Consider the following 54391-nt stretch of genomic DNA (forward strand, 5'->3'; position numbering starts at 1 on the left):
TCCGCCGATCTGCGCATCCGATTGCGCGGCCTCATAGCGAGCGGCGAACCGCAGCGGCCCGCTCGCCTTCGGCGGGTCGCGCAGGACGGCCCGCTGGACGGTGGCGGCGATGTCACGGGCCGACTGGAGCTGGGTGTGCAGGTGATGGAGGAGGCGGTTGAGGAGGACCGAGATCACGGCCACCGTCGCGACCATGGACAGTTCGCTGTACTCGGTGGCGGTCCCGTGGAAGCCGAAGTACCCGAACATGGCCAGGTCGAGGAGGAATGCCGCCACGCCGGTGGCGACGGTCCCGCGCAGGGACAGCAGGGGAGCCGCCGTGAGGATCGCGGCCGCGTAGAGAGCCGCGGCGCTGACCGTGGGCGGCGTGGCGAAATCGATCACCACGGCCGCGCACAGCAGAACCACCGGCAGCAGGGGCCTCCACTTTCCCAGCCGCTGCCACACCGTCAGCCCGGCCACGCGCTGCTCCAGACGTCGACTCATCTCCCGGCCGGCTCAGGCTATGGGCTGACCGTCCGTACGGCCGCCCCATCGCGCTCCGGCTCGCACGCCACCCGACGGCTATGACCCGAACGCCGCACACCGGAGGGACGCGCGGCGGGCGATCCGGCGACGAGTGCCGCCCGCGCGGGGCTGATAGCACACGAACCGCCGGCCGCCCGGCAACTCCCGACTTCGCGCTCCGTGGCGTCCCGGCCGCCTGAACAATGCGGTATCCGGTACGCCTGAACCATGCGGTATCCGGTACAGATCGAAGAGGGGATCCGGTGGCTCGTCGCACCAACACGTCCTGCCTGGGCATGGCAGTCAAGGGCTATCTGCTGCTGAACCTGTGGACGGCCATCGGCTACGCCCTGGCACTGCCGGTCACCCTGCCCGACCTGATGGCGTCTCAGGATCCACCGCTGCACGTCAAGGGCCCGGTGCAGTACGCGGTCCTCTACGGCGTGCCCGTCGTCGTCGCCGCGGGCCTGACCCTGTTCGCGAGCCGCCGACGGTCCGTCGCCCCATGGGCGGTCGCCGCTCGCGCCGCAGCGGTGCTCGTGCTCGCGCAGGTCGCCGCCCACTGGGCCGCGGCCCGCTTCGACGCGCCCGAGTGGAGTGCGCGCGCGATGGCGCAGTGCGGTGCCGCCGCGCTCACCGCGTACCTGTGTCTGGTGGCGGCGCGCCGGTGGGACGACCGCGGCCTCCCCTCGGGAAGCCGTCGCCCGGGTCCGGGCGAGATCTGGCACGCGGTGGTCCCGTTCCGGGACAACGAGGGCAGCAAGGAGCGCTACTGCGTGGTCATGCGGAGCCGTCCCCACTACGTGGAGGTCCTCAAGATCACCAGCCAGAACAAGGACCACCGCGACGACCACATCCGCATGCCCAACTACGGGTGGGACTTCACGTCGGGCAAAGACCACTGGGTCGAGATCGGCCTTCAGCCGCTCAGGGTTCCCTACCAGGATTTCACCGGCGGCCGCCCCAAGGGCCGCTGTCCCCGACCGGTCTGGCGCCGGCTGAGGTCCGAGAGCCCGGCACCCGCGCCATCCGCGGTGTAAGGGCAATTTCGTACATCTGCGGGTCACAGGTACGACACGAAGCGTTCGTGATCATGCACTCCAAGTCACACAGGCGCCACAATGGCGGCGCTCAAGTCGTCCTTGGGGGGACCATGCACGCAAGAACCAACGGCGTCGGCCTCACGACCGCGCCCACCTGCTGCGGAGCCGCAGTTCATCAACAGGGCAGGGCCGTACGCGCCAAGGGCGCCGCAGCCTCCCGATCCGCTGAATGCGGACCCGACTCGAACCTTGCGAACCTCTCGCAGGCCGGCTGGATGATCCGGGTCGCCGGACACCGGACCGGACCGATCAACTAGCCAGCTCGCGCAGAGGGGAATCCGCCATGCAACGCCGTGCCGCCACCGTCGCCGTCACCGCCGTCAGCGCCCTGCTCGTCTCCGCCCTTGGTGCCTGCAGCAGCGACTCGCCGTCCGAGAACTCCAAGTCGTCGCCGTCGTACGCAGCCGACAGCGTCAACGCGCGCTGCCGGGCCCAGGACTGGCCCCAGCCCATGCCCGACGTCCAGGGCGAGCCGTTCGACCCGCTCGGCAAGGACCTCAAGTGTTTCGACAACATCCAGGCCGTCGCACCCGACGGACACGACGTGATGAGCGACCCGGGCAGTGGGCTGGGTGCCTGGACCGTCGTATCCAGCACTCCGGGCCCGGGCGACAAGGTCGGGATCAACACACCGATCACGCTTGAGCTCCGGAGGGGATGAGAGCGCGAGGGACACGACCGCCGCCCCCTGGGGGAGGGGGCGCGCGGCCGACTATGAACACGGGCATGCACTCTCGCCGCCTGCGCCAAACCGGTCAGCCCTCGAGGACCTGTTCCGAAGGCCGGGGACCAGTCACGCACGGCGCCTGATGTGTTGGCACCAGCCGTTGAGGGTCGTTCTGGGGCCCGCCCAACGCGGCGTGAGCTTGCTCGCGCCTGCGGAGTGGCCCTCATGCCAAGTCCCGGTTCGCACTGCCGTATATGAGGAATCCGCCCTCGGCGTCAGTTCTTCCGGCGACGCCCCTGCGCATAGGGGCCATGGCGATCATGTTCCCGCCATTCCTCGTCATGAGGGTCACGGTCTTCGGCGCCCGCATTGTCTCCGGGAGTCGAGATGTGTTCCCCCTTGCTGACCTTGGCCAGCAGCGAGGCGAGGGGATCAGGGGGACCGTCGCTGAAGCGATCGGAGCCGCGCTCGGACGGCGGCCCCGGCTCTGTCTCGTCGTGCCGCGCCCGCGATGTCTCGCTCATGAGCAGCCCCCTCCGACTCCTGAGATGCACTCGAGGTCTTTCCCTGGAAGGCCGCGGGTAACCCGACTTCGCCGTTGCCCAGTTGAGCAAACTTGCCAGAAGCCGAATCATCATCGGACGCGCTCCAGACCTTCAATGCCCGCTCACGCACCGCGTGTTGGCTGCGCCACGGGAAGCGATGTGGACGGGCCGCCGGTCAGAAGGGCTTCCTGCCTGCTCCGCCGCAGTTCAGCCAAGTCGGCTCGCACCGAGGCCTCACGCTTCCCAAGCTCACGGCTCCAATGGCTGGGCAGCTCGTGTATAACGGCTCGCGATCCATGGCGATGCCAGACAGGATGCCGTGATGGACACTCCGTTCCTCAACATCCAAGGGAAGGCCGATGACGGTCCGCACCCCTGTCCCTGCTGCGGCTTCCTGACGCTCGGTGAGCGCAGCACCTTCGAGATCTGTCCGGTGTGCTTCTGGGAAGACGACGGGCAGGACGACCACGATGCGGATCGAGTGCGAGGCGGCCCCAACGGCCGGCTGAGCCTCACGGAAGCACGGAGGAACTTCCACTCGATGGGTGCTTGCGACGAGCGATGCACCCAGTTCGTACGCGCCCCACTGCCGAACGAACACCCCACGGTCTGACGTCACCAGCTGATATCAACATCGCCGAACGACAACGGATCACAGCGATTGAAACTGGACCACGGACCGTCTCTTGATCTCCAGCCTGACGGGTCACACGGGCTGACTGGCAAGTCCAGCCGATCAGAGAACCGTCTCCCGTCAAGCGCGTGACGCAGACTCAGGCCATGACACTTGGCCCCGTTGCACGCTGCGGGAGAGAGGAAGCGATGAAGTTGTCCCTAGGAACTTGGGTACGAGTCCGGCGAGCGCGCCGACAGCGCTGGGATGCAGACATCATCCGCGCCCTCCAGATCCCCGTCCCATGGCCCACGCAGGAACGAGCACGACAGCTGATCCAGCAGGGGAATTGGCGGGAAGCGAGCACCGAGATCACGGAAGCGACCGGCTACGACCGCCGGGAAGCCAGATGCGTCGTGCTCGCCCTGACGCACGGTTGCAAGGTCCCCACCCCTTGCCGCCTTCCTTGGACTCGGAGGCGACCGACCCCGAACGTCTCTGACGTCCACAGGTGACATCAACAGCGCTGGACGTGGACACCCATGCATGGCCCGGTACGTCCATCCTGATCAGGCGGGACCCTTGCCAGGACGCTCCCGGATCGAACCTACAAGGCGGATGCCGGCGGTTCGAAACCGTCCGCGCTGGACATCAGCCGACTCGTGGATGGTTCACGACAAGTGACGTCAGCGCCGTGTCACTGAGGCGGACGGAAGAAGGTGCGATGATTCGTTCGTGGTGACAGATGCCGAGTGGGCCCGGATTCGCAAGGGCCTGCGCTTCGGGCAGCTCTTCGAGGGCACTGTGGTGAAGGTTCCCAGGCCCGGTGCGATCGGGATCTTCGTGGACATCGGCCTGAGTGTCGGAGGCTTTGTCGACGTCCTGCTGCTGCCGGACGAGAGCGAGGACTGGCCGACGGAAGGCACGGTTGCCGAATTCGAGATCTGGTGGGCTGACAGCCGCCAGCAGATTCGGCTGAAGCCGTCCGATTCTCGGTATCTGCGGAACGACTTCACAGACTTCGTTGAACGCGTCCGTCCCAGTTGGCCTGCCGACGTCGGTCAGCCCGTTCGTGACCCGGGGCCTGTCACCCCCGACGAGTTGCGGGCCCGCTTCGCTCCGATGGGTCGTCGGCCAGGCCAGCTCCCCCTGAGGCTGGACAAGTGGCGGACGCTCCCAGCGGAACCTAGCTGGCCGCGGCTTCGGTACGGGCTGGGGAGCTGGCGAGTCGGTAGGAGTCGAGGTCCTGCTCGCCGCCGCGAACCCTCCCCCTCCTGACGGGTGCTCCTCGTGGAACGTGTGTCGGATCCGTCCGGCCGGCGAAGTACGCGGCTTCACTCGCCCACCCGCTGCCGGGTGCGGCGGCGGAGCAGTTCCATCGCACTCAGGTCGCGCCCGACAGGCGCTGCGGCACGCCAGTCAGAGGCCTTTGGCGGAGAGGTAGATCCGGTGGCGAATGGGCGTCCCGTTGCTGCCGGACCAGACAACCCAGGCGGCGATGGAGCCGTCTGCATCGTGGCTGCTCTCGCGGCCGGCCATGGCGACCGTGTGCCGCAGGCGTCGGGCCAGCGCCCGGTCGAGGATGAGTGGTCCCACGCCGTGGACGGGCTCAAGTGTGGGGCCAGGCTGTTGCACGAGGTGCGTACGGGCACGAACTAGCCAGCCCTCAGCCGCAGTCCGCCGGCCTCGTCATCCTGCACACCGCTGGAAACCTACTGGGGTTCGGTGCGGGCAGATTCGGGGAACATCGAGGGCTTCGTGAGTGGCGAGCCCTTCAGGCACGGAGTGTTCGCGAGCACGTTCGTCTCGCCGGAGCCCTTCACGTAGGAGACGAAGATGGTGAATTCCCCGAATTTGCCCGGGGATGTATATCGCCTTCTATTGTCATGCATGCGCCATCCCCCCATGGTCCAACCCTGCTTCTCGAGGTCGGCTCGGACTTTGGGGCCGACGTCCGGAGACCGCACCCCCTGTAGGAGCGACATGGTTACCGTGTGTCTCGCGGTGCCCGGATCCTGGCAGTCGGGAGCGGTCTCCACTGCGGGATGCACGGCGCCGATCGGGGGCGGTCCTGACTTCCGTGCGGCCGTGGTCACCTGGAGCAACAGCTCGTGGAGGCGCTCATCCGCTTGGTCGAGCGTGGTGGTGGTAGTCAATGACTGCGTGGTGGCCGGAGTCGATGATTGTGTGATGGCCGAGGTCGATGGCTGTGTGGTGGAGGCGGGGGAGGCCTGTGGGTCCGAGCAGGCCGTGACCAGGGCGAGAGTTCCAAGAGCGGAGCATATGGATACTCGACGTTGACGCACTGTTTCCCCTAGATGATCGCAAAGAGAGCCGATGGTATCTCCAGAGGTCCGGCCGGGCCATGGGGCTTCCTGGGGGCCGTCGGGGGTCGTCCATCGCTACTGGAACTCGGTGGTTGCCTCGCTTCAGCAGTGACCTGGTCGATGATCGAGTGTTGGACGCCCTCGGCGTAAGCCGACGCCCTGGACGGCATCCCCTTCACCCGCGGCACGGTGATACGGGCGGGCACCCTCAGGACCCGGAAGCGGGGCTGAACCCTGGAGGATCTCGCGACCTGGGTGACGTAAGGGGCCGCGGGATCCGACGACCTTCCTTCGAAGGGCACTGCGAACCGCCGGTAGGGGTGCGCCTGGTCGCCGCCATCATGAGCGCTCCGCTCTTCGACCGCGCCTGCCAAGCACCGGTTTTGTTCTATACAGCAGGCCCTTCTGCTTGCTCGGCGGCCTGCCGCTCCCGGCGTTTTGCCCGCGTGCCGTTGCCAGGCTCGTCCTGGGTGTCCCAGCCGGGTTCTGGGCCAGGATCACGCGTCGGGACCTTTGTGACGTTCAGGCCGGCCGCGCAGTCGCAGGCGTGCTGACTCGTGTCGCATGTCAGGAGTCGGACACATCGGGTCGGGGCCGTTCCCTCGCCCACGAAGGGCACGGGCGGGCGTCCCTGTTCGTCCATCCACGGCACTTCGGTCAGACGCACGCTGCGTTCCTGCCCGTCGGCCACGCGCAGGCGCGGCGGAACACCCCTGGATGGCATCGGGGCCCGCCTGCGTACGGCGGGCCCGGACGAGTCTGCGAGGATGTCCGGCGGCCGTCCGCACCGGGCCCAGCAGCGCTGCGCGGGTCCGGGAATGCGCAGGCGGCGACAGGATCTGGCCCGGCGGGCGGGAGAGCGGAGTGGTGGGGGACGTGCCGGAGTACCCGGAGTACGTTGCCGCGGCGGTGTTCGCCGTGGGCAGCGTCGTCCATGCTGCGCTGGCGCCGCACCGGTTCTCCACCGCTGTCCTGTTCTGCCTCGCGGTGACGTCGGCCGGGCTCGGAGGGGCCGCCCGCAGTGCGGAGACGCACCCCACCGTCGTGACCGTGCTCGCCCTCGCCGCCCTGCTCATGACGCTCGTGCTGGGGCTGCTCCTGCTGGTCGACGGCATCGTCCTGGTCCGGCGCTACGGACCGCAGGCGTCCCTGCTGGCCACCGGCGCCGCCGGCTGTGCCCTGCTGGCGGTGCTCGGCCTCGACGCAGTCGTCCAGACAGTCGGGGGCAAGGTGGCCGGTGCCCTCTTGGTGGCGGTGAACGCGGCTGCCGGATACCTCAGCCTGCTCTTCCTCGTCTTCACCATCTACGTGTTCGTCCGGGGCCGCAGCACCCCGCCGCCGGACACCACCCATGTCGTCGTCCTGGGCGCCGGGCTCAATGGCGACCGGCCCGGTCCGCTGCTGCGCCGCAGGCTGGAGCGGGCCCTCGCGGTCGACGCCGCCGGCGCACCGGACGCAGCCGGTGTGGTGTTCGTCGTCTCGGGCGGTCAGGGCGGCGACGAGGTGCGCTCCGAGGCGGACGCCATGGCCGACTACCTGCGCGCCCGCGGGGTGGACGCCGACCGGATCGTGCGGGAGGACCGCTCCGTGAACACCGGGCAGAACCTCCGCTTCAGCGCGGCCCTCATGGACCGCACCGCCGCTTCCGGGCACCGTGCCACGGTGGTCACCAGCGGCTTCCACGTCTACCGCACGGCCCTGCTGGCCCGTCGCGCCGGCGTTCCTGTCCACGTCGTGGGCGCGCCGACCTCCCCCGCGTACTGGCTCTCCGCGACCCTGCGCGAGTTCGTCGCCGTCTTGTGGTTGGACCGACTGCCCCTGATCGGGCTCAGCCTGCTGCTGGCGGTGCCCGTGGCGACAGCGGTCTTCCAGCACTGAGGCACCCGTTGTGCGTGTCGCCCCGGGCAGCAGGGTCGGCCTGGCTTCGCCGGCAGCCCGCGCCCGCGCCGAACGGTTGACCGGCTCCGATCAACAACACGCTGGCCGCCTACAGGCCCGGTCCTGCGAGTCCGATCGCAGGCGACCTTCACGGACTCACAGTGACTGACGGATCCCCCCAGCAGGCCTCAGCAATCGTCCCGCCCATAGTTGGGTATCGAGGGGCAGGGAGGCTGGACCTCGAGCTGTGGCGGGCGAGGAGGAGCGGTCATAGCCAGGCTTTGATCACGCAGGCTCGAAGCCGGCCACTTGGGGCGAGCCTCGAAAATCATGGCTCGCCCCCGCAGTTCGCCCGGCTGCAGGTGAACTGGATAGGTCGTGATTCGACTGAGAGCCTGCCGGGGTTGGGCTGTGTTGGCGGACGCGTAATCACGTGGCGTCCCACCCCGGGGCCTGTGCCCCGGGGCACGTCACACCGCGAATGCCGGGACCCCGGGAGTACGTGTCATACCGCGCACCGCGCGCGCCCGCGAGGGCGCCGCCGGCTGCGGCGCGAGGGCCGGCCCGATCAGGGGCATGACGGCCGCCAGCATCTCGTCCTCGCTCGCGGTCCCGTCCACGACCAGATCGGCCGCCGCCCGGGAGGGCGCGACGTGGTCTGCGTGGCGGTCCCTGCCGGTCTGCAGATAGTTGCGCAGGGACAGTCGGGGGTCCTGCCGCTGCGTCTCGATCTTCCGGAGGATCTTGCGGGCCAGGCGTATGTCGTCGGGGGTGTCGACGTACACCCGCCACGCCGCCCGCCGGACCACGGACGGCAGTGACAGCGCGAACAGGCCCTCGACCACCACCAGCAGGACGCCGGGGCGCAGCAGCGCCGCGTCGATGGCGTGGGCCACCGCTGTCTCGTCGATCGACCCGGGATGGTTCCAGTCGAGGACGGCGTGCCCGTCGGCACTGACCGTCCAGACACCCATCAGGGGGTCGTGCGCGGGCACGTAGTAGTCGTCCAGGTGGACCAGGGCCACGCTCTCGGGACACTGCAGCGACAGGGCTTCGGCAAGGGTGGACTTGCCGGATGCGGTGCCGCCTGCGACCGCCATTACACCCGTCATACCGGGCGCTCCTCATGTGCTCAAAGGGGATAAACGAAGCGGCCGGACAAGCCGGGTGCAGGGAATGTACGGCGTCGTGATCGCCTATGGCAAGCACGGAGACGCGGCCCGGTTCAGCAGAGGCCAGGACCGCGGTTTTCGGGAGACCCGGGTGCGGTCGAGGGGCATGTCGACCGGATCAAGATGCTCAAGCGCCAGATGCTCGAGCGCGCCGGCTTCGCCCTTCTGCGGAGGCGTGTACGGCTCGTACAGCCGTACGGCTGTACGGTGATCGCGATGTCGGTGGCTGATGCGAGGATCCTGGCGCAGCTACCCGAGGAGATCGACATGGGCACCTGGGACACCGGCCCCTTCGACAACGACACCGCCGCGGACTTCGCCGATGTTCTCGACGACGCCGAACCCGAGGAGCGCGAGGCATTGGTCCGTGGAGTCCTCGCGCGCACCGTCGACGCCAACGGCTGGCTCGCCGAAGGAGAAAAGGCGGTGGCGGCCGCCGCGCTGATCGCGGCGCAATGCCCTGGCGGCGACCCGATCGACACACCTTACGGCCCTGAAGAACCCATGCCCGTCTTCGCTGCCGATCTCCGGACGCTCGCGGACGATGCCCTCGCTCGCGTCATGAGCGAGGAGGCCGGGCCGGCCTCGAACTGGGTCGACCCGGAGAAATGGAAGCGGTGGCGAGGCAACGTCAACCGCCTTCGCACGGTGCTTGCACCGCCACCGCCGACCATCCCGCTGTTCGAGATCGAGTAATGACAGAGCGTCACACGCCACGAAACCCGTGCTCATGAACAACGCCGGGCGCATGTCCAGACAGCGCAGCCGGGCACTGGGCTGCCCGGCACCCGTGACGTACGGTCCGATGTCGCGGCTGCCCACCGGCACCGTCCGCAACGGGTCTCACCGAACACGGATCTCACCGTACCGGCGGTGTCGCCGGTACGGCCGAGAGATCTGAACCTCTGAAGGTCAGGCCGCGACGAGCTCCCGCTCGAGGTCCGGCGTCTTGACCTTGGGCTTCTTGTTCGGCAGGGAGAGCCGGAAGACCTTGTGCCACGCGGAGAACACCTGCTTGGGCAGCGGCCCGGTGACGTACTCCAGCTCGTACTTCTCGAACAGTGCGCGCACCTTCACGGCGACCTCGGCGTACCGGTTGCTCGGCAGGTCCGGGAACAGGTGGTGCTCGATCTGGTGCGACAGGTTGCCGGTCATGAAGTGCATGGCCTTGCTGCCGCTGATGTTGGCCGAGCCCATCATCTGGCGCAGGTACCACTGGCCGCGCGTCTCGCCCTTGATCGACCGGCGCTCGAAGACCTGCACGCCCTCGGGGAAGTGCCCGCACATGATCACCGAGTGGGACCAGATGTTGCGGACCAGGTTCGCGGTGAACGTGGCGGCGAGGGTGGTGAGGAACGACGGGCCCGAGAGCAGCGGGTGGATCACGTAGTCCTTGAGCACCTGCTTGCGGATCTTGCGGCCCACGGCCTTGGCCCGCTCGCGGAACTCCGGGTTCTTGCGGCGGCGCTTGTGCAGGTTCTTGCCCAGCTCCAGGTCGTACGCCGCGATGCCGTACTCGAAGAAGCAGGCGTTGAGGAAGTTCCACAGCGGCTGGCCGAGGTGGAACGGGTGCCACTTCTGGTCCTCGTCGACGCGCATGATGCCGTAGCCGAGGTCGTTGTCCTTGCCGATCACGTTGGTGTACGTGTGGTGCAGCTCGTTGTGCGAGTGCTTCCACTGATCGGACGGCGAGACGTGATCCCACTCCCAGGTGGTGGAGTGGATCTTCGGGTCCCGCATCCAGTCCCACTGTCCGTGCAGGATGTTGTGGCCGATCTCCATGTTGTCCATGATCTTCGCCACGGACAGACCGGCGGTGCCGAGCACCCATGCGGGCGGGAAGAACGAGAACAGCAGCACGCCCCTGCTGACCAGCTCGAGCTTGCGCTGCGCCGAGATGACCTTGCGGATGTAGGCGGCGTCCTTCTCTCCGCGGCCGGCGATCACCTCGTCGCGGATCGCGTCCAGCTCGCGGCCGAGCTCCTCGATCTGCTCCGCGGTCAGGTGGGCGGTGGGGTCGATGGCGGTCAAGGTGCTCCTACCGTTCGATGTCGCAGGGGCCCGCGGCGGCGGACACGCAGGTCTGGATGAGGACGCCCGGCTCGGCTTCGGTGATCTCGCCGGTGCGCAGGTCGCGGACGGCGCCAGCCTTGAGCGGCGTGATGCAGCCGAAGCAGATGCCCATGCGGCACCCGGAGGGCATGAGCACGCCGGCCTCCTCGCCGACGTCCAGCAGCGGCGTGGCGCCGTCCGCGTCGACGGTCTTGCCGGTGGCGCTGAACGTGACCTCGCCGCCGTCGCCCGCGACGACGATGCCGGGGCGGAAGCGTTCGGTGTGTAGGCGCTCTTGTACGCCGTGATCGGCCCAGTGCTTCTCGGCGGCGTCGAGCAGGCCCGCGGGCCCGCAGGCCCAGGTCTCGCGCTCGGCCCAGTCGGGCACGAGTTCGTCGAGACGGGCGATGTCGAGCATGCCGTCCGTGTCGGTGTGCACCTCGGTGAGCCGCAGCTTCTTGTCCGCGGCCAGGTCGTGCAGTTCGCTGCGGAAGATCACGTCCTGCGGCCGTGGCGCGCAGTGGACCATGACGACGTCGTCGAACTCGGTGTCGCGCAGCATGCCCATCACGGGAGTGATGCCGCTGCCGGCGGTCAGGTAGAGCACCTTGGCGGGCTTGGCCTGCGGCAGCACGAAGTCACCGGTCGCCTGGTCGAGCTGGATCAGCGTGCCCGGCTTTGCTCTGCGCACCAGGTGGTTGCTGACCTTGCCGTCGGGGATCGCCTTCACCGTGATCGTGAGGCGGCCGTCCTCGCGGTTCGTCGGGGAGGTGATGGAGTAGGCACGCCACAGGCGCACCCCGTCGACGTCGACCCCGATCCGTACGTACTGACCGGCCGTGTGGCCGCGCCAGCCCCGTCCCGGCCTGATCACGATGGTCGCGGCGTCACCCGTCTCGGGGTGCACGGCCTCGATACGCCCCCGCAGGTCGGCGCCCGCACGCAGCGGGCTGACCAGGTCGAGGTAGTCCGACGGCAGCACCGGCGTCGTGACCATCTCCAGCAGCTTCCATGCCCTGCTGCGGAGGGCTGTGCTCGTCATGGTGCCAGCTTGCTGCGTCTCAGGGCGTAAAGTCCTGACCGTAGGACGTGAATCTGATCGACGGAATTGTTCGCGGGGAATAAGAACGTGAGCCATGTAACCCAGCGGGCCAGCGAGCTGGCCCTGGACGAGACGACGGTCACCGCGCTTCGGGCCGCGCTGAAGACCACCGCCGACGAGGTCGTCCAGGCGATCATCGATGAAGTCCCTTCCTACGCCAACGCCCTTTCGGGCAGCATGGGCGGCACCATCCGCCGAGCGGTCCGCACCGCCCTGGGGCACTACCTGGACCTCGCCAGCGGGAACGCCGCAGGCGGCGACGGCGGTGACGCGGCCTACGAGCTGGGCCGCGGCGAGGTGCGCGACGGCCGTTCGATGGACGCCCTGCTCAGTGCCTACCGCGTCGGTGCCCGTGTGGCCTGGCGATGCCTGGCGGCGGGTGCCGTACCCGCGGGTCTGCCCGCCGCCGAGGTCGCCAAGTTCGCCGAGCTGACCTTCGCCTACATCGACGAGCTCTCCGCCGCGAGCGCCGCGGGCCACGCCGACGAGCTGGCCGCCCGGGGCAGGGATCACGAGCGGCACCTGGAACACCTGGCCCGCGACCTCCTCGCCGGCGCGAGCCCGGACGTGCTGCTGGCCTCCGTTCAACGGGCCGGGTGGCAGCCTCCGGTTTCACTGACCGCGGTCCTGCTCCCCGCCGCCCAGGCCCGGCCTGCCTACCGTGCGCTCGACCCGAGCACCCTCGTCCTCGACGATCTGCCGGACGCCACCGGTGTGTTGCTCGTCCCCGACGCCGACCGATCACATCTCCTGCGGCAGATGACCGACCGCACCGCCGTGGTCGGCCCGGCCCGGCCATGGACACGTGCGTCCGCCTCGTACGCACGAGCCGTACGCGCGCGCTCCCTCTCCTCCGAGATCCGCGACACCGAGGACCATCTGCCCGAACTGGTGCTGACCGCCGACATGGACGCGTTCGCGGACCTGCGTGCACGGGCCCTCGCACCGTTGCGGACCTTGCCCGTCGCGACCGCACGGCGGCTGGAGGAGACCTTGCGGGAGTGGCTGCTGCACCAGGGCAGACGGGACGAGGTGGCGGCGGCACTGTTCGTCCATCCTCAGACGGTCCGGTACCGGATGGCGCAGGTGAGGGAGCTGTTTCCGGATCTCGCGTCGCCACAGCGGGTCCTTGAACTGACGCTGGCGGTGGGGCTTCGGGGCAACTGATGGGTACATCGGCCGTCCGCGGCCGCGTCCGCGAGCGGTCCAGGGATCGCGCCTCGTTGTGGGTGTCATCTGCTGGTTCATGCCGCCCGGGGACGGGCGGTAGCTGATGCCCATGTGGATGGCCATGTGGATGATGGCCCGGTGACGAACATCAGCGACGCCCACGTGAAGGTCCACTTCCAGTTGGAGGTGGACGAGGACGGCTGGCCGCCGGCGAGTGTCGAGAGCCTGTGGGCAGTCGATCTCGGCGATGGAACGGTGCGTCTGGACAACACTCCTTGGTTCGTCCGCGGAGTCGCGAGCGGCGACGTCGTCCGTGTGGACGCCGATGACGACGGGCTGCATTGGGCCGTGGAGACCGTTCATCCCTCGGAGAACTGCACCATTCGATTGATCGTGCTGAAGGACGGACGCTCTGCCGCGGCTCGGCAGGCTGTCTTGGACACCTTCCACCGACTCGGCACCACCGGCGAGGGCATCGAACAGTTCGGGATGGTCGCACTGAAGGTTCCGCCGGATGCGGACATTCAGCGGATCCAGACGCTGTTGAAGCAAGGCGAGGCGGAAGGCCGGTGGGAGTGGGAAGAAGGTTGCGTCACGGCCGCGTGGGAAGCTGGCGCGGGCAATCAGGATGGCTGAACGTTACGAGGCGGGCTCGGGCCGGCTACCGGACGCGAGAGCGTGCCACTGGCTACGTGGCTCCATCCTCTGAGAATCAGTTCGTGGAGTCCCATTCGTCTGAGGTCATCGGCCTGGCGTCGGGGTAGCGCCGTCGTATCTCACTCAGCACCCACGCGTCGGCTGTGCGGACGTCCCACCTGGAACTGTCGAACTCCCTCAGGGTCAGTACGAGTTCGTTGCCCGCGTAACCCTCGAAGTCTGCATCGACCGCCTGCAGATAGGGCGCGTCCATGGCCAGCAATTCAAGGGTGGGGATTCCGGTGCCTGCTGAAGCCTTCATCATGCGAGCGAACGCCGGGTGTGGCTGCTCCTCGAACATCTGAGCCTTCCACGTCAGCCCGAGTCCGTAACTCCCCAGTCGAACCAGAAGCTCAGCCAGGGTGACGTAGCGGCGATCAGCCGGGCGGTCCGAGTGAAGGGCATCGTCCCGCCAGGCCGCGAAGGTGACCATCTGCATGACGGAGGGCGTCTCGTTCATTGGCTCAGCAACCTGCTTCGATCTCGGACAGCCGCTACTTCCGGTTCCTCCATTGTCCGAGCTCGCACCATCCAGAAGAAGCGGATTATGTCTCGACCGGGTCCGTGGGGGCACGGCAAGGCAATCAGGGCGCACAGGTGATTGGGCGACGGGACAGCCCCTAGGCTCTCGGTGAAAGGCAGGTGCGGTGGACATCACGGTGCAGTGGATCAAGACGTCCTGGACGAAGCAGTCTCGGGGCGGGGAGGCCGCTGCCCGCAGGAACGCGACGCCGGTCGGCTTTCCCTTGCCTCAAGTGCCCTCTGGATTTACCCACTTCGTCCAGATGTCCGAGCGTGATGGCTTCGAGCCGTGCTCAAGCCGGAGGGGCCTTCGCGAGATCGGTGTCAGCCTGCGCGACGAAGGTGACCGGCTCCGAGTGCTCGCTCGTGTGGAACCGCTCTTCGGGTTGCCGCCTCGGACACGCAGGCCGCCGGCAGTTCGACTGCTTCCCGGGCAGTGGGTTCGCTGGCAGTTGAACTACCGGTTCTCCAGCGCCCTGGGCATCCGCGGTTGGTCGTACTGGCTCGACACGTTCAACATCGCCTACGGTCCCGTCGGCCAGGATGTCTTCCTGTCGGAGCCGACCGTGATCGTCGATGAATGCGGGCCCGTTCGCTAGCGCGGCCTGACCTGGCTCAGCAGGTGCTGACCGTCAGGCGGTGCGCACCGCCATCAGCAGTCCGCTCGCCCATGCCATGCGGACGCACCGGAAGTCCTCGCGTTCGTCCAGTTCGGACAGAAGGCGTTTGACGGATGCTTCGTGGCCCTCCGGCCAGCCGGGCTGGGGTATGAGGTCGTCGATCAGGTAGATCCCGCCGGGGGCCACGAGGTCCAGGGCCTGGTCGAGGTGGGTGAACTTGCCTGGCCAGGTGTCCGCGAAGACGAGGTCGAAGGGGGCGCCGTCGAAGTCTTCGAGCCATGCGCCGCCGTCTCCGGAGACGAACGTCACCCGCGGGTCGGCGCCCAGCTGTTCTTGGGCGAAAACCTGGAGGGCGGGGTCGAGTTCGACGGTGGTCAGACAGGAATCGGGGTCCATGCCGCTGAGGAGCCAGGCCGTGCCCTCTCCAACTCCGGTGCCGAGTTCGAGGATCCGGCCCCCGGGCCGGGCGGCAGCGAGTGCTGCCAGCAGGCTTCCTGTGCGGTCTTCGCTGGACATGATGAAGCCCGCGTCGCGCGCCTTGGAGCGCAATGCCGGCAGGGCGGTCGGGATGCGGCTCGGTGTGTCGTCCATGCGCCGATGATGTGGGGACCACGTCGTCGCGGGCAACGTGAATTCTCGTCTTGCGTGTCGGCGGCGGCAGACCACCGACGACGAAGCCGACCGCGTACCGGGCCACGCGGGGCGGCCGCCAGTCGGACGACGATGAAGACGACCTCTCCCACCTTCAGACCGATCAGTTGAGTCACCCGCTCGTTGCCATTGCCGCTGCCGCTGCCGCTGCCGCTGCCGCTGCCGCTGTGGGGCTGAGCGAGAAGGACTGGCGCGGGCGCACCCCGCCGCAGCGCCCCTCCCGGGCGTTGCCGCGCCATGGCGATCAACTGGCCACCGGCCAGAGCGGATCCGACAGGAGGCCTGGATCGGTCAACGGTGGCGAGCGGCAGGGCTCCCAGGCTGCGGCGAGGCGAACGGCGAAGTGCACCTCGGCGTCCGGGCCAAGGACTCTCCGACTGTCGCGCGGACGGACGAGAGTCCGGCTGCTCGACCTGCCGGCAGGCGCGAGACGTCCGGCACATGCGCATACCTGGAGCGGCTCAGTCACCGTGAGCTATGTGGCCGTCGTTCGCATCGCGGGCGCGGTGGTGAACAGAGCGGTCACGGCCGCCCGGACCTGACGGGCGACGATCTCCGGGCTGGACGCGTCGAGCTTGCCGTCGAGGTGCAGGAAGGCCAGGCCGTGGACGAGCGCCCAGACTGTGGTCGACAGGGCGCCGGTGTCCGCGTCCGCGTCGGGGAAGGCGCGGCGGACGATGCTGTGGACGTACTCCGAGATGACAGCGGTAGCCGCGACTCGCTCTTCGCTGGTCGGATCGCAGGGTTCGGCGAACATCGCCCGGAACAGGGCGGGGTGGTCGAGGGCGAACTGCACGTAGGCGACGGCGACGGCGGACAGGTCCTCGGCCGTCGTGGGGGTGGGGTGTGCCGTCGCGAGGTTCGTTGCGAGTTCGCGGTATCCCTCGGCGGCCACGGCGGAGACGAGTGCGTCCCGGTCCGCGAAGTGGCGGTAGGGGGCCGTGGCTGAAACTCCGGCTCTGCGTGCGACCGCTCTGAGGGACAGTGCGGCACTGCCGTCTTCCTCCAGCAGTTCCCGCGCGGCGCGCAGACAGGCCGCGCGCAGGTCTCCGTGGTGGTACGTGGCTTGCGGCACAGGTCACACTCCCTCATGTTTACGCCGCTTACATCTTCCCCTAATGTGAACGGTGCACACATCGTAGGTGATGGAGACGGAAGAAGGTAACTCGAATGTCCAGCGAGCTGTTCATGCCGCTGCCCCTGCGCTCGGGGCAGGTTCTGCGCAACCGGGTCGCGAAGGCGGCGATGGAGGAGAACATGGCCGGTGACGGCCAGCTTCCCGACGAGAAGCTTCTGACGTTGTACCGAAGCTGGGCCGCTGGGGGAGCGGGCCTGTTGATCACTGGAAACGTCATGGTCCACGCGGAAGCACTGACCGGTCCCGCGGGTGTCGTGCTCGACGAGGCCGCTCCGCTGGCGCCGTTCACGGAGTGGGCCCGGGCCGGCAAGAGCGGTGGAGGGGTGATCTGGATGCAGATCAACCACCCGGGCCGCCAGATCGGGTCCGACATGCCGGGAGTCGTGTGGGGGCCCTCCGACGTGGGCGTCGACCTCGGCAAGCACAGCAGCCGCTTCGGCCGCCCCACCGCGATGACCGCGGAGCAGATCGAGGCCACCGTGACCCGCTACGCGGTCACCGCCCACCGGGCCGAGAAGGCGGGGTTCGACGGCGTGGAGATCCATGCCGCACACGGATACCTGCTGTCGCAGTTCCTGTCTCCCCTGGTCAACAAGCGCACCGACCGGTGGGGCGGATCGCTGGAGAACCGGGCCCGGATGCTGCTGGACGTGGTCCGCGCGGTGCGGAGCGCCGTATCGCCCGCCTTCGCGGTCGCGGTCAAGCTGAACTCCGCGGACTTTCAGCGCGGCGGCTTCGACGCCGACGACGCGCGGCAGGTGATCGGGATGCTCGAGCCGCTGGGCGTCGACCTGGTCGAACTGTCCGGCGGCAGCTACGAGAGCCCGGCCATGTCCGGCCGTGCCGCCGACTCCCGCACACAGGCCCGTGAGGCCTACTTCCTGGACCTCGCCAAAGACCTCGTGGGAACCAGCCCGCTGCCCCTGATGCTCACCGGCGGCATCACCCGCCGCGAGACGGCCGAGAAGGTCCTCGCCGGCGGAGTGGCGGTCGTCGGGATGGGCACCGCGCTCGCCGTCACCCCCGACCTGCCCGACCGCTGGCGTCACGGCCGGGAGGCCGACCGGCAGCTACGGCCGGTGACCTGGTCGGACAAGGCCCTCGCCTCTGCCGCGAGCATGGCCCAGGTCCGCCATCAGATGCGCCGGACGGCCCGCGGCAGCAGGCCCACCCCCAACACCCACCCGGCGGTGGCGCTGCTGGCCGAACGGCGCAGGCAGCGACGCGCCCTGCGCCGCTACCGCCTGTGGCTGACCGAAGCACGTGTCTCGTCGGCCCGGTAGGGCACTCAGAAGAAGAGGCCCGGTAGGGCACTCAGAAGAGGAAGCGAGCCGGACAGGTGGGGCTCTCGCCCGTGCCCCGGCAACTTGGTCCGTCGCCCCTCGTTGCCGCGGGCCGATGCTGACCCGGAGGCCCACGCTGCGCACCGGCTCCGCACGATGCCTGGGGTGACCTGGCACCCGAGATGCCACGGTGACCTGGCAGATCTCGCCACAAGGAAGGGCCGACATGACCAAGGCACTGTTCGTCGTCTCCGCGGCTGACCGCTGGACGCTGAAGGACGGAGAGACGCATCCCTCCGGATTCTGGGGGGAAGAGCTGGCGATGCCGCACAAGATCTTCGCCGAGGCGGGCTGGGACATCACGATCGCGACACCCGGCGGCAAGGCGCCCACGCTGGACCGGCTGAGCATGTCCCGCACCGCCGGCCGGCCCTCGAAGCTCCGCGAGGTCGCCGCGTACCTGCGGTCCATCGAAGCCCAGCTGAACAGCCCGATGACGCTGGACCGGGTCGATCCGGACGCCTACGACGTCGTGTTCTACCCCGGCGGACACGGCCCCATGGAAGACCTCGCCGTCGACCCGGTCTCGGGAGCACTCATCACCCGGGTGCTGGCCTCGGGCAAGCCGCTCGCCTTGCTGTGCCACGCACCGGCGGCCGCCTTCGCCGCGCGGAATCCGGACGGTTCGTGGCCCTTCAGGGGCTACCGGATGACGGGGCTGTCGAACTTGGAGGAGAAGCTCAACAGCTTCGGCCGCAAGGCGATCTGGCTGCTGGAGGACCGGCTGCGGCGAAGCGGGGCGCACTACGTCAAGGCCCGCCTGCCGCTGCGCCCCTTCGTGGTCGTGGACCGCAACCTGTACACCGGACAGAACCCGCCGTCCTCCGAGCGCCTGGCCGAGCGGCTCGTCGCCGACGTGAACGCCAGGGCAGCAGCGTGATCCGTGGACGGCGGACCCCGGACGGCTGCCTCGTCCCGTCTCGGGCGGGCCCTGGGAAGGGACTCGCGACCGAGTTGCAGCCCAGGATGCGGGCGCGAAGCATGAAGGGGGGAGGCGTTCCCGCCCGCGCCGAGGTGCGCCAGGAGCGCGGGGCGGGGGGAAGACGCTGATCAGGGGACATTTCGTGTGCTCGTGACTTGGAGTCGACATGAGTGAGCTACCGCCACCGATCACCCCCTACCTCGAGCCTGCCGCGAAGGAGCTCGCCGAGGCGACCGACCCGCATCCGCGCATCTACGAGGTGCCACCGGAGAAGGGCCGGGACATCCTTCTCGGTCTGCAGAGCGATGCCGGCGTGCCCCGGCCGGACGTCGACGAGGAATGGGTCGAGGTCGATGCCGGGCAGTGGGGAACCGTGCGCACGCGCATCATCCGGCCCAAAGGTGTGAGCGGGCCGCTGCCGGTGGTGTTCTACATCCATGGTGCCGGCTGGGTCTTCGGTGACGACAAGACGCACGACCGCCTCTTCCGTGAACTCGCGGTCGGCGCCGGCGCCGCAGGAGTGTTCCCCGTCTACGACCGGGCGCCGGAGGCCAAGTACCCCACCCAGGTCGAGCAGAACTACGCAGTGGGCCAATGGGTCCTGGAGCACGGATCGGAGCACGGCCTGGACACCTCGCGGATCGCGGTGACCGGCGAGTCGGTGGGCGGCTGCATGTCGGCGGTGTTCACGCTGATGAACAAGGAGCGCGGAGGCATCGACCTCAAAGCCCAGGTTCTGCTGTACCCGGTGACCAACGCCGACTTCGACACCCCGTCCTATCTGCAGTTCGCCGAGGGGTACTACCTGACCCGCGACGGCATGAAGTGGTTCTGGGACGCGTACACCAGCGACGACGCGCAGCGCACGGAGGTGTACGCCTCCCCGCTGCAGGCCTCCCTGGAACAGTCGCGCGGGCTGCCCACGACACTGGTCATCACCGACGAGGCCGACGTGCTGCGGGACGAGGGCGAGCAGTACGCGAACAAACTGCGTGAGGCCGGAGTGGACGTCACCTCCGTCCGCGTGGCCGGCATGGTCCACGACTTCCTGCTCCTGGACAGTCTGCGCGACACGCGCGCCGCGAACGTCGCCCGCAGGCTCGCCGTCGACGCGCTCAGGACGGCGCTGCACGACTGAGCCCCACCGCCCAAGGTCCGGGCCCCCAGGCGCCGTTGCGCCTGCGGGCCCGGACCTTGGGCGTGTGCGCAGCACCTCGCGCGAGACATGCCGGAGCAGTGTTGACGGTGCATACATTGAACGTTAAGGTCATGTGTGCACCGTAAACATCGAGGTGAGGAAGCACGTCATGCCAGCACACACGCAGAAGGACACGGTCGAGGTCGACCTGGGCGGCCGCACGGTCACCGTCCCTCGAGGCGGCCTGTACGACCGTTACCGGATGATCCCCGACCTGGATGAAGTTGCCAGGGACCCCCGCGTCAGCGGTGTCGACTTCTTCCGTCGGCTTCCGAAGACCAGGGTCGACTCACCGATCGGCAGCACGCTCACGCCGAACTTCTACTACGCCATCGCGACCGCACGGCTCACCATGCTCGCCCCCTCCCGCGCCATTCGTTCCCGCCTCCCCAGGGAACTGGCGCCGCTGGAGATCGCCCCGGGCCTCGGCCTCGTCTCGGTGATGTTCTTCCGCTACGACGTGTGTGACATCGACTTCTACACCGAGGCCGCCGTCGGCATCGCGGTCAAACCGGCCCGGCATGGCGGGCTGGGTTTCTTCGACCTCGTCGCGGGCCTGAAGAACGAGCACCTCGACTCCTACGTCCTCTCCCTCCCGGTGAGCAGCGAGATCGCCCAGGTGCGCGGACACGACGGGTACGGCTTCCCCAAGTGGGTCACTGATATCGATGTCGGCATCGACGCCCAGCGCACTGAGGCACGGGTGGCCAACGACGCAGGTGGAACCGACCTCTTCCTCCAGGTGGCCACGCCCAGGCAGACCGCCTGTCGCAGCGGCGAGCGAGTCGCCTCACTCACCTCCTACACCTCCATCGACGGTGCCTGGCACTCGACGCTGAGCCAGACCAACGTGCTGTCGGCCGGCACGACGCGCCGTCCGCGCCACCTCCACCTCCAAGTCGGCGAGGGTCGCATGGCAGACGACCTGCGCTCCCTGAGGCCGATACGAACCCTTCAGCTCGACGTGATGACACAGGGTCAGCTCGCGCTCCACATGCCGGTGCCCACCTCCGTCCCGATCCGGAACAAGTAGCAACGGAGCCCTGCCATGGTCACCGAACACGCGCCCCGCCCCGCGACCGCCCGAGGCGTCGGACTGCCCCCGTCGCTTTCCCCGGGCCGCATCGAGCACCTCGCACAGCGCATTGCCGCCGCCCCGGATGCCGCCCGGACCACAACCACCGCCCCCTACACGGGCTTGCCCCTGGCCGACCTGCCGGTCTCGACACCCGGCGACGTCGACGACGCATTCGCGCGCGCCCGCATCGCCCAGAGGGCCTGGGCCGCCCTGCCGCTGAGCAGGCGCAAGAAGATTCTGCTGCGGTTCCACGATCTCGCCCTCGCCCGCCAGAACGAGGCCCTGGACCTGATGCAGGCGGAAAGCGGCAAGACCCGCCGTGACGCCTTCCTCGAGGTGATCGACATCGCGATCACCGCCCGCTACTACGCGCGCAGCGGCGCCCAATACCTGCGGCCCAGGCGCCGCCGCGGTGCGATCCCGGTGCTGACCCACACCACCGAACTCCGCCATCCCAAGGGGATCGTCACGGTGATCTCGCCGTGGAACTATCCGTTGAGCATGGCTGCCGGCGACGCCATCCCCGCACTGCTGGCGGGCAACGCCGTCGTGCAGAAACCCGACACCCAGACGGCTCTCACCGCACTGTGGGCGCTCGATCTCATGCACGAGGCCGGGCTGCCCGCCGGCGTGTGGCAGATGCTGGTGGGCCGAGGCAGTTCCATCGGTCAAACGCTGATGGACAACGCCGACTACGTGATGTTCACCGGATCCACCGCCAGCGGACGTCAGATCGCCCGCGACGCCGGGCAGCGCCTCATCGGCGCGTCCCTGGAACTCGGCGGCAAGAACGCCATGATCGTCCTCGATGACGCGGACATCGACAAGGCCGCCGACGGCGCGGTCGCCGCCTGCTTTCCCTCGGCCGGGCAGCTCTGTGTCTCCATCGAGCGTCTTTACGTCGCCGAGTCCATCCGTGAGCAGTTCATCGACGCGTTCGTCGCCCGTACCAACCGGCTGGTGATCGGCGCCGCCTACGACTACAGCATCGACGTCGGCAGCCTCACCAACTCCTCCCAGATGGAGACCGTCACTCGACATGTCGACGACGCCATCGCCAAGGGCGCGACCGTTCTGGCCGGCGGACGCGCACGACCGGATCTGGGGCCGCTGTTCTACGAGCCGACCATCCTCACGAGCGTCACCCCAGACATGACGCTGTACGACGACGAGACCTTCGGACCCGTCGTCTCCGTCTACTCCTACCGGGACGTCGACGAAGCGGTCGCACAGGCCAACTCCACTCCGTACGGCCTCAACGCCAGCGTGTGGACCGGCAACGGAGCCCGCGGCCGGGCCGTCGCAGCCCGCATCCACGCCGGCACCGTCAATGTCAACGAGGCCTTCGCCGCGGCCTGGGGCAGCATCGACGCACCCATGGGGGGCATGGGTGACTCCGGACTCGGCCGCCGCCACGGTGCCGACGGCATCCTCAAATACACAGAGCCGCAGACCGTGGCCCACCAACGAGTGCGGGCCTTCACCCCGCCCACCCGCATCTCACCCGAGACCTGGGCGACCCTCGTGACCGGCGCACTGAAGATGATGAAAGCGACGGGTGTGCGCTGACGTGTGACAAGCGGTGACGGCGAGCCGTACCCACCGCCTCCTCTGCTGACAGGACACGCTGGCGCAACCGGATGGTCCATCCGAGTGGATGCGCGACACCAGATCCCACGGCAAGTCGACGCCCATTTTCGGATGTTAACTTGGCTGAAAATCAACGGGTTTGCCCAGGGATCGGCAGGTTTATGGCCAGTGTGATCCGGCGGCGGCCTGCACCCTCATCCTCAGAGGAATTCCCATGCGCGCACGACGTTTGAGCTGGGCCGCCGCCACGGCAGCCGGTCTCCTCGGCCTGCTGTCGTTCTCCCTCGCCCCTTCAGCCTCCGCACACCAGAGCAGCCAGTCGCGCCCGAAGCCGACGGTCGTCCTGGTTCATGGCGCCTTCGCCGACGCGTCCGGCTGGAACGGTGTGGTGAAGCGCCTTCTGAACGACGGCTACAAGGTCGTCGCCCCGGCCAATCCGCTGCGCGGTCTGCCGCAGGACGCGACCTACATCGCCAGCGTCCTGAACAACATCAAGGGCCCTGTGGTGCTGGTCGGACACTCGTACGGGGGCGCGGTCATCACCCAGGCCGCCGCCGGTGATCCCGACGTCAAGGCCCTCGTCTACATCGCCGCCTTCATGCCCGACCGGGGCGAGGTCCTAGGAGAACTCGCGGCCAGGTCCCACGACTCGCAACTCCAGCCTGCCCTGCGCCCCGCACCGTTCGCCAACGCCGACGGCTCCACCGGAATCGAACTCACCATCGATCCGGCCCAGTTCCACAAGGTGTTCGCCGCCGATCTGCCCAAATCCCAGACCCGGATCATGGCCGTCGAGCAGCGTCCCATCAGCGCTTCCGCCTTCGAGGACGCCCCCACCGCCGCGGCCTGGCGCACCATCCCGTCCTGGGCCCTGGTCGCCAAGCAGGACAAAGCCATCGGTGCCGACCTGGAACGCTTCGAAGCCCGCCGTGCCGGCTCCCACACGGTCCAGGTCAACGGCTCCCACGTCGTCATGATCTCTCACCCCGGCGTCGTGACCCACCTCGTCGAAACCGCCGCGAAGGCCACGGCCCAGTAGCCACCCGGAAGTCGAACTCCGGAAACTCGAACGGCTGGGGCTTGAGGGCCCTGGCCGTTCGGGCTCGCACAGCTCCCCTTCGACCGCAGGGCCTCATCGATGTCGTCGACCACACCCATGGTGTGCTCCCAGATGTAGGCGTACTAGGCCACGTATTGAGTCGTGATCAATCTGCGGGAATCACCGTCACGCCGTAGTCGATCGGCCGGCCTGTCCGACTCAGCAGCACGCTGGCCGACGCGAAGCCATCGCAAACGTCCATGCGGCTGCCGACTAGGCTGGGGTGTCCGAGTTAATCGGATCTGTCCTCCTCAGTGAACTCGGCGGCGTCGGGAAAGACGCTGGAGCTGATGTATCCCGACAGCCAGCCGAGCAGGAACTCGACCGCACTGACGGCATGCGCGTCGTAGTACCAACCCCGTGGATTCCAGCAGACAACCGTCCACTCGTCCGGTTGACCGTCAGTGAGCCAGCACACGCGGTCCCCGTTGTCGGTTCCCGCCCACGGCAGGAGTCCGCCCGGCTCCGGGTAGAAGGGGTACGGGCAGGCGTCGGGGTTGCTGTCCCGGAAGTTGCGTTCCTGGTCCAGCAGCCGTGTCGCCGGGCCGACCAGCAGGTCTCGCCCGCCAAAGGGCGTGAGTGGCGTCAAGAACTCGGCGAAGTGGTAGGCCCCGTAGGCCTCGACCATCTGCTTGAAGTCCGAGGGGAGTTCCACGCCGAGTGCTGCCTCCACCTCGTCCCAGTCTCCGTTTGCCCACAGTGGTTGCGGCGGCGGAGGGATGAGGCGAGTGAGGTCGTCGAACGCGGTCATGGGGTTGAGCTTAGGGGTGGTCATCGTGACTGAAGCTGCCGCCCTGGCCAAGAACGCCAGCCGTGATCAATCGGCGGGATTTCGCCCTCGCGGAGGTTCCCGGCCCGGTAGATGGTTCCGTGTGACGCGAGTTCAAGTGACTGATGCAGAGTGGCAGTTCATCGAGCTGCACCTGCCGATAGGTGAGTACGGCCCGTACCCGATGCGGCTGCGCCGGCAGTTCGAGGGTGTGATCTGGCGGCGGGCAGTGGCGGGAAATGCCACGGGAGTTCGGCGCCTGGTCGACCGTGCACAATCGCTTCCGGCAGTGGCGGGACGCGGGCGTGTTCGAGGCCCTGCTGAAGGGTCTGATCGCGGAAGCCGTCAAGGGGGGCGAGGTGGACCTGTCCCTGGTCAGCGTGGACTCCACCACCGTCCGGGCTCACCACGACGCCGCCGGGATGCACCTCGACCCCGGCACGCTCGCCGATCTGGAGAAGGCCGCCGACGAGGTCGAGAAGACCCGGCAAAAGGGGGCAGCCCGGAAGAGGGGCAGCAGGGGCGGACGGCCCGTCGGCCACGACGCCGAGCTCTACACGGAGCGGAACACCGTCGAGCGCCTGATCAACAGGCTGAAGGCGTGGCGGGGCATAGCCACCCGGTTCGACAAGACCCCCGAAAGTTACCTTGCCGGCCTGCATCTCCGCGCCTCAATGATCTGGATCAAGGAACTAGCCAAGACAGCTCCTTGATCACGACCAAATACGTTCCCTAGAAGGCGAGTTCGGGCTTCCACAACCGGCACGTCTGTCGCTACGAGCCCGCCGCAGGATCGCCGTCGCCGAGGCCTATCCACCAGTGCCCGTCGTCCTTCACCAGCAGCAGCTCCTGCCGCTGCCCGGTTTGTTCGTACGTCACTGTCACCGGGTTGAAGTAGGGGACGACGCCCTCCAGTACGGTGACTTCGACAGGGCCGCCCGCCGCTTGGCCGTACTCGCGCACGTACTTGGCCGCGGTGGGCCCGGGCTGCGCGTAAGCGGGGCCCGCCAACTCGGCGATTCCCTTCGCATCACCGTCCTTGAGGCGCTGCACGTAGACCCGTACGAGGGTGTCGACGTCCTCGGCCGTCTCCTGTACGTCGGGGTACGTGGACTTTTCCGCGCGCACTGTCACGTCGACCCGGGGCGCGTCCGCCAGGGCATAGGGCTCGTGGAACCAGGTCCACCACACCCCTGCAGTGATCCCGACGACCAGCAGGCCACCGCCGAGCGCGGAAGTCAATTTCTTCATGCGTGCCTTTCCTCTGCCCAGTTGGACCAGCGTCGTCGAAGGTCGGCCGACCCTGCGGATCGGCCGTGCCACATCCGTGCCGGGTCGGGAGGGGAAGCGCGGGGGATCGCGGAGGATCAGCCCCAGTCCGCCGGATGCCATGAGGCTACTCCGTCGCAGGTCGGACGTCTGATCCCACCTGAGTGACCTGAGCCTCCCGAGCAGAGACTTCACCGCTGCAGCGGCCTGTCAGTCCAACCAGACGAGCACGGCATCGTCCGCTCGGGCAGTGGCCTCCAGGAACTGAGTGAGACCGTCGTACCAGTGACGACCCCACTCCAGGGCGCCAGGCTCACTCCATTCGAGGGGGTACACGTCGGCGCTGGTCAGTTCGGCGGGATCCACACCACTGACGAGCTGGTCATAGCTGGTGGCCCGCAGGGATTCCACCGCGAGCCGGACCCGCTCGGGCCGCAAGTATCGGGGAGGTCCGTAGCCCCAGTCCGCATCCTCGGCGAACGGCTCCTCACCGTGGATCACGTTCACGGGAAACTCTGCGCGGGCCAGCAGGAAGCGGAGCATGTCCCAGGCCTTGTACGTACTGAAGTGGCGCGCCTCGGCCGGCGCAGGCTCCGTCGCCTCCTCGGCGTCCTGGACCTCTTCGACGAAGTCCAGAGCCCAGGCAGGATCCCGGATTGCCCGATCAAGCTCAGTAGCCGTGACACGCAGATACTCACCGATCATGCTCATGGTCGGAGGGTAGGCGCGGCCACTGACAACGACCGCTGGGCGGACTGAGCCTTTTCTGAACCTCAGTTTGAGCAGGTGAGGTGGAGGGTGAGGACGGCCTGGAAGAGGCTGGTGATGCGGGTAGTCCTGCACCGGAGCTTGCGCAGGAGCGGCCGGTTTCCGCGATGTAGCGGTAGGCCGCAGTCGTGCCGATGCCGATGCCGAACCTGGCAGCGAGCTGGGCGTAGGGGTGCGCGTTGCGCAGACGGGCGAGGGTGAGCAGGGACTGTCGGCCCGCGCTCAGTCGGCGCCATCGGCTGCCGATCGCACGACGGCGTTCGCGGATCCGGGCAGTGAGGAAACGAAGGTGCGAGCTGGACAGGTCCAGTCCGGACGGGTAGACGAGCACGTGATGCCTCTGGCGGAACGGGTGCTCCCGGTCGTGAATCCCCCTACCAGGGGCTTCACTCGTCTGTCACGCCAACTAGTGGACCACACCGGCAGGTTGAAAAGGATCCCTGTCTACTCCTCGGGGCAACCAGACACGTAGTGCGCGAGATAGGCGAGAAGGTCTGGGGCGAGGTCCTTGGCCTGCTTCTTGTCGTGGATCGCAGCGTTCAGCCGTTCCTCGATCAGGTACCGATAGGCGAAACTCTCAATGCTCGGCGCACACCAGTTGATTTCCTGTCGCGCGGTGACGACCTCACCATCCTGGTTGTATCGGAACTCTGGCTCGCGGGTGAAGTCGCGGGAGGACCAGACGACGAACGACTCCCCGCTGTGGCGCAGGTAGAGGTACCACAGGACGCAGCTCTGCTGATCGCGGAAGAACAGGACCATGCGGTCGGCTGGGTCGGTCGGGCTGGGCAGGGGGCCGACGACGTCGGTCCAATTTCCAGCGCCTTTTGTGTCTAGGAGGCGGTGGAGGTTGGCGCGGGTGATCAGCGCGACGAAGTCGGCGGGGAGCGCCAGTCCGGCTTCGGTCAATTCAGCGGCGATGGGATCGGTGACTGCGATGCGGTAGTCGAGTGGATCGCCGATTTCGCCTGTCCAGGCGAAGTCGCCCACAAACGTCGGTTCGTCCAATGGCGGCAGGGAGTCCAGCGGGTAGGCTCCGTAGCCTTGCAACCAGTCGCGTGGCCGGTAGGGTCCGATTCCGCAGGCTACCCAGGACGCGGGAAGTCGCAGCGAGCCAGGGCCGTCGCCGATCGTCTGGAAGCCGTCGTGGGCTTCGCGAGGGAATCTTGAGGTGGCGAGTACGCGCGTTGCGGTAGCTGGCGGGATTTCCGGCAGTTGGATGTCGAGCCGGCCGAGCTCGTCAGCCGGCTGGACGTAGCCTGGTTCGTGCTCAGGACGGGGCTTAGGCAAAGCTCTCACGCTCACGCGGAACTTCTCGCGCCGTTCCTCGGGCCAGCGCGCGTCAATGATCAGAGCTGCGGCGGTGCAGTCGGGGCACTCATCGCTGGCACCGCCCCACATGCCGAACTGGGAGCCCTCCATATCGGGCCTTTCGATGCCGCACAGCGTCCGGTGAAAACCGCCGTACGCGTGGTGTCTGGCATTCGGCAGCATGTCCGTCCGTGCAGCCTCCCACCGCAGATCCCAAGGCATATGGCCCGGCCGCAGGACATCGAAGTCCGGAGTCTCGAGTTTGGTCCAAGCATGACACCATGGACAGCGCCATGACTCCCGGCACCACCGCGTTGGCGGGTGGTCCAGTTTCACCATCTCGTGATCACAGACGTCGCAGAGCATGGGTGAATCCTTGCAGGGTCTTCGCCCTGAGTGGTGGACACCCGTCTGCCAGGAGCTTCGCTGCCTCGCGCAATCGAGCGTGGCCAACCCGCCCCGCACACAGGCAGGTTGGAAAAGGCTCACTGTCTCGGTTTCCGTCTCAGCCTGGCTCACCAGTGCTCAGCCGAGACCGTAAGCCATCCTGGCCTGGCGACGAGCTCATCGGGAAGGCAGGCGCGATCCTGCATGCCGCCCAACTCCCCGCCAACCAGGTGCCCAGCGGAGACGTGTTTCCCAAGCCGGATGGCGACGCTCAGGCGTTGGGTGCCCTCTCGACAGTGTCGAGCGGGATGTCGATGCGGGTGTCGTCTCCGAAGATCTGCACGATCAGCTGTACGCGCTGACGCTCCCGGTCGACGGCGCATACCGGCCCGGTGAACTGCGCGAAGGGGCCATCAGTCACCAGGACGGTGTCTCCCGGCTGAAGCTCCGAAGCACTCGGCATGGTCACTCCTTCGCACGGCTGGCCTGTGACGTCGCCAGCGTACTTGGGACGCGGGTGGTGCCCGCATGGTCGGTGAGCCGGTCGTGCAGGGCTCGTTGTCAGTCGTGGCCTGTACGGTCCGCCCATGGCTGGAAGACCAACTACAAGCTGGCGTGAAGGCATAGCTCAGGAAGCCGAGGAGCTTGCCGCCGGCACCCTGGATCCCGACTGCGCCTGCATGGCAGGCCTGTTCCCCGAGGACCTGCTCGCCGAGACCGATACCGTCCTCGACACCTTCGACAGAGACCTTCCTGGACTTGCCGAGGTCACTGACGCGCAGATCTTCGCCGTGGTGGAACGCGTCGTCCTGGCCCTGAACGCGGTGAACGACGCCCGCAACGGCGGCGCCTTCGAGACCGAAGAGCGTGAGCAACTGTGTCACTACATCGACACATCACTCACCGAGCACGGTGTCGACGTCAGCGCGCTGACGGCTCGCCACGGACTGGGTCGGTACCAGCTCACGGACAAATGGCGGAAGTGGTAAATCCGTTCCCCGACCCGAGCCGCTGAACATCGCATCACGAGGCTCGGAGGTATGCGCTGCGCGCTCTCCGCCTTGGACACGGCGTCATTTGAGGGCGCCCGGCCGTGCCGCGCCCTCGCCACCTCGACTCCGAAAATCATTGTCCGATCGTCGGAACACGGTGATAGAGAGTCCATGTGACGACGACACTTACGTTCCCCGCTCTGCTGCGACTGATCGACGAACGGGCGACTGCCTTCCGCGCCGCGGTCGCTTCCGCGCCCAGCCTCGACGCACAGGTGCCGACCTGTCCCGAGTGGACGCTGTTCGATCTGGCGCAGCACATCGGCGAGGGGCGCCGCGACTGGGCCGTCACCGTCGCCGCGGGGCCTGCTCCGGCCAAGTCCGCGGCGGAGGGCGCCCCGGCTGCGCCTCGGGAGCGCGGGGACCTGGTGGCATGGTTGGCGGAGTCCACGGAGCAACTGGTGGACGCATTGCGGAAGGCCGGCCCGGATGGCGGTTGCTGGACGTGGTGGGGCACGTCCCAGTCGCCGGAGACCTGTGGCGCCGTTGCCCGGCACCAGCTCCAGCAGATGGCGGTGCACACCTACGACGCCCAGTTCACCGTGGGTGCCCCGGAGCCGCTGCCGGAAGAGGTGGCACTCGACGGTGTCGAGGAGTTCCTGTTCACCTGCGTCGCCACGACGAGTGCGTGGCCGCACAAGCCCACTGCCTTCGACTTCCACGCCACCGAGGGCCACTCCTGGCGCCTCACGGTCGACGGCGACGGCGCACGCTCCACCCGTATCCCCGCGCCCGCCACGACCCCTGTCGCCGCTGCCGACGAGGGCCCGAACGCGGCCGGCGTCTCCGTACGCGGCACGGCCAATGAGCTGGTTCTTTTCGTGTACGACCGTATTCCGGCGGACTCCCTGCAGATGGAGGGTGACGCGGGCCTGTTCGACCTGCTCCGTGAGTGGGAACCGGAGGAGTAGGACGCGTGCTGTGGCGCGGCGAAGCAAGTCCCGTCAAGGCTGAATGCGGGGTCTGACACAAGAGGCTGACACCGACACGCACCAAGCGAAGCGATCGGTGTCGGACCTCGCCCCAGCAGATGTTCTCCGCGTGGCGCAAGGTCGTCCGGCTCTCGCTGCCGAATAGGAAGCCCAGAGTCAAGACGCCGGAACCCGAGCGGGAGCTGTCGCGGCCTGATGCCCGGTCTCAGTCGATCGGCCTGATTCGCTGCCCTATAGGCGGTACGGTCTGATGTGGGTCAGCACTGGCCGTGGGGGTGTGGTGACGGGCATCGAGATCGCGATCGGGTACCTGTTCGCCTGGGCTGTTCGGAAGGCCCAGCGTGTCGCCGGACAGGCGGACGACGAAGTCGACCGGGCGCTGGACGTCGGGATGGTCCGCCTGCACGAGGTGGTGGGCCGGAAACTTGGCGACGATCCCGCGCTGCAGCGACTGACGGAGGAAGCGGAGAGCGGGCGCGAGTCGCTCAGTGACCGGACTCGGGATCGGGTCCTGCTCGCGCTGGAGGAGGCCGACGAGACCGACGACGGCTTCGCTGCCGACCTTGAGCAGGCGGTGGCTCATCTTCGATCCCTTGGTCCGGCACCCGGTGACGGGCCCGGAGGCGACCATGTCGAGTTTCATCACAGCACCTTCCGCGGCCCGGTCCAGGCCAAGGGAGTCCAGCACATTCACCGTGGCGCCGCATCATGACCGACGGACATAGACCGCACGGTGCGCCGGACGAATTCGAGTTCCGAGGCAACGCCTTCCAAGGCCCTTTTCAGGCCGACGGTGTTCAGTACATCCATTACCACGGCGCACCTGCGGCTCCCCCTCGAGCGCCTAAGTGGTGGCGGCGGCGGGCGACGGGCGCCTTCGCGGCCCTGGCGTTGGTGCTTGCCGTGGGAGGCACGTACACGGTGTACGGGCTGGGGTTCTCGGGCGGCACGGCGAAGGGTATTCCGGTGCCACGCCCGGTGAATCCCGGCAACGCGAAGCTCCCGTCGTACCTGCACATCCAGGCGCAGGAGCAATGTGCCTCCAGCGTCAACTACTACGCGGAGAACGCAGAGGACTACCAAAAGGGGCGACATGCCGGGCAGCGGCGCCTCGGACCGATAGCCGTCGACATCACCAGTCAGACGTCCGCCGAAGAGGCCGTGCTGCTGGTGGGCATGCGCGTGCTGGATCTGCAGCGGAAGGCGCCTCCCACCACAGGCATCGCCGTCGCGGACGGAGGGTGCGGATCGCCGGCGGACTTCAGGACGTTCAGGGCCGACCTCGACAAGACCGATCCGCCCATCATCGCGAAGGCCGCGAAGCGACCACCGGTTTCGTTCCCGTACAAGATCTCGTCAAAGGATCCCGAGGTCTTCGAGCTCACCGTGGACAACACCACCTGCTTCTGCGCCTTCGCCGTCGAGATCGACTGGGTCGCCGCCGGAAAGGCCGGTAAGACGATCCTGGACAATGGCGGGTCGGGCTTCCTGTCGGGCGCGGCTCCCAAGGTCCCCGCGTACACGGTCGACTCGTCCAACCGACTGCAGCGGACGCCCTATCAGCGGCTTTTCCCGTCGAGCTCGTAACACGAACCGGGCGCTGCGAGGGTGCCGTGCCGTATTGACTGTGTCCCGCTCGCGGCCTGCCCGGGAGGCTACCCGGCGTTCTTCTGCGCGCCGTTCAGGACAGCGCTCAGGTCCAGTGCCGTGGACGTCGGGTTGGGTGGCGGGTTGAGGACGACCTGCGGCTGCCCCGGTGCCGGTGGCGGGGGAGTCATGTCGGACTTGGGCAGCTTCGGCGGAGTGGTCTGGTTGAAGACAGTCGTGTCGAAGTCGACGAGCCCTGTCTTCTCCATCACGGTGATGTGATCGAGCACCGTGTTGTTCGCCTGGTCGGCCAAGGCGCGGACCAGGCTGTTCTTCGTGGTCGAACGGACTTTGGCGATCGCGTTGAAGATGGAACCGTGAGTCATCCGCAGGATGTTGGCGAAGTCGGTGTCGAACTGCCGCCCCGACTCGGCCTGTAGCTGGCTGACGAAACCTTGCTGCTGAGGACTCGCCACGTTGGGCAGGGTGATGTTCAACATCGGTGCGATCTTGCGGCAGCTCACATCCAGGGCGGCATGACCGTCCACAAGGTGCTGGCTCGCGACCTTGACGGCCTGGCTCTGTCCCTTCTGCAGGCCGATCAGGCCCAGCGGGTGCTCCCAGAGGCCGGCCGCACGTACCTTGACGACGAAGTCCCGTTCGCCCTCTGTCAACGGCCCCCATTGAGTGTTGGCGATGATCCGGTCGTTCGAGGTCGACACCGTGCTGATGCCGAGCATCGCGGGATAGACGAGGGCGCCGAGGGTCAGGGCCAAGGCGCCGCCCACAAAGAGTGTTCCCATCACGCTTCCCGAACGCTGCACCGTTTCTCCTGCCCGTCGGTTCGTCGCCGACTTGTCGTCACCTGGTCTGGCGGCTGAAGGGGAGTACGCGCGGGAAGCCGGTCGGACTCAGTGGGCCGCGTGAAGATTTCACAGACGACGCACAGCAAGGGGCAGACCGGCGCGGCACCTACCATCCACGCGTTCCAGGTGCTCCCTTGAAGGGGCCTTGCACCTCTGCGGTGACCCAGCCGCCGTAGAAGTCTCCGTCCTGGGCCCGTACCTCTTCATCGCCGACGACGCAGCGGTCGACGCTGCCGGCATAGAAAGCGAAGTAGTCCTTGAGAACCGTGTAAGCGGGATGGGGGTCGGCGTAGCTCCAGGCGGCACGACTACGCACCTCGTGGCCGATGATCAGGTCCCAGTAGCGTGCGCTGCCTTTCCACTCGCACCAGGAGTGCCCGTCGGCCGGGAACAGCAGATCAGTACAGACATCTCCCGGTGGGATGTAGAACGTCGGTGGATGACTGGTTTCCAGTACCCGCATGGCGCGTCGCGTCTCGGCGACCACACGGCCACCGCATTCCACCCGGACGGGGCGGTTGTCCGGTACCACGGCGGGAGGTCGTGGATAGTCCCAGACGGACTCGACCTCGCGACCGGTGAACTGGCTCATGTCGTCTCCTCGCCCTGATCGCACGCCCGCCGCTGGAGCCTGCGTCTCCTTTTCCCCGCCTCCCGCGCCTTTGGATGAGAGGTGGATGGGACCGGTTGGTCGGCGTCGCCGAGGGCACGGCCGGCTGCGCACGCAGCCTCAGAACCCCTGTGCGCGGTGCGTCGCCGGGCGCCCGCAAGGAGCGCACAGGTCCTGGACGATCACCGGCTTCGGCCTGCTTTCCCTTTCGCGGTGCGCATCCATGCGTACCCGCATGCGAGAAGTAGGGGTGACGTTCGTACGGCGACCGCCGGCAGGTGAGAGGCGACACCATGACGGAGTGGATGGTCAGGCCGGACGGCGGCCGTCCGCAGGGCCGGCACTGTCCCCATGCCGCCGACGCGGGCCCGGCACCGGCACCCCAGAGCCGTGTGTGCACGGAGTGCTCCGCCCAGGGGCACGAGGAGACGCGGCTGAGGCTCTGCCTGACCTGCGGCCACGTGGGATGCAGCGACAGCGCGCCAGGCGCCCACGCCACCGCTCACCACGAATCGAGCGGTCACCCCCTGGTGCGGTCCGCGGAGCCGGGCGAGGAGCCGTGGGCCTGGTGCTACGTCGATGAAGTGTTCCTGTGTCCGCGCGACGGCCGCTCGCCACGGTGAGCGGTGAAGACCGGCTTCCCCCACCTCGGTTGGCGTGATCTTGCCGCAGCCCCATGGATGTATGGCCACTACATGGTGTCTACTTCTTCCGGAGCGGTCCCGTCCCGGGCGGTGCGCCGGTACAGCACGGGCCCCACACCCGCCGGCGGCACCAGGACACCACCGTCGAAGGGGCTGGGTGTGGAGAGCATCACCAAGAACCGGCAGTCGTCCGACACGCTGCGCGCCATGATCGAGCGCGCCTACGGCGCCGACCGGGTCCCGACCGGTGAGGGCTGGGCGAGCGAGCTGGGGCACGGCTGGTTCAACGTCGCCTACCGGATACGCCTCAGGGACGGCGCCGAGGTCGTCCTGAAGATAGCCCCGCCGCCGCACGTGGAGGTCATGACCTACGAACGCGGCGCCATGGCGACCGAGCTGGCCACGATCCAACTGCTGCGCGAGCACACCTCGGTTCCGGTGCCCGCCGTCGACTTCGCCGACCGGAGCCGTGAACTGTGCGACGCCGACTGGTTCTTCATGCCGTACGTCGACGCCGACAACCTCGGAGTCATCGTCGAGTCGCTCCCGACCACCGAGCGCGACGCCTGCATGGAGCAGGTCGGCGCGGCCAACCGGCAGATCAACTCCCTGCGCGGCACGGCGTTCGGACCGCTGGCCGGACCAGGCGACAGGAGCTGGCGGCGGGTGTTCACCGGCATGCTGGAGGACGTCCTGCGCGACGGTGAGCGTCGGAGCGTGGACATCGGCTGGTCCTACGACACGGTCCGCGCGGTCGTCGCCGAACACGCCGGCAGCCTCGACGAGGTCACCGAACCGCGCCTGGTCGAGTGGGACCTCTGGGAAAGCAACGTCATGGTCCGCGACGGAAAGCTCGTCTGCGTCATCGACCATGAACGCGCCTTCTACGGAGACCCGTTGATCGAGGCGGGCTTCACCGGCATCCAACTGGCCGCCTTCGGCGACCCGGAGGCCTTCATGCGCGGCTACGGCCACGGCGAACTGACCGGGACCCAGCAGGTGCGCCGCCGCCTGTACGGCCTCTACTTGATGCTGATCATGGTCATCGAGACCGTGTACCGCGGTCACGCCGACACGAAGCAGTACGACTGGGCCCGCCCCCACCTCGACGAGGCGATGGCGTCGCTCGGCCGCACGCGACGGTGACCACCACCCCGCTCGCCCGCGTCCCCGACGCCACCACCCGCCTCGGCACCGACCCGGTGGGCCCACTGCTCCTGCGGTCGTGCGCCCAGACCACCGCGGCCGTGGGCGTGTACGGCGTCTACGCCCTGACCAACGCCTGGTTCGTCGGTCACGGGGTGGGCGACACCGCGATGGCCGCGGTCAACCTGGCCGCCCCGCTGCTGCTGTTGCTCGGCGCGGTGTCCACCACCGTCGGCGCGGGCGGCGCCTCCCTGATCTCCCGTGCCCTGGGCATGGGGGACCGGGAGGCCGCGGCCCGCGCGGCCGGAAACTCCTTCACGCTGTTCTGGCTGTGCGCCGCCATCACCACCACGCTCGGCCTGGCCTTCCTCGACCCGCTGCTCAGCCTCCTGGGTGCCCACGGCGAACTGCGCGAGTCGGCCCGCCCCTACGCCGTGATCCTGCTGTGCGGGGCACTGGTCGCCACGGGGTTCTCCAGCCTGGTCCGTGCCGAAGGCCGCACCGGTTACGCGACCCTGCTGTGGCTCGTGGCCGTCGCCGTGCAGATCACCCTCGACCCGCTGCTGATCTTCGGACTCGGCATGGGCGTACGCGGTGCGGCCCTCGGCACCGTCGGCGGCCAGGCCGTCTCCGCGGCGATGAGTCTGTGGTTCTTCTTCCGCCGATCCGGCCGCCCCTACCGCGTCCGCGCCCGGGACCTCCTGCCCCACGGCCCGACCTTGCGCGCCCTGCTCGGCGTCGGCCTGCCGTCGTTCCTGGCCGGAACGGGCGTCACCCTGCTGGCCGTTGTCGTCAACAGCTCGCTCGCCGCCACCGGTTCGGCCACCGCCCTGGCCGCCTACGCCGTCTGCGCCCGCCTTCAGACCTTCGCGACGATGCCGCACACCGGCCTCAGCCAGGGGCTGCAGCCCATCGTCGGCTACAACACCGGCCGCGGCCTGCCTCATCGCGCCCGGCGCGCCCGCGACCTCGCGCTCCTCGCCTCCCTCCTCTACGGACTGCTCAGCGCCGCCGCCCTCATCCTCTCGGCCCGTCCCCTGGCCGCCCAGTTCCTGCACGACGCCGACGCCGTCGGCACCGCCGCACAAGCGCTGCGCGTCATCGCCCTCGGCCTGGCCGTCGCCGGCATCAGTCCCCTCGTCGCCGCCTACGCCCAAGCCGTGGGCCGCCCCGCCCCCGCCTACCTGGCAACCATCGGCACCCTTCTCCTGGTCAAGATCCCCCTCGTCGTCGCCCTGGGCAGACTCGGCCCACACGGCATCTGGACAGCACTCGCCGCAGGCGAACTGGCCACCGCGGCCGTCGCCCTGCTCCTGCTCCGGCACCTCGGCAGCACGAGGCCGCCGACGGCCAGGAAGCCATGAGGTCAGCCCCAGCAGCGACGGGCCCACCAACCCTCATCCGGGGAGGCGTACGGGTCGGGCCAGGTCCGTGCCACGTAGAGCGCGTCGAGTGGTTCGACCATGGACCTAAGTTCGCGTGCCGGCCGCGAAGGCAGAGCATGAAGCGCGAGTTCGAGGACTGCGCGTTCGTCAGTCGAACAGGCGGGATGGCAGAGCGGGCAGCCGCAGCCGCCGGACAATGCACGAGCCGGACGGTGGGCTGTACGTGACCACTCGAGCAGGGCTTGGGCCAGCGCACCCGGCCACAGCCGTTCACGTTCCAACCGAGCCGCAGCTACGAACAGCCTGCGTGAACCACGGGAGAATCCCGGCTCTGATGGTTCTCCTGGCCGCCGATGTGCGGCCCGACCGGCAGCCCGGACTTGAGACGGCCGTCTACGCGGCATCGGCCTCCCTGTTCGTCGAGCCGTTCACGAGCTTTGCCGGAGTCGCTCCGCGGCCTGGGCGGGGGTGTCGTAGTAGCCAGGCCGTGCCAGCAGTACCGAGTTGAAGTAGTGGCCCTGTTCTTCCTCCGGCTCGTCGTCGGCCGCGAACGGGCGCCAGAAGCTCAGGAGCAGGTCAGGGGCGATGAAAGACGCTCGATCGTCGGGGTCTGCCTCGATCGAGGTGTACTCGCCCATGCGCTGCACCACCTCGCGGGCCGGGATCGCGAACACGTCCAGGCCCCGGAAGAGGACGCGGTCGGTCCGGGACAAGGGCCGCCCGAGCTCGACGGCTTCGAGCAGGTCTCGCGTGCACTGGATGCTGATCATCAGCCCACCGGGACGGAAGATGTGCTGGCCCGGCCGGTCGGACTCCGAGACCGCGGAGGGATCGCGGAGCGAGTCCAGCGCCGTGTCGGCCGATTGCCGAGTCATGCCGATCCGCAACGGGCCAACGCCGTTCGGTGGGGCGAGGTCGAAGTCCATGCGGGCATGATCCCAGTTTCGCCACCCGGGCTGCGAACGCTTTCGCGGCCTGACTCAGGGCGTCAGCACGATCCTGCCGAACACCTTTCCCGCGTCCATCTCGCGGTGGGCCCGTACCGCCTGGTCCAGCGGCAACACCTCGTGTACGACGGTACGCAGGTCCCCGTGCACAGCATCGGCGAAGTGGGACGACCGCACGGCCTGCCGGTCGGGGCCGGGCACGGTGTCAGAGCTGAATGTGGCGAACGACAACGATCTACGGAAGGCGTCCATGAGCCGCATGCCGAAGTCCGTCGGCGGCTGCCCACCGACCACGCCGACAGCCACGTAGCGCCCGTTGGAGTTCAACTTGTCCAGGAACAGGGGAAGCCGGGGACCAGCCACGACATCGATCACCACGTCGAAGCCCGCCGGTGTCTGCGGGCCGCCCTCGCCGGAGCGGTCGAGGACGTGAGTCGCGCCCAGGTCCCGCAGGCGGGCGCCGCGCTCCGCCGACGAGGTCGTGACCGCCACGGCGCTCGCGCCGTTCCTGGCCGCGAGCTGGACCGCCGTGATTCCGATGCTTCCCGCCGCACCGCGCACGAGCACCGTCTCGCCTGGCGTGAAACGGGCCCGTTCCAGAGCGAAGTGGGCGACCACGCCGGAGCCGCCGAGGGTCACCGCGTCCGCGCCGGTCAGGCCGTCAGGCAGCGCAAGAACGTCCTCGGCCGAGGCGACGGCCCGCTCGGCGTACCCACCGGACAGGCCCGTGAACGCCCACACCCGGCGCCCGATCCACGAGGCGTCCACGCCCTCTCCCACCGCGGTGACCTCTCCCGCCACCTCGCTGCCGAGGAGATGGCCCTCCCGGAAGCCGTAGGCGGCAAGCGTTCCCCGGCGGATCACGGCGTCCACGCCGCCTACCCCGATCGCCTCCGTGGTGATCAGAACCTGCCCCGGGGCGGGAACGGGCACGGGCACATCGACGATCTCCAAGCCGTCGGGGTCTCCGAACGTCCTGATCACGACGGCTTTCATCTCTGCTCCTCGGGTCGTTGGAAGGACGGATCGCCGCTGTTGCGGCCGCGGGTCGAGCTGCCCCCCGGGGGGGGGGCCATGCCACCACCGGCGAAGTGTCGTCGGGACGGGGGCCGACACCGCCATCGGACCGTAACGGACACCCCCGTCCGTTTGGCTAAAGTGAGAAACGATGACCGACCATTTGCCTCAGACCCTGCGTTCCGACGCCCGCGACAACCGGGCCCGCATCCTGGACGCCGCCCGCTCGGTGCTCGGGGAAAAGGGCCTGAGCGCGCCCATGCGTGAGATCGCCCGGCACGCAGGCGTCGGCCCCGCCACGCTGTACCGGCACTTCCCGACCAAGCAGGAACTGATCGCGGAGACCTTCGCCGAGCAGCGGCGAGCCTGCCACGCCGCCGTCCGCGACGCCCTCGCGGACTCGGACCCGTGGCACGGATTCCGGAGCCTGATCGAGCGGATCTGTGAACTTCACACCCACAGCAGAGGATTCGCCGACGCCTTCATGACGACCTTCCCCGAGGCCATGGACTTCGCCGCCGACCGGGAGCGGACCCTGCGCGCGGTCGGTGAACTGGCCCGCCGCGCCCAGGAGATGGGCCGACTGCGCCCCGGCTTCGTCATCGACGACCTGATCCTCATCCTCATGGCCCACCGCGGCCTCCAGGACATGCCGCGTGCCGCCCGGGTCACAGCCTCCCACCGCTTCGCCGCCTACGTGATCGAGGCGTTCCGCGCCGCACCAGAGACGGAAGCGCCGACGCCGCTGCCGCCGGCACCACGCCTGCAGCTCACACACACGCCCAGCGCACCGTAGGTTCCGTGATCCGTGATCCGTGATCCGTCATCCGGCATCCGTCTTCCGTCATCCCCGGAGATCGAACCTCGCCCTACGAAATGAGCTCGCCGGCCACGGCCGGCAGAACCGACAGCCCAGGGATCCTGAAAGACCTCTGCTACGACAGCCGTCCCCGGAGACACGGTGTCGGTGCGGGGCGTGCGGCTCTCGGCGGTGAAAGACTGGCGGTATGTGTGGTCGGTACGCATCCACTCGCAGCCCGCAGGAGCTGGCGCCGCTCTTCCACGTGCCCGACGTACCCGCGCGGGAGACGCTCGCGCCGAGCTGGAATGTCGCCCCGACCGACGACGTGTGGGCCGTCCTCGAACGCGCACCCCGCGGCCAGGACGACACCGGCCCGGTGGAGCGGGAGCTCCGGCCGCTGCGCTGGGGTCTGGTCCCGTCCTGGGCGAAGGACGTGAAGGCCGGCGCCCGGATGATCAACGCGCGGGTCGAGACGGTGCACGAAAAGCCCGCGTTCCGCCGTGCGTTCACCCGACACCGCTGCCTGTTGCCCGCCGACGGCTTCTACGAATGGGAGCAGGTCAAGGACCCCGGAACGGGCAAGGCGCGCAAGCAGCCGTACTTCATCCACTCCGAGAACGGGGAGGTGATGGCGTTCGCCGGGCTGTACGCCTACTGGCGCGACCAGACGGTCAAGCAGGACGACGACCCGGCTGCCTGGCTGATGAGCTGCACCATCATCACCACCGAAGCCACCGACACCGCCGGCCGCGTTCACCCCCGCATGCCGCTCGCCCTCACCCCCGAGCACTACGACGCCTGGCTGGATCCCGGTCACCAGGACCCCGATGAGCTCCGTGCGTTGCTCGGCCAGCCGGCGGACGGTCACCTGTACGCCCGCCCTGTCTCCACGGCCGTCAACAGCGTCCGCAACAACGGCCCTCAGCTCCTGGACGAACTCGTCTCCTAGGAGCTGTGGTCGAAATGGCAGGTCAACACGGCTGGGGGGCGATGTCGGCCCGAGTGCCCGTTCCTGGGCAGCACGTGTCGGCGGCGAGGTGGTGTGAAGGGCCGTCAGGCGAAGAGGTTCGTGAACAGCCCCGCGGCGAGGAAGGCAGCCATGGCGACCCCGGTCACCAGGGTCACGAACAGGCCCGGTTCGCCGTAACCCTGCAGACGGGCACGTAGGGGCTTGCCGGGTCGTAACGGAAGCCGCGAGCTGCTTTGCCACGACGTGCGGCAGAAGCCCCGCACTTGGTCCTGATCGTCGTCTCCGCCCACGACTGGACTCGCGCCGCGGCGTGCACGACGGAACGCGGTAGAACGGCCGCTACCTGGGAAGACGCGAATTGATCTTCGTTGACGTCCCAGGGGAGGAAACATCACCATGGCCGTTCCCGCACGCTCCCGTCGTACCGCGCGCCACTCCCGCCGGTTCGAACTCCGGGCGACGGCCCTCTACTTCGCGCTCCTCGCCGTCATCCTCGCTCTGGTGGGCGCGGCCGCCCGCACAGCGGCCGCTGCCGCGGTGCACCGTCCCGCCTGGGCCGTGGCGCTCGCCCTCATGGGCGTCGGCGCCGTCATGGCCGGCTGCCGCGGGAAGCGCCGCATATCGGCGGCCAGGATCGCGCGGCGCGCGGCTGCAGCCCTGGACGAAGCCACGCAGACGGCTGTCGAAGCACTCGACGCGGCGTCACCGGCTCCCGCCGTCGCCCTGGCCCCCGCCGGGCCCGGCGCCTGCGGCGGACGCCTCGGCACGGAACCCACCGTCCTGCTTCCCGAGACCATGCCCGAGGCGCCCGCGGTCACGGTGGAGATCGCCTACGAGACCCTGGACCCGGACGAGTTCGAGCAGGCGGTGGCCGAACTGTGCCGGCGCGACGGCTGTCTCGACGTGGAGGTCGTGGGCGGGGCCGGCGACCTGGGCGCCGACGTCGTGGCGAGGACGCCAGACGGGCGCTCGCTCGTCATCCAGTGCAAGCGGTACTGCGACGGCAACCGGGTCGGCTCACAGGACCTGCAGCGCTTCGGCGGCACCTGCTTCACCGTTCACGGCGCCGATGTCGCTGTCGTGGTCACCACCAGCGACTTCACCGCCCCCGCCCTCGACTACGCAGAGCAGTGCGGCATCGTGTGCGTCGACGGTCCGCAACTGCAGCACTGGCAGGAGGGCGCGGGACCGCGGCCTTGGGATGCGGAGCCGTCGGCGGGCTGATGCGGGCTGATGCGGGTCGGGGGCGGCGCCGGCCGGTGGGGTTGCCACCAAGGTCCGCGAGTCCCGGACCAGTTCGCGATGGCGGGACCTCTTGGACCGGGCTCAGTTTTCGGTCACCCCTGGGCCACGCTCGGACCCTGCGGGTCGGCTGTCACGACGTACTGGCTGAGGAGTTCACGGTCGAGGAAGGCGGAGTGCAAGGGGAGGGCCAGGTCGATGGGGATGGGCGGGTTGAATGGCATCGTGAACGACTACTGGACGCCGGCCCATTTTGCGGTGGAGCACGAGGACGCCGAGACATTGGCGCGTCTTCTTGCCGCCGGTTCCGATCCCGACGAGGTACAGGGCACCTCGACGCTCTTGACGCACGCGATCGACGTCGAGGGTGACAGCAGTTTGCAGAGCGGGCACCCGCTCACCGTTCATACCACTGCCGTCCTGCTGGCCTTCGGTGCCGACCCGCAACTAGCGGATCCCGACGGTCACACGCCCATGGACGTGGCCGAGCAGTACGACCACACGCTGGCGATTGCTCTGTTGCGGAGACACCTCATGCTCGGGTTCCACTGAGGCCAGGGGAACGGCTCTGCGCTGCATCTACGGCCAACCTCAGTGGCCGAGTCACCCGTTGTGACTCGGCACTGTGGCAGTTGGCGGTTGGCAGTTGGCAGTTGGCAGTCGGCAGGGGAGTGCGCGCCTCGGGCCCGGATCGCGTTCAAAGCGCGGGCGTCACGGGTGGTGCTCTTGACGAAGCTTGCCCTGCCTAGGCGGGTGGTCAGTAGGTCAGTGCGTCCTCGGCGGTACCGAAGAAGCTGGTGACCTGGCCGTCGTTGACCGTGACGGGACCACCGTTGATCGGCACGGTCGTCGGATCTTCGGAAGCGGTGAGTGCAACTGCCATTTTGTCGGCGCTCTTGCCCCCCGCGGTGTCCGCGCGCGAGAACAAGATCCCCGCATAGGCGTTCTGGCCGGGCTCAAGAATCCAGTCCTTGCCGTCGGGTCCCATGTGCTCGGCAGCGCCGTCGAGCCCCGGAATCGTGATCACCAGCTCGTTCGCCGACAGCAGGCAGGGGTCGCTGCCCTTGTTGCTCGCCGTCAGCAAGGCGTGGTTGACCGGCCTGGACGCGACGGTGACCTTGTAGCTCAGGTCGGCCGTCTCGCACATGCCGACGCCTCCGTCCTGGCCGTCGTCGGAGGCGGGCTTCGACGGTGCCGGGGTGCTCGGGCTGGCGGAGGTTTTCCCGCTGCCGCTGCCGCTGCCGCTGCCGCTGCCGCTCCCGCTGTCACCCGGGTCGGCTGACGAGGGTGTGGCCGTGTTCTTGTCAGCAGGCGTGGCAGAAGGGCTCGCGTGCGTTCCCGAGGCGGCCGCGTCGTTCTCGGCGTCGCCGTTGCATGCGGTCAGGGTCGCCAGGATGCCGAGCGACAGAGCGGCGAGCGCGGCGGTGGTACGGCGTGAACGAGCTGTGTGAGCCATGAGAAGTCCCCCGGGATTCGGAATGTCCCGGTGATAGTGCCTCATAGGAGCGACGCTGCCGTCTGATCACACCGAGAGGGAGCGATCTCTGAACAGGCTCGTGACATTGTGACGGTGACCGGGGCGACGGAGGACACGCCACGCGCATCTCCCGCCGGTGCCGGGAACCGGCAGCTCAGATGTCAGATCCGCCTGGAACACTGCGGACGTGGATCACGAGACCCCCACGCGACCTTGGGAAGCTTGCGCCGACACCCTGCCGTCCAGAGCACGGGCGGAACTCACCCGTACCCACTGCCAACGGCCTCGACGCCGAAAATCCACACGCCACGGCGCGCTCGAAACATGACCGTCGTCGACGGCACGCCACGGTCCCCACCCACCAGGTGTCCGCGAGACTCGGATCGGTCGCGGATCCGGCCCTCGGATCCCGGGGCGCGGGCCCGAATTCGGTGGACTGCCCGAGCGGACCGATGGCATGGTCATCGATCGTGACGAACCACGGTTTCCTGGCGTTGGCGCCGCAGTACACCACGACCTCCGAGCTGCTGGCGACGTCGGCACGTCGGCGGGGCATGGACGTCGAAGTCCTGCCCGCCCAGGGCGGCGCGGGCATCACAACGGGGAGGCGCGGCGGCCACTACTACGGCGGTCCCGTCTTCGCGGCGGGCGTCGTGGACGAACTTGAGCTGGCGCTCCTGGAGCCCTCCGACGATTGGCTGATCACCGTGCCCCTCACGTACACGGGACGGCATATCGCCATGGCGACCCTGGGCGAGGCCCGTCGCCTGACCCGGCCGGCCTTCGTCAAGCCGCCGACCGACAAGAGCTTCCCGGCCGCCGTCTACGCCGACGGTGGTCGGCTCCCGGCGGGGCCCGAGCTGCCGCCCGACGTCCCCGTGCAGATCAGCGATGTGGTGACCTGGGCGACGGAGTTCCGCCTCTACGTCCTGGACGGCGAGGTCCGCACGGGTTCGCAGTACGCCACCTTCGGCCGCCTCGACGCCCAGCCCCTCGACGGCCATCGCCACGAGGACGCCGTCCTGGCGTTCGCGAAGGACTTTCTGGCCGGCTGCGGCGACGGCCTGCCCAGCGCCGTGGTGGTGGACGTCGGGTTCCTGACCCCACCCGAGCCCGGCGCCACCGACCAGTGGGCGGTGGTCGAGGCGAACATGGCGTGGTTCAGCAACACCTACGCCGCGGACCCCGACCGGGCCTTGGACGTCGTCCTCCGCGCCGCCGGCCCACGTACCCGGATGGCGGCCCGCGACCGCCGCTTCTGCCGCACCACCGAGACCGCCCGTCCCGCCGGCTGAGGAGCGGCAGGCAAGGACTTGGGCCTCGCTGCGGCGGGATGCCGGTCGGCATTCGCGCGGGCAGAACTTCCGTTCCGGGGCAGGTCGGTGGTGAACTCCGGACTCGTTGCGGACGCAGACTTTCCGATGGATACGAGCCCACCGGGCACGCCGGGGAAACGCACACGATGGATGGGGAGATCACCTGAGCAGGTTTGGCCGGGGCCGGAGCAGAGACATGGGTTCTCCGTTCCGGCCGGCCTGGTCGCCCGGCGTCTCAGTACTGCTCGGCCACTTGCTCGGCGATCGAGAACTCGGCGCCGCACTCGCCGCACGTTCCCTCGCCGAACAAGTAGGTGAGGGCGAGCGCGACTGTGTCGACGCCGGCCTCGCGGGCCGCGTCATAGAGCACGCGCGCAGGCCCCTCCAGGTCGGCCGACGCAGCAGCGCGAAGCGGTGAGCCCTCCGGATCGCCGGGCTCCCAGTCACCGACGGCGGAGAAGTAGCCACCCTCGCCGATGGAGACGAACACCCCCATCTCGCATTCGGGGCAGAACACCTCGATGGTCCCGTCGGCCAAGCCTTCCAGGGCCGAGGACCAGACGGGGACACCGTCAAGCGCCATGGCGGTCTGCAGCAGATAAACGTAGAAGCCGGGCTCGGCGGGGCGGCGGATCCGAGCGTGAGCCAAAGCCCGCAGCCGCTCGATCAGGGCGCCGTGCTGACCGCGGGTCTCATCATCGGCAGCAGCGGCGATCGCTCCGGCCAGGAGCAGGGCGTTGTCGCCGTCCTTGCCCGCCTCGCCTCCCAGATCGGCCAGCGGAGCAAGAGCAGCGAAGCTCGCCGAGTAGACACTGCCCTGATGGCACAAGCGTGACCACAGGTCGCTCCATACCTCGTCGTTGGGCTCTGTGCCCAGCCGTTCGAACAGGGCCGGGATGTCCTCGGCGGTGCCGTACGCGTGCTTCAACTGCGACCAATCCGTCATGCGGGCATCCAACCAAGCCGTCCCTCGCTGGCTCACAGCGGGACAGGGCTACCTGGCGCCGGCGTCCACGTGGGGAACTCGGGTGGGCAGGTCTGACCAACACCAGAGCAGTGGTCTGCACCCCACGCACACGCCATCAACTGGGGAAGACCGCTTCTCTCACTCCGCGACGAACGTCGGAACGCGTTCCGGCTGCTGGTTGCGGTGCTCGCGATCACCGACGGACGACGTCGCGAGCGCAACTGCTCGAGCGGGTGCGGTCCTTGGTGGCACAAGGCTGTCCGCCGTTGACTGATTCCTGCGTCGGCCCCTGTACGAGGCGCGTAGTAGCCCGACGGCGCGACAGCGGCGTTGAGCCAATACCGTGGCAGCGTGACCAACTCACGTGCAGGTCACGTGCATCCCGCCCTCGGTCAGGACTTCGAGCACCAGGGCGACCAGGTCGTATTGCTCCCCTTCCGGTGTCAGGAGGTGGGACAGGTGCTCGCGCGAGGTCGCGGCGTTCCGCCAGAGCAGGGTTGCGGGGGCGGTGTAGCCGAAGGTGCCGCGCAGACAGTCCACGAGGGCGTCGAGACAGCCGCCGAAGTAGCCGCCCGGGCCGTTGACGGCCTCGCCGAGTGCCAGGTAGAGGCCCGGTTCGTCGGTGATGTGGCGGCCGTCCAGCTCGTACGCGTGTCCGGCGGGCCGGTCCTGGTGCTTCAGCCGGCAGCCTCGCTCCCGGACGAGATCGAGCCATGCCCCGCGCTGCCGGGTATTGAGTTCGGTCCAGGCGCCAGGGGTGTCCGGCGGCCCGGCGAGCCAGCGTTCCCAGACGGGCCGGGCGTGTCCCGGTACGGGGGCGAGCTCTGCGTCGAGTTCCAGATCGATCAGGTCCGTCCCGCGGGAGGACGGGCGCCACGTGCGCACTTTGGGCCACAGCAACCGGTCGGTGAGCGGCTCGCCTCTGTCGTCCCGTATCTCCAGCTGGGCCTCCTCGAGATCCAGCGCGCGGCGGGTGCCCGTCGTCAGTGCCCGCCGTAGCCGATCCCCCGGGGCAAGTCCGAGCAGGACGAGCGGGGGCGGTGCGTCCTCGGGCGGCAGGACGCGGGCGAACTCCCGGCAGGAGCCCAGCCACCGGTATCCGTCGTGCAGCCGGACCGGAGCTCGGTGCCCCTCGGGCGGCCCTTCGTAGTCGTCGATACCCGTGAGCACGAGGCCGTCCGTCCCCGGGGACTGTCCAAGGCTCTCCGCGTCCTCCAGCAGCCAGGCATCGAGTGTCCTGTCCTCCGGCACCAGCCACACCCGGCTGCCGACCCAGCCGCGCACCTCGACTCCGTCCGGAATCCACCCGAACAGTTCGTACGTCCCACGCCTGGGTTCCCTGAACAGCCCCTCCACCGCGGCGCAGACGCCCCAGACATGGCCGCTTTCCGTGTCCGCCAGCGTGTACCGCCCCTGCCCGCGATTTTCCCTGTCCACATGCACGGTGGGAATCATGCCCAGACCGGATGTGTCCCGGGAAGCGCTTTTCGTGGCCGGCAAGTGTGACTCGGAGCAGAGCGCTCCGTCTGGCGAACGACGCCGACCAGGGCGTGTGCCGTTGGTGGGCTGGGGTGGAGTTATCGATATGTCGAGCTGGATCAGCCGAAGGCTGCCGTCCAGCCTGGTGACGGAGGGCATCGGATCGGTTCGGCGGCTGACTTCGGTGGCTGGATCGTGGGGTGATCGGTGTCGGAGCTGGCTGAACTGGTCACCTTCGTGGTCGGAATGGACGGTGGGCTTCGGCGTCGTAGGCTGCGGCTCATGGACCTATGGCACGTCTTGGCGGACGGTGAACGACAGCAGTGGATCTTCGATCCGTTCGCGAGCGTGGGTCCACTGCGGTTTGGAATGACTTCCGACGAGGCGTCCGCTGTACTCGGCGGTGTCCTTCCGGGCACGCGCCAGCATTACGCTGACTGGGACGTCGTGTGCCACACCCACTCCGACGTGGGTCTGAAGGTCTACTTCGCGGCTAAGGGTTTGCGTGGAGTCTCGATCGATGCGCGTCGGGGGCCGCAAGTCCATGCGGACGAGACGGCGCTGGTCGGCCAGGTTCCCTCCGAGTTGGAACGGTGGCTGTTCGATCGTGCTGACAGCCGGGAACCGTTTACGGAGCTCTTTTATCTGCCGGGCGCGGAGCCCGGATCTCTGACTCTTGGGGTGGCGTTCTGTGTGCAGCGAGCCGGCGATCGTTTGCTCACGCGCCCCGTCTTCTTGAATCCCTGTGAGGTCATGCGTCGGTCGAGCGGTCCGTTGGGATCGACGGGATCGGTGGTGTCACTGGTCTTCGAGATGCTCTGGGTGGTCCGCCTGGCGGTGCTTTCGGGCCTTGCGGCCAGCTTCGGCATGCCCCACAGGGGCATCACGAGCACGGCTACCGCCATGGCGCCCAACAGCCAGCACAGAGCACGGGATGCGCGCATCCCGTAGCCCGATGACGTCATCTCATTTGGCTCAGTCGTGTTATCGATCGTGGTGGGAATCGTTGAGCGGCTGGTGCCGGACGCGTTGTGGGAGATGTTCCAGCGGGGGGTTCCGGAGGCGCCGACACGACCGCAGGGCGGTGGTTGTCGTCGGCACGGCGACCAGGAGGTGCTGGCCGCCATCGTGTTCGTGGCTACGTCCGGCTGCCCGTGGCAGCAGTTTCCGTCCGCATCCTTCGGGCCGTCCGGGGCGACGGCTCACCGCCGGTTCTCCGAGTGGAGCAAGGCCTGGGTGTGGGCGAAGCTCCACCACCTGGTCCTCGACGAGCTCGGCAGCCGTGGGCAGTTGGACTGGTCACGGTGCGCGATCGACTCGGTGAACATGCGGGCTTTGAAAAGGGGGAGCTGACAGTTCCGTTGCCAGCGACGGAACGGTCCATAGACCGTCTGCCACCTTCCATACTCCGACGGCAGATCCCGCCACGGAGCGCCGTTTCGGACCCGCCGGCGGATCCCGTTGGTCAGTCTCCGCCGACCCGGAAATCGGTGGCGTCGGCCTCGGTAGACGGACGGAACCGCGCAGGCTCCGCCGACCTCAGTGCTGCATCTGGTCGTACACATCTCGACCTGCTTCCTGAGGGAGCAGGTACAGCCTCAAGTGCTGTCGGAGAAAGCTCTCCAACCGTGGGAGCTCGATCGCGTCGGCTGGAAGGTCACCGGGACGCGGACGGTAGAGCTCGACCAACCGGGCCATCAGTTCTTTGTCAAGCAACGGCGCTTGAAAGCGATCTATCGTCCCGATGTAAAAAAGCCAGCTGAACAGCCGGTTGGCGGGACAGTGCCCTTCACCCGCCCGCAGGTTCTCTGGTTCGTGCTCGGCACTCCAGGAACCGACATACAAGTAGGAGGCGCAACGCAAGCCCTCGTCCAAAGCTGGGGTCGGATCGTCCTTGCAATTCCAATAGATCCGAGCCTCGTCCCCGGGTATGGGGCTCGGGGCGGCTGCCAACCACAGTTGGTGGATCTCCTCCATGACCGCAGTCTGGCATGTCGAGTCGACGGTCAACAGGCATCGAGAGGATCACCCGTGCACGGCTCTGAGCCACTCTCGTGCCTGAACGGGCAGGAACCAGAACGGGCAGGGAACCACGGGGAATAGGGGTACCAAGGGCACGGCCGCCGGACTCCGCCCAAGACAGGGAACCTCGAGGTCAGACACGTGACTGCCAACCTCGCTCCTAAAGGAGGTGCTCCACATCTGGCGGGTGAGATCATCCGTGTATGGCAGACACACGGCTACCCCCGGGATGGTCCCTTCAGCAGATCCGTGACGTATCCGGGGACAAAGAGGCTGTCGCCCTGGGGCCGAACCGGGCGGTCAAATGGGTGGGGCGCCCCGGAGCCCCCGACGAGGCGCTGCACCCGGAGATCGTTCTCGGATTCCACGACCTCTGCCTCGTGAAGCCTGTCCATGACGACGACTGGTACATGGGCAGCCTGTACGACGACGGCAGTGTCATCTGTTGGTCAGCCTGTAACAACCTGTACGACGCACTGCGCGGTCTGTAGAGGCGTGCGGGCCTGTCCCTGTACTCACGAGACTTCCTGAGGCGGCGGTACAGCAGCGAAGTACGCCAATCACGGAAACCGATCCCATCCTGTAGCACCTCCCTGTGCCCCAAGTACGGCCCGTATGACCACCACTGACCGATCTCTAGAGCTACGTATCAGATGCTGTCACTGGCCCGTAGCTCTGTCTTTCGCCGGCGGGCGTAGCCGTCAAGGTCTTGCTTGATGGCCATGACGTCCTCGATGAGGATGCGGATGGGCCCGCAGTGCAGGGCGTCACAGGAGCGGGGGAAGGTGCCGTCGATCAGGGAGACGCCGCTGAGCACCGCACCCGCTACCTCGTCGACCGCAGTGCACAGGACTGGGTGGAACGAGCAGTCCTCGTAGATATCACCTACTTGGATATTGTTCGGATTACCGGGGTTCGTCGTGCCATTCATGGGACCAGACTTCCACGAGTTCCTGTCCAACTGCGTGACAACGCCGACGCACACCGGCACGAGCACGGACGCGTATGGACCTTCAACGCAGGTGAACGCCACACCAACCCAAGGCAGCGCGTCCACCCAATTCACTTCGGGACGAAGCAGTCCCCATGTCACTGCCATGCCAGATCGTGCGGTCAGCCACGGTCAACGACGGCTCCTAAGCAGTCGAGAGGCACCTTTTACCTGGGCTGCCGCTACAGCCGTAGTGACCTGGGCGGACATGCTGAAGACCACGCCCGCCCCTACAAGGCGGATGTCGTACGGGAGGATGACGGCCGGCGGACCTGTCGGTCGTTGTGGATCCACCTAGCCGCGGAAGGCCACGGCAGTCACCTCGCGTTCGCGATCGCGCCTGGCCAGGCCGGTGACGCACCCGCATTCGAGCAGGTCATGGCGCAGAGGTCGTTATGTGCGGTCTCGTGCAGCGCGAGTCGCGGCAGTCGTGTTTGCGGCAGGATGCGGTCATGGATTTTCGGATCGAGTGGCCTGCACCCATGGACGAGTACGACTGGGCAATACAGGAGGCCAAGGGCTGGCTGGATGTCACGGTCACGTGGCACGGCGACAGGCAGGTCGTCGAGGTGTACGACCCGGTTCGACTTGCACAGTCAGTAACCAGCGAGACGGCCCGGCTCGGGCACTTCAAGGCCAGGCGCCTGCTGGTGGTCCTGAGTGTCACGCGCGAGAACATCGAATCCGCCGTCTCTGCGATCGCGGGCGAAGGCTTCTTCGATCACGGATAGCCCGACGCAGTACGGTGGCCGGGAACAGCCCAGCCAGCAGCACACGGGACCGCTCGGAGGTGCAGCGATGGCGATGCGTCGATCCGACCGTCGGTACCTCATGCCGGCTGCTGTCGACGGACCTTCGCGTTGCACGCCAGGCTTCGTAGTGAGGGCGCGAACAACCCGGCCTCAGGCTCGGTGAGGACGCCGCGGGCGACGAGCTTCGAGCGCATCTCCTCTGTGTGTCGGGGATCGATGCCGCTGCCCGGTGTCTGGCAGACCTCCCTCGCGCGCTACCGGCCGGCGCCGCTGGTGAACACGGCGACGATCTGCGGGTAGGCAGGCGTGACGGGGGCGCGGGCAAGAGAGTCGGCCTCGGGGTCGTCTTCCCCGGCCGGGGCCTCCCCTCGCCGATGCCGCCTGACCAGTCCGGCGACTTTGCCCGGCCGGGTCCTAGCAGTAGCCGTCCACCCGGGCGCCGGCTGGAGTGAGGTTGGGCCAGGGATGTCCTGATCTGTCGGAGGCGGCGGACCGTAGGAGGTCAAGAATCGTGCACCCCGGGTAGCCCCGAAAACTCGCATAGACGCCCCGGTAGTAGCAGCTCCAGTAGCTCACGACCCGCCGTTGAGTGCGAGCGAAGAAGGCGGGGTTGTCCGACAGGAACTGCCCGTAAGCGAGGTGGCCGCCGGTGCCGGGCGTGGTGAGATCACGGAGCTCATCGCAGATGACGACCAGGATCTCCAAGACGTACTCGCCAACCAGCTGTACGACGAAGGGGACGACCCATGGGTCCGTCGAACCAACGACCTTCTCCAGGTGGCGCTGCCTGACCATGCCGTCGCAGTGTCTTGAGTACAGGCAGTGCAGAAGCTGTTGTTGGCGCGACGTAAGCGACGCCACCCTGTCAGTTGACGGCTCGTCGTTGTAGAGGCGCCAGGGAATCAAAACCTGCTGGCCTTCGACAGCGACCGAGAACGAGGCATGCGGCTGGAACCGAGAATCAGGCATCACCGCCAGGACTGCCTCGGCATCGCTTGCAAGCTCGGCTGGGAACGCCGTGATCAACGGATTGCTGCGGTCGGAAAGCGGCTGCACGAGCCGAGCATAGGCGGATGCCTCGGCCAGGTCGTTGACATTAATGGCCCCACACCCGCTGAACTCGGCGAAGGTATGTGGTCAGGGCACTGGCGATCAGCCGCCGGTGGAGGCCCCATTCGTCGAGGTCACCGTAGACATGGGCTTCGATGCCTCTCAGGGCGTCCATGCTGACAGCCTCGCCGCGGCAAAGGGCGATGAGTGAGTCCTTGCTCCGCCACCAGGTTTCGGCCAAGCCCCGCACCTCGGGGACCGACTCGAGGGTGGCATCAATCTGGACGGCAGGTTCTTCCTCACGGAGCGTCGAAACCGAGGTCGACGGCGGAGTGCGCGCATGCGCGGGCACCGTCCGCATGCGCGCTGCAATCATCCTGCTGCTGTAAGGCCGCCCTTGGCCCCACCGCCCTAGGCTCGACAGGTGGGCCGAGCTGCCGACAGGGCTGAGTCCTCTGGCGCAGCCACCTCGCCCCGCCAACGCCCATCGTTCCCGCCGGACAGCCGCCCGGGTGACGAGGTCACAAATCGATGGAGTCCGCTTCCGCGGTGGCGTCCGCGAGCAGTCGAAGGATCAGGGCTCGGCCCTCCCCTCCCATCAGGTCATCGGGGCCGTAGGAGCGCTTGGGCCAGTACGCCTGCCCGTCGATCCAGGGGATGCCCATCGGCAATCCATCCCTTGCGCCACGGAGTTCGAGGTTGCCGGCGGGCTCCACCGGCAGGTCGGCCGGGAGCTTGCTCGCCCCGGGGAACCGAAGCCAGGGCTCTGGCAAAGGCATGAGTTCCAGGACCGCATCAGGCTGGACGTCGTCGCCCCCGTCGGCCGGGAACAACACCAGCAGAGCGATCCCGCCCCAGGGCGGGTCGTACACCAAGGCGTACCGCTTGGGCACCGGGCCGGGCGCACACGCCGCACTGGCCAAGGTCCTGGCCGTCGCCCCAGGGACTCCACGAAGACGGTAGGCCCCGTAGAGCGCCAGCCCCACCGACACCACAAGCGGGTACCAGGCATCAGGCATTATCGAAGAGCCGACCAGCAGGCAGATCGCCAACACAAGACACGCGAAAACCAGCGCCGTGACCAGGGTGGACAGACCCGAGATGCTCCGCAGCGTCCGCACCCGCCACCACCGCACCGTGCGAACGTCCGCCTCTCGACGCCTGCGTGCCGTGGGCCTGGGCAGCGCCGCCTGGCGCCGCGCCTCGGCCGTCATCACCGCGTACGTAAGTGCGCCAGATCTAGGCGCCGGGTTTTCTCCATCGTCGTCGTGCGACATCGGGCCCCTCCCCTTCACGGGTATCACCCCGCGCCCCAACTTGCTGTAACAGGCACCGACTTTAGACCCTGAAGGGTTTCGCGCGCTGATCGTTTCAGAATGAGGTTCGCAGGCGTCTCAAGCAGGTGATGCTGCAGGCAAGTTGGAGCATGCCGAGGTAGAGGTCGGCCCGTATCGGGTAGCGGATGCGGAGTCGTTTGTCCCAGCCATCAGCCGTGTCAGCATGCCTAACCGTCCTCGACACCCTGGCGGTGTCGAGTGGCAGGGGACTTCGTCGGCTCGTCTCAGTTTCCGTCTCATTCAGACCCGTTCACCGACGGCCGGCCACCCGGGTGGGAGCGAGCTAGAGTGCGGCATCGTTGATCACGGGGAGGACGCGGTGGCAGAGGCGCGACCGGTTGACGACGACACAGTGGCGGCCGTGCTGACCTACTGGGCAGTGCTCGAAATCCGGAGCTTGGCCCGCCGCCGTAAGGCCCTGAGTACCTGGCCCGACGACGACTACGTCGCATGCATCGCATGGCTCGCGGATCTGGTGCACAACATCGCAGGAAGCCAGGCCCAAGCGCCTCGATGGATCTCCTGGCGTAAGAGGCGTCGCCGGATGAGCTGGACCTGGCAGACCGCGGGCCCGGCCGGGCGCGCATGGATCCTGGAAACTCTCGAAAAGAACGGCATGGTCTGGACCCCGCCCTCGGACGACCGAGGAGGCAGCATGCCCCTTACTGACCGATCTCTTTAGAACTACGGATCAGACGTGCCCCCCCCGCCGTGCCCGATCCTCCGGTAACTGGCGGGGAGCCGCTGTGGGTGACGGACAGCGCACACTGGAACGGCCCCTGACCAAGATGCCTGGTCAGGGGCCATTCACCTGCGGTGGGTGTGGAATTTGAACCCACGGTGACTCGCGCCACGACGGTTTCAAGACTGTGTGCGGGACGCGGCCTGCCGACGCAGCCCCCACGCACGAAACCGGCTGCTCGCGAAGATGTCACGGCTGTCCGCCGAGCCCGAGCTTCTTCACCCCGAACGGGGAGAAGACCATATGGGCAGCCCAGCCGTGGTGGATGAGAGCGATCTGGGAAGGCACTGGCGTCAGCGGATAGATGGCCTTGCCCCGCGACCAGTTCGCGAGCAGGCCCTCGGTGGTGTCGACCGCGCAGACGACCATCGTCACCTGGAGCTTCCCGTCGCCCCACGTGTTCCACAGGGCCCACCCCTCGGGCCGGGCCTCGACCCCGAGACGGGCGCACGCCTCCTCATAGGTCTCCTCCATGCCATCCGGCATCGACCCGGGACGCAGAATCACCACGCCCGCGAGCTTCAGCTCGGGGCGATCCGCCTCGTCGTCGAGGCAGCCGTC

At 68.1% G+C, this 54391-nt stretch carries 59 protein-coding genes and 6 pseudogenes (2 of these 65 cut by a window edge); 33 read left to right on the forward strand and 32 right to left on the reverse strand.

The annotated features are described in order from the left end of the window. A protein-coding gene (locus ACFRIC_RS06980) for a PP2C family protein-serine/threonine phosphatase (protein WP_382780559.1) crosses the window boundary here: on the reverse strand, window positions 1–486 show its 5' end (the start). Its footprint begins 630 nt before the window's first position; 486 of the gene's 1116 nt are visible here — the first part of the coding sequence; its start codon is at window positions 484–486; its stop codon lies off the left edge, out of view. 284 nt (window positions 487–770) lie between these two features. Between ACFRIC_RS06980 and ACFRIC_RS06985 the strand changes: the two genes are divergently transcribed. Together ACFRIC_RS06985 and ACFRIC_RS06990 are read left to right on the forward strand one after the other, a co-directional pair. Next, window positions 771–1547, forward strand: a complete 777-nt coding sequence (locus ACFRIC_RS06985) for a hypothetical protein (protein WP_382780563.1) — start codon at window positions 771–773, stop codon at window positions 1545–1547. Between the two features lie 346 nt (window positions 1548–1893). Further along, a complete protein-coding gene (locus ACFRIC_RS06990) occupies window positions 1894–2271 on the forward strand; it encodes a hypothetical protein (RefSeq protein WP_382780566.1) in 378 nt (125 codons plus the stop codon). 281 nt (window positions 2272–2552) lie between these two features. Here the strand turns inward: ACFRIC_RS06990 and ACFRIC_RS06995 are convergent, their stop codons facing one another. Next, on the reverse strand, window positions 2553–2801 hold the full coding sequence (locus ACFRIC_RS06995) for a hypothetical protein (protein ID WP_382780569.1): 249 nt from the start codon (window positions 2799–2801) through the stop codon (window positions 2553–2555). 343 nt (window positions 2802–3144) lie between these two features. On the opposite strand from ACFRIC_RS06995, the gene ACFRIC_RS07000 reads away from it, so the two are divergent. Beyond that, entirely contained in the window at window positions 3145–3435 is a 291-nt protein-coding gene (locus ACFRIC_RS07000; RefSeq protein ID WP_382780572.1) for a CPCC family cysteine-rich protein, read from the forward strand. Window positions 3436–4854: 1419 nt separating this feature from the next. On the opposite strand, the gene ACFRIC_RS07005 is transcribed toward ACFRIC_RS07000, so the two are convergent. Further along, on the reverse strand, window positions 4855–5031 hold the full coding sequence (locus tag ACFRIC_RS07005) for a hypothetical protein (RefSeq protein WP_382780575.1): 177 nt from the start codon (window positions 5029–5031) through the stop codon (window positions 4855–4857). Between the two features lie 1607 nt (window positions 5032–6638). On the opposite strand from ACFRIC_RS07005, the gene ACFRIC_RS07010 reads away from it, so the two are divergent. Then, window positions 6639–7640, forward strand: a complete 1002-nt coding sequence (locus tag ACFRIC_RS07010) for a YdcF family protein (protein WP_382780578.1) — start codon at window positions 6639–6641, stop codon at window positions 7638–7640. 470 nt (window positions 7641–8110) lie between these two features. On the opposite strand, the gene ACFRIC_RS07015 is transcribed toward ACFRIC_RS07010, so the two are convergent. After that, window positions 8111–8752 carry a uridine kinase gene (locus ACFRIC_RS07015; RefSeq protein ID WP_382780581.1) on the reverse strand — a complete coding sequence of 214 codons (642 nt, stop codon included), beginning with the start codon at window positions 8750–8752 and terminating at the stop codon, window positions 8111–8113. Window positions 8753–9079: 327 nt separating this feature from the next. Here ACFRIC_RS07015 and ACFRIC_RS07020 point away from each other — a divergent pair, with 327 nt between their 5' ends. Next, the gene (locus ACFRIC_RS07020; protein WP_382780849.1) at window positions 9080–9508 is read left to right on the forward strand and encodes a DUF4259 domain-containing protein; all 429 of its coding nucleotides are present in this window, start codon (window positions 9080–9082) and stop codon (window positions 9506–9508) included. A gap of 216 nt (window positions 9509–9724) precedes the next feature. On the opposite strand, the gene ACFRIC_RS07025 is transcribed toward ACFRIC_RS07020, so the two are convergent. Both ACFRIC_RS07025 and ACFRIC_RS07030 read right to left on the reverse strand, forming a co-directional pair. Further along, window positions 9725–10843 (reverse strand): fatty acid desaturase family protein, encoded by a 1119-nt coding sequence (locus ACFRIC_RS07025; RefSeq protein ID WP_382780584.1) that lies wholly within the window; start codon window positions 10841–10843, stop codon window positions 9725–9727. A 7-nt stretch (window positions 10844–10850) separates the two neighbouring features. Next, complete coding sequence (locus ACFRIC_RS07030) at window positions 10851–11906, reverse strand: ferredoxin reductase (RefSeq protein WP_382780588.1); 1056 nt, start codon at window positions 11904–11906, stop codon at window positions 10851–10853. An 87-nt stretch (window positions 11907–11993) separates the two neighbouring features. On the opposite strand from ACFRIC_RS07030, the gene ACFRIC_RS07035 reads away from it, so the two are divergent. Both ACFRIC_RS07035 and ACFRIC_RS07040 read left to right on the forward strand, forming a co-directional pair. Further along, the gene (locus ACFRIC_RS07035) at window positions 11994–13133 is read left to right on the forward strand and encodes a PucR family transcriptional regulator (RefSeq protein WP_382780591.1); all 1140 of its coding nucleotides are present in this window, start codon (window positions 11994–11996) and stop codon (window positions 13131–13133) included. Window positions 13134–13274: 141 nt separating this feature from the next. Beyond that, the gene (locus ACFRIC_RS07040) at window positions 13275–13772 is read left to right on the forward strand and encodes a DUF4265 domain-containing protein (RefSeq protein WP_382780593.1); all 498 of its coding nucleotides are present in this window, start codon (window positions 13275–13277) and stop codon (window positions 13770–13772) included. Between the two features lie 76 nt (window positions 13773–13848). Here the strand turns inward: ACFRIC_RS07040 and ACFRIC_RS07045 are convergent, their stop codons facing one another. Then, window positions 13849–14292, reverse strand: a complete 444-nt coding sequence (locus ACFRIC_RS07045) for a hypothetical protein (protein ID WP_382780595.1) — start codon at window positions 14290–14292, stop codon at window positions 13849–13851. 187 nt (window positions 14293–14479) lie between these two features. Here ACFRIC_RS07045 and ACFRIC_RS07050 point away from each other — a divergent pair, with 187 nt between their 5' ends. Continuing rightward, window positions 14480–14953, forward strand: a complete 474-nt coding sequence (locus ACFRIC_RS07050) for a hypothetical protein (protein WP_382780598.1) — start codon at window positions 14480–14482, stop codon at window positions 14951–14953. A 33-nt stretch (window positions 14954–14986) separates the two neighbouring features. On the opposite strand, the gene ACFRIC_RS07055 is transcribed toward ACFRIC_RS07050, so the two are convergent. Continuing rightward, a complete protein-coding gene (locus tag ACFRIC_RS07055) occupies window positions 14987–15565 on the reverse strand; it encodes an O-methyltransferase (protein WP_382780600.1) in 579 nt (192 codons plus the stop codon). A 535-nt stretch (window positions 15566–16100) separates the two neighbouring features. Then, window positions 16101–16700 carry a TetR/AcrR family transcriptional regulator gene (locus tag ACFRIC_RS07060; protein ID WP_382780604.1) on the reverse strand — a complete coding sequence of 200 codons (600 nt, stop codon included), beginning with the start codon at window positions 16698–16700 and terminating at the stop codon, window positions 16101–16103. A 95-nt stretch (window positions 16701–16795) separates the two neighbouring features. Here ACFRIC_RS07060 and ACFRIC_RS07065 point away from each other — a divergent pair, with 95 nt between their 5' ends. From ACFRIC_RS07065 to ACFRIC_RS07090, 6 genes are all read left to right on the forward strand, one after another. Further along, the gene (locus tag ACFRIC_RS07065; protein ID WP_382780607.1) at window positions 16796–18046 is read left to right on the forward strand and encodes an NADH:flavin oxidoreductase/NADH oxidase family protein; all 1251 of its coding nucleotides are present in this window, start codon (window positions 16796–16798) and stop codon (window positions 18044–18046) included. A 226-nt stretch (window positions 18047–18272) separates the two neighbouring features. Then, the gene (locus ACFRIC_RS07070) at window positions 18273–18986 is read left to right on the forward strand and encodes a type 1 glutamine amidotransferase domain-containing protein (protein ID WP_382780610.1); all 714 of its coding nucleotides are present in this window, start codon (window positions 18273–18275) and stop codon (window positions 18984–18986) included. A 208-nt stretch (window positions 18987–19194) separates the two neighbouring features. After that, the gene (locus ACFRIC_RS07075) at window positions 19195–20166 is read left to right on the forward strand and encodes an alpha/beta hydrolase (RefSeq protein WP_382780613.1); all 972 of its coding nucleotides are present in this window, start codon (window positions 19195–19197) and stop codon (window positions 20164–20166) included. A 169-nt stretch (window positions 20167–20335) separates the two neighbouring features. Beyond that, a complete protein-coding gene (locus ACFRIC_RS07080) occupies window positions 20336–21259 on the forward strand; it encodes an acetoacetate decarboxylase family protein (RefSeq protein ID WP_382780616.1) in 924 nt (307 codons plus the stop codon). Window positions 21260–21274: 15 nt separating this feature from the next. Beyond that, a complete protein-coding gene (locus ACFRIC_RS07085) occupies window positions 21275–22873 on the forward strand; it encodes a succinic semialdehyde dehydrogenase (protein WP_382780619.1) in 1599 nt (532 codons plus the stop codon). Window positions 22874–23108: 235 nt separating this feature from the next. After that, a complete protein-coding gene (locus tag ACFRIC_RS07090; RefSeq protein ID WP_382780621.1) occupies window positions 23109–23933 on the forward strand; it encodes an alpha/beta fold hydrolase in 825 nt (274 codons plus the stop codon). Between the two features lie 292 nt (window positions 23934–24225). Here the strand turns inward: ACFRIC_RS07090 and ACFRIC_RS07095 are convergent, their stop codons facing one another. Then, the gene (locus ACFRIC_RS07095; protein WP_382780624.1) at window positions 24226–24744 is read right to left on the reverse strand and encodes an SMI1/KNR4 family protein; all 519 of its coding nucleotides are present in this window, start codon (window positions 24742–24744) and stop codon (window positions 24226–24228) included. Window positions 24745–24865: 121 nt separating this feature from the next. Here ACFRIC_RS07095 and ACFRIC_RS07100 point away from each other — a divergent pair. Further along, a pseudogene (locus tag ACFRIC_RS07100) lies at window positions 24866–25475 on the forward strand (transposase). Between the two features lie 61 nt (window positions 25476–25536). Here ACFRIC_RS07100 and ACFRIC_RS07105 read toward each other — a convergent pair. The 5 genes and pseudogenes from ACFRIC_RS07105 to ACFRIC_RS07125 all read right to left on the reverse strand — a co-directional run bounded on the left by ACFRIC_RS07105 (window position 25537) and on the right by ACFRIC_RS07125 (window position 28960). Further along, complete coding sequence (locus ACFRIC_RS07105) at window positions 25537–26013, reverse strand: hypothetical protein (RefSeq protein WP_382780627.1); 477 nt, start codon at window positions 26011–26013, stop codon at window positions 25537–25539. Window positions 26014–26241: 228 nt separating this feature from the next. Then, window positions 26242–26742: a YfbM family protein gene (locus ACFRIC_RS07110; RefSeq protein WP_382780630.1), complete on the reverse strand. Its 501-nt coding sequence runs from the start codon at window positions 26740–26742 to the stop codon at window positions 26242–26244. A gap of 157 nt (window positions 26743–26899) precedes the next feature. After that, window positions 26900–27130: pseudogene (locus ACFRIC_RS07115) on the reverse strand (transposase family protein); the annotation flags it as partial. A 113-nt stretch (window positions 27131–27243) separates the two neighbouring features. Next, on the reverse strand, window positions 27244–28293 hold the full coding sequence (locus ACFRIC_RS07120; RefSeq protein ID WP_382780633.1) for a hypothetical protein: 1050 nt from the start codon (window positions 28291–28293) through the stop codon (window positions 27244–27246). A 475-nt stretch (window positions 28294–28768) separates the two neighbouring features. After that, window positions 28769–28960, reverse strand: a complete 192-nt coding sequence (locus ACFRIC_RS07125) for a KOW motif-containing protein (protein ID WP_382780636.1) — start codon at window positions 28958–28960, stop codon at window positions 28769–28771. Window positions 28961–29084: 124 nt separating this feature from the next. Between ACFRIC_RS07125 and ACFRIC_RS07130 the strand changes: the two genes are divergently transcribed. The 4 genes from ACFRIC_RS07130 (at window position 29085) to ACFRIC_RS07145 (ending at window position 32068) form a co-directional block, all read left to right on the forward strand. Continuing rightward, a complete protein-coding gene (locus ACFRIC_RS07130; RefSeq protein ID WP_382780639.1) occupies window positions 29085–29486 on the forward strand; it encodes a hypothetical protein in 402 nt (133 codons plus the stop codon). A 176-nt stretch (window positions 29487–29662) separates the two neighbouring features. Continuing rightward, window positions 29663–30460, forward strand: a complete 798-nt coding sequence (locus tag ACFRIC_RS07135; RefSeq protein WP_382780642.1) for a maleylpyruvate isomerase N-terminal domain-containing protein — start codon at window positions 29663–29665, stop codon at window positions 30458–30460. A gap of 301 nt (window positions 30461–30761) precedes the next feature. Next, window positions 30762–31193, forward strand: a complete 432-nt coding sequence (locus ACFRIC_RS07140; RefSeq protein ID WP_382780645.1) for a hypothetical protein — start codon at window positions 30762–30764, stop codon at window positions 31191–31193. After that, the gene (locus ACFRIC_RS07145; RefSeq protein ID WP_382780648.1) at window positions 31190–32068 is read left to right on the forward strand and encodes a hypothetical protein; all 879 of its coding nucleotides are present in this window, start codon (window positions 31190–31192) and stop codon (window positions 32066–32068) included. The genes ACFRIC_RS07140 and ACFRIC_RS07145 overlap by 4 nt, the downstream gene beginning before the upstream one ends. A gap of 68 nt (window positions 32069–32136) precedes the next feature. Here the strand turns inward: ACFRIC_RS07145 and ACFRIC_RS07150 are convergent, their stop codons facing one another. Both ACFRIC_RS07150 and ACFRIC_RS07155 read right to left on the reverse strand, forming a co-directional pair. Then, a complete protein-coding gene (locus ACFRIC_RS07150) occupies window positions 32137–32871 on the reverse strand; it encodes a DUF4142 domain-containing protein (RefSeq protein ID WP_382780852.1) in 735 nt (244 codons plus the stop codon). A 169-nt stretch (window positions 32872–33040) separates the two neighbouring features. Continuing rightward, window positions 33041–33526: a DUF427 domain-containing protein gene (locus ACFRIC_RS07155; RefSeq protein WP_382780651.1), complete on the reverse strand. Its 486-nt coding sequence runs from the start codon at window positions 33524–33526 to the stop codon at window positions 33041–33043. Between the two features lie 323 nt (window positions 33527–33849). Here ACFRIC_RS07155 and ACFRIC_RS07160 point away from each other — a divergent pair, with 323 nt between their 5' ends. The 3 genes from ACFRIC_RS07160 to ACFRIC_RS07170 all read left to right on the forward strand — a co-directional run bounded on the left by ACFRIC_RS07160 (window position 33850) and on the right by ACFRIC_RS07170 (window position 36698). Continuing rightward, window positions 33850–34167, forward strand: a complete 318-nt coding sequence (locus ACFRIC_RS07160) for a UBP-type zinc finger domain-containing protein (RefSeq protein WP_382780855.1) — start codon at window positions 33850–33852, stop codon at window positions 34165–34167. Window positions 34168–34347: 180 nt separating this feature from the next. Beyond that, a complete protein-coding gene (locus ACFRIC_RS07165; protein ID WP_382780654.1) occupies window positions 34348–35334 on the forward strand; it encodes a phosphotransferase family protein in 987 nt (328 codons plus the stop codon). Next, window positions 35331–36698 (forward strand): MATE family efflux transporter, encoded by a 1368-nt coding sequence (locus tag ACFRIC_RS07170; protein WP_382780656.1) that lies wholly within the window; start codon window positions 35331–35333, stop codon window positions 36696–36698. Before ACFRIC_RS07165 ends, ACFRIC_RS07170 begins: the two co-directional genes overlap by 4 nt. Window positions 36699–37147: 449 nt before the next feature. On the opposite strand, the gene ACFRIC_RS07175 is transcribed toward ACFRIC_RS07170, so the two are convergent. Both ACFRIC_RS07175 and ACFRIC_RS07180 read right to left on the reverse strand, forming a co-directional pair. Next, the gene (locus ACFRIC_RS07175) at window positions 37148–37645 is read right to left on the reverse strand and encodes a hypothetical protein (protein WP_382780659.1); all 498 of its coding nucleotides are present in this window, start codon (window positions 37643–37645) and stop codon (window positions 37148–37150) included. Between the two features lie 54 nt (window positions 37646–37699). Beyond that, on the reverse strand, window positions 37700–38662 hold the full coding sequence (locus ACFRIC_RS07180; protein ID WP_382780661.1) for a zinc-binding dehydrogenase: 963 nt from the start codon (window positions 38660–38662) through the stop codon (window positions 37700–37702). Window positions 38663–38834: 172 nt separating this feature from the next. Between ACFRIC_RS07180 and ACFRIC_RS07185 the strand changes: the two genes are divergently transcribed. Further along, a complete protein-coding gene (locus tag ACFRIC_RS07185; RefSeq protein ID WP_382780664.1) occupies window positions 38835–39479 on the forward strand; it encodes a TetR/AcrR family transcriptional regulator in 645 nt (214 codons plus the stop codon). Between the two features lie 211 nt (window positions 39480–39690). Continuing rightward, complete coding sequence (locus ACFRIC_RS07190; protein WP_382780667.1) at window positions 39691–40434, forward strand: SOS response-associated peptidase; 744 nt, start codon at window positions 39691–39693, stop codon at window positions 40432–40434. A 104-nt stretch (window positions 40435–40538) separates the two neighbouring features. On the opposite strand, the gene ACFRIC_RS07195 is transcribed toward ACFRIC_RS07190, so the two are convergent. Further along, window positions 40539–40745 carry a hypothetical protein gene (locus ACFRIC_RS07195; protein ID WP_382780670.1) on the reverse strand — a complete coding sequence of 69 codons (207 nt, stop codon included), beginning with the start codon at window positions 40743–40745 and terminating at the stop codon, window positions 40539–40541. Window positions 40746–40851: 106 nt separating this feature from the next. On the opposite strand from ACFRIC_RS07195, the gene ACFRIC_RS07200 reads away from it, so the two are divergent. Continuing rightward, window positions 40852–41679 (forward strand): restriction endonuclease, encoded by an 828-nt coding sequence (locus ACFRIC_RS07200; protein WP_382780673.1) that lies wholly within the window; start codon window positions 40852–40854, stop codon window positions 41677–41679. A 113-nt stretch (window positions 41680–41792) separates the two neighbouring features. Here ACFRIC_RS07200 and ACFRIC_RS07205 read toward each other — a convergent pair whose 3' ends face one another. Then, window positions 41793–41921: a hypothetical protein gene (locus ACFRIC_RS07205; protein WP_382780675.1), complete on the reverse strand. Its 129-nt coding sequence runs from the start codon at window positions 41919–41921 to the stop codon at window positions 41793–41795. Window position 41922: 1 nt separating this feature from the next. On the opposite strand from ACFRIC_RS07205, the gene ACFRIC_RS07210 reads away from it, so the two are divergent. Next, window positions 41923–42249 (forward strand): ankyrin repeat domain-containing protein, encoded by a 327-nt coding sequence (locus tag ACFRIC_RS07210; RefSeq protein WP_382780678.1) that lies wholly within the window; start codon window positions 41923–41925, stop codon window positions 42247–42249. 205 nt (window positions 42250–42454) lie between these two features. Here the strand turns inward: ACFRIC_RS07210 and ACFRIC_RS07215 are convergent, their stop codons facing one another. After that, window positions 42455–43153 carry a DUF4232 domain-containing protein gene (locus ACFRIC_RS07215; RefSeq protein ID WP_382780681.1) on the reverse strand — a complete coding sequence of 233 codons (699 nt, stop codon included), beginning with the start codon at window positions 43151–43153 and terminating at the stop codon, window positions 42455–42457. 473 nt (window positions 43154–43626) lie between these two features. On the opposite strand from ACFRIC_RS07215, the gene ACFRIC_RS07220 reads away from it, so the two are divergent. Next, the gene (locus tag ACFRIC_RS07220) at window positions 43627–44469 is read left to right on the forward strand and encodes an ATP-grasp domain-containing protein (RefSeq protein WP_382780683.1); all 843 of its coding nucleotides are present in this window, start codon (window positions 43627–43629) and stop codon (window positions 44467–44469) included. A 256-nt stretch (window positions 44470–44725) separates the two neighbouring features. On the opposite strand, the gene ACFRIC_RS07225 is transcribed toward ACFRIC_RS07220, so the two are convergent. Next, entirely contained in the window at window positions 44726–45436 is a 711-nt protein-coding gene (locus ACFRIC_RS07225; RefSeq protein ID WP_382780685.1) for a hypothetical protein, read from the reverse strand. A gap of 204 nt (window positions 45437–45640) precedes the next feature. On the opposite strand from ACFRIC_RS07225, the gene ACFRIC_RS07230 reads away from it, so the two are divergent. Further along, entirely contained in the window at window positions 45641–45727 is an 87-nt protein-coding gene (locus ACFRIC_RS07230) for a hypothetical protein (protein ID WP_382780858.1), read from the forward strand. A gap of 90 nt (window positions 45728–45817) precedes the next feature. Here ACFRIC_RS07230 and ACFRIC_RS07235 read toward each other — a convergent pair whose 3' ends face one another. Then, complete coding sequence (locus ACFRIC_RS07235; RefSeq protein ID WP_382780688.1) at window positions 45818–46912, reverse strand: barstar family protein; 1095 nt, start codon at window positions 46910–46912, stop codon at window positions 45818–45820. A gap of 231 nt (window positions 46913–47143) precedes the next feature. Here ACFRIC_RS07235 and ACFRIC_RS07240 point away from each other — a divergent pair, with 231 nt between their 5' ends. Both ACFRIC_RS07240 and ACFRIC_RS07245 read left to right on the forward strand, forming a co-directional pair. Continuing rightward, the gene (locus tag ACFRIC_RS07240) at window positions 47144–47887 is read left to right on the forward strand and encodes a hypothetical protein (RefSeq protein WP_382780691.1); all 744 of its coding nucleotides are present in this window, start codon (window positions 47144–47146) and stop codon (window positions 47885–47887) included. An 87-nt stretch (window positions 47888–47974) separates the two neighbouring features. Next, a pseudogene (locus ACFRIC_RS07245) lies at window positions 47975–48303 on the forward strand (transposase); the annotation flags it as partial. A gap of 48 nt (window positions 48304–48351) precedes the next feature. Here ACFRIC_RS07245 and ACFRIC_RS07250 read toward each other — a convergent pair. Then, window positions 48352–48501 (reverse strand): annotated as a pseudogene (locus ACFRIC_RS07250) (hypothetical protein); the annotation flags it as partial. Continuing rightward, window positions 48476–48913: a hypothetical protein gene (locus tag ACFRIC_RS07255; RefSeq protein WP_382780873.1), complete on the reverse strand. Its 438-nt coding sequence runs from the start codon at window positions 48911–48913 to the stop codon at window positions 48476–48478. The gene ACFRIC_RS07255 and the pseudogene ACFRIC_RS07250, both read right to left, overlap by 26 nt. Window positions 48914–49161: 248 nt before the next feature. Between ACFRIC_RS07255 and ACFRIC_RS07260 the strand changes: the two genes are divergently transcribed. Continuing rightward, window positions 49162–49449: a hypothetical protein gene (locus ACFRIC_RS07260; protein ID WP_382780694.1), complete on the forward strand. Its 288-nt coding sequence runs from the start codon at window positions 49162–49164 to the stop codon at window positions 49447–49449. Between the two features lie 158 nt (window positions 49450–49607). Here ACFRIC_RS07260 and ACFRIC_RS07265 read toward each other — a convergent pair whose 3' ends face one another. After that, on the reverse strand, window positions 49608–50015 hold the full coding sequence (locus ACFRIC_RS07265; protein ID WP_382780697.1) for a hypothetical protein: 408 nt from the start codon (window positions 50013–50015) through the stop codon (window positions 49608–49610). A 222-nt stretch (window positions 50016–50237) separates the two neighbouring features. On the opposite strand from ACFRIC_RS07265, the pseudogene ACFRIC_RS07270 reads away from it, so the two are divergent. Further along, a pseudogene (locus ACFRIC_RS07270) lies at window positions 50238–50336 on the forward strand (IS5/IS1182 family transposase); the annotation flags it as partial. 95 nt (window positions 50337–50431) lie between these two features. Next, window positions 50432–50680 carry a hypothetical protein gene (locus tag ACFRIC_RS07275; protein ID WP_382780876.1) on the forward strand — a complete coding sequence of 83 codons (249 nt, stop codon included), beginning with the start codon at window positions 50432–50434 and terminating at the stop codon, window positions 50678–50680. Window positions 50681–51115: 435 nt separating this feature from the next. On the opposite strand, the gene ACFRIC_RS07280 is transcribed toward ACFRIC_RS07275, so the two are convergent. The 5 genes and pseudogenes from ACFRIC_RS07280 to ACFRIC_RS07300 all read right to left on the reverse strand — a co-directional run. Beyond that, window positions 51116–51757, reverse strand: a complete 642-nt coding sequence (locus ACFRIC_RS07280; RefSeq protein WP_382780700.1) for a hypothetical protein — start codon at window positions 51755–51757, stop codon at window positions 51116–51118. A 40-nt stretch (window positions 51758–51797) separates the two neighbouring features. Further along, on the reverse strand, window positions 51798–52127 hold the full coding sequence (locus tag ACFRIC_RS07285; RefSeq protein WP_382780703.1) for a hypothetical protein: 330 nt from the start codon (window positions 52125–52127) through the stop codon (window positions 51798–51800). A gap of 145 nt (window positions 52128–52272) precedes the next feature. Beyond that, window positions 52273–53028, reverse strand: coding sequence for a hypothetical protein (locus ACFRIC_RS07290; RefSeq protein WP_382780706.1), 756 nt, complete (start codon window positions 53026–53028; stop codon window positions 52273–52275). A 94-nt stretch (window positions 53029–53122) separates the two neighbouring features. Next, window positions 53123–53227: pseudogene (locus tag ACFRIC_RS07295) on the reverse strand (IS5/IS1182 family transposase); the annotation flags it as partial. A 792-nt stretch (window positions 53228–54019) separates the two neighbouring features. Next, window positions 54020–54391: the 3' portion of a hypothetical protein gene (locus ACFRIC_RS07300; protein ID WP_382780709.1), read on the reverse strand. Its footprint extends 186 nt past the window's final position; the window shows 372 of its 558 coding nt (coding positions 187–558); its start codon lies off the right edge, out of view; its stop codon occupies window positions 54020–54022.

This window comes from Streptomyces sp. NPDC056738 (assembly GCF_042790435.1).
Classification (GTDB): domain Bacteria; phylum Actinomycetota; class Actinomycetes; order Streptomycetales; family Streptomycetaceae; genus Streptomyces.

Coding starts and splice junctions, on each gene's coding strand:
- ACFRIC_RS06990 (WP_382780566.1), top strand. CDS start 1,894: ATGCAACGCCGTGCCGCCACCGTCGCCGTCACCGCCGTCAGCGCCCTG.
- ACFRIC_RS06995 (WP_382780569.1), bottom strand. CDS start 2,801: ATGAGCGAGACATCGCGGGCGCGGCACGACGAGACAGAGCCGGGGCCG.
- ACFRIC_RS07000 (WP_382780572.1), top strand. CDS start 3,145: ATGGACACTCCGTTCCTCAACATCCAAGGGAAGGCCGATGACGGTCCG.
- ACFRIC_RS07015 (WP_382780581.1), bottom strand. CDS start 8,752: ATGACGGGTGTAATGGCGGTCGCAGGCGGCACCGCATCCGGCAAGTCC.
- ACFRIC_RS07020 (WP_382780849.1), top strand. CDS start 9,080: ATGGGCACCTGGGACACCGGCCCCTTCGACAACGACACCGCCGCGGAC.
- ACFRIC_RS07030 (WP_382780588.1), bottom strand. CDS start 11,906: ATGACGAGCACAGCCCTCCGCAGCAGGGCATGGAAGCTGCTGGAGATG.
- ACFRIC_RS07045 (WP_382780595.1), bottom strand. CDS start 14,292: ATGAACGAGACGCCCTCCGTCATGCAGATGGTCACCTTCGCGGCCTGG.
- ACFRIC_RS07055 (WP_382780600.1), bottom strand. CDS start 15,565: ATGGACGACACACCGAGCCGCATCCCGACCGCCCTGCCGGCATTGCGC.
- ACFRIC_RS07065 (WP_382780607.1), top strand. CDS start 16,796: ATGTCCAGCGAGCTGTTCATGCCGCTGCCCCTGCGCTCGGGGCAGGTT.
- ACFRIC_RS07070 (WP_382780610.1), top strand. CDS start 18,273: ATGACCAAGGCACTGTTCGTCGTCTCCGCGGCTGACCGCTGGACGCTG.
- ACFRIC_RS07075 (WP_382780613.1), top strand. CDS start 19,195: ATGAGTGAGCTACCGCCACCGATCACCCCCTACCTCGAGCCTGCCGCG.
- ACFRIC_RS07080 (WP_382780616.1), top strand. CDS start 20,336: ATGCCAGCACACACGCAGAAGGACACGGTCGAGGTCGACCTGGGCGGC.
- ACFRIC_RS07085 (WP_382780619.1), top strand. CDS start 21,275: ATGGTCACCGAACACGCGCCCCGCCCCGCGACCGCCCGAGGCGTCGGA.
- ACFRIC_RS07090 (WP_382780621.1), top strand. CDS start 23,109: ATGCGCGCACGACGTTTGAGCTGGGCCGCCGCCACGGCAGCCGGTCTC.
- ACFRIC_RS07095 (WP_382780624.1), bottom strand. CDS start 24,744: ATGACCGCGTTCGACGACCTCACTCGCCTCATCCCTCCGCCGCCGCAA.
- ACFRIC_RS07105 (WP_382780627.1), bottom strand. CDS start 26,013: ATGAAGAAATTGACTTCCGCGCTCGGCGGTGGCCTGCTGGTCGTCGGG.
- ACFRIC_RS07110 (WP_382780630.1), bottom strand. CDS start 26,742: ATGAGCATGATCGGTGAGTATCTGCGTGTCACGGCTACTGAGCTTGAT.
- ACFRIC_RS07120 (WP_382780633.1), bottom strand. CDS start 28,293: ATGCTGCCGAATGCCAGACACCACGCGTACGGCGGTTTTCACCGGACG.
- ACFRIC_RS07125 (WP_382780636.1), bottom strand. CDS start 28,960: ATGCCGAGTGCTTCGGAGCTTCAGCCGGGAGACACCGTCCTGGTGACT.
- ACFRIC_RS07130 (WP_382780639.1), top strand. CDS start 29,085: ATGGCTGGAAGACCAACTACAAGCTGGCGTGAAGGCATAGCTCAGGAA.
- ACFRIC_RS07145 (WP_382780648.1), top strand. CDS start 31,190: ATGACCGACGGACATAGACCGCACGGTGCGCCGGACGAATTCGAGTTC.
- ACFRIC_RS07150 (WP_382780852.1), bottom strand. CDS start 32,871: ATGGGAACACTCTTTGTGGGCGGCGCCTTGGCCCTGACCCTCGGCGCC.
- ACFRIC_RS07155 (WP_382780651.1), bottom strand. CDS start 33,526: ATGAGCCAGTTCACCGGTCGCGAGGTCGAGTCCGTCTGGGACTATCCA.
- ACFRIC_RS07160 (WP_382780855.1), top strand. CDS start 33,850: ATGGTCAGGCCGGACGGCGGCCGTCCGCAGGGCCGGCACTGTCCCCAT.
- ACFRIC_RS07175 (WP_382780659.1), bottom strand. CDS start 37,645: ATGGACTTCGACCTCGCCCCACCGAACGGCGTTGGCCCGTTGCGGATC.
- ACFRIC_RS07180 (WP_382780661.1), bottom strand. CDS start 38,662: ATGAAAGCCGTCGTGATCAGGACGTTCGGAGACCCCGACGGCTTGGAG.
- ACFRIC_RS07185 (WP_382780664.1), top strand. CDS start 38,835: ATGACCGACCATTTGCCTCAGACCCTGCGTTCCGACGCCCGCGACAAC.
- ACFRIC_RS07190 (WP_382780667.1), top strand. CDS start 39,691: ATGTGTGGTCGGTACGCATCCACTCGCAGCCCGCAGGAGCTGGCGCCG.
- ACFRIC_RS07200 (WP_382780673.1), top strand. CDS start 40,852: ATGGCCGTTCCCGCACGCTCCCGTCGTACCGCGCGCCACTCCCGCCGG.
- ACFRIC_RS07205 (WP_382780675.1), bottom strand. CDS start 41,921: ATGCCATTCAACCCGCCCATCCCCATCGACCTGGCCCTCCCCTTGCAC.
- ACFRIC_RS07215 (WP_382780681.1), bottom strand. CDS start 43,153: ATGGCTCACACAGCTCGTTCACGCCGTACCACCGCCGCGCTCGCCGCT.
- ACFRIC_RS07220 (WP_382780683.1), top strand. CDS start 43,627: ATGGCATGGTCATCGATCGTGACGAACCACGGTTTCCTGGCGTTGGCG.
- ACFRIC_RS07225 (WP_382780685.1), bottom strand. CDS start 45,436: ATGACGGATTGGTCGCAGTTGAAGCACGCGTACGGCACCGCCGAGGAC.
- ACFRIC_RS07235 (WP_382780688.1), bottom strand. CDS start 46,912: ATGATTCCCACCGTGCATGTGGACAGGGAAAATCGCGGGCAGGGGCGG.
- ACFRIC_RS07255 (WP_382780873.1), bottom strand. CDS start 48,913: ATGGAGGAGATCCACCAACTGTGGTTGGCAGCCGCCCCGAGCCCCATA.
- ACFRIC_RS07260 (WP_382780694.1), top strand. CDS start 49,162: ATGGCAGACACACGGCTACCCCCGGGATGGTCCCTTCAGCAGATCCGT.
- ACFRIC_RS07275 (WP_382780876.1), top strand. CDS start 50,432: ATGGACGAGTACGACTGGGCAATACAGGAGGCCAAGGGCTGGCTGGAT.
- ACFRIC_RS07285 (WP_382780703.1), bottom strand. CDS start 52,127: ATGATTGCAGCGCGCATGCGGACGGTGCCCGCGCATGCGCGCACTCCG.
- ACFRIC_RS07290 (WP_382780706.1), bottom strand. CDS start 53,028: ATGTCGCACGACGACGATGGAGAAAACCCGGCGCCTAGATCTGGCGCA.